Raw genomic sequence first — 57,671 nt, 5'->3', positions numbered from 1 at the left:
TATCCAGTTCGCGGAAGGCATCGGCCAAGGCTTTTTCGCTCAATACCTCTTCGGTGCCGGAGCCGCGCACCAAGGTCGCCAACTTGGCGATGGTCGGCAATTCGATGAAGCGGTTGATCGAGATGCTGCGACCGAACTCTTCACGCAAACGTAAAAGCATGCGCGACAGCAGGATCGAGTGGCCGCCCAGATTGAAGAAGCTTTCATCGGTGGAAATATCGCTGGCCGGCAGCTCCAGCAGCTCGGCCCAGATCTCCAGCAACAGTGCCTCATCGGCACTGGCGGGCAAGCGCCGCAGCGTGTTTTCGGAAACATTCACGGGCATCGCCAGCAGCGCCTTGCGGTCGACCTTGCCGTTGCTGGCGAACGGCATGTTCGGTAGTTCGGTCCAGGCGATGGGTTGCATGTAATCCGGCAGAAACTGTGTCGCGTGAGCTTTCAGCGCTTCGCGAGCGGTACCGGGTTGATCTTCCTGAGGCTGCGCGAGGAAGGCCAGAATCCGGCGCTGGCTGTCGATGACCACCGCCACCTGGCGGTACAACTGACTGTCGCGCAGGCAGCGTTCGATCTCTTCCGGCTCGACCCGAAAGCCGCGAATCTTCACCTGATTGTCCCGCCGCCCGCACAGCTCGATGCCTTCGCGGGTCCACTTCGCCATGTCGCCGGAGCGGTAGGCGCGCAGGCTCTGGTCATTCGGCAGGCTCAGGTTCAAATAACGTTCGGCAGTCTGTTGCGGGTTGTTCAGGTAACCCAGGCACACACCCGGCCCGACGATGTACAACTCACCGACGGTCTGCTCGACCACCGGTTGAAAATCCTCGTCGAGAATCAGCACCTGACTGTTGGCGATGGGTGCGCCGAGGGTGCGGTTGCTGTCGCCGGTGCGCAGTTGTCGCGCGGTAATCAGCACCGTCGCTTCGGTTGGGCCATAGAGGTTGTAGAGGTTGCCCTGACGGGTGAGCTGCTCGATGACGTAGGGTTCGCAGACATCGCCGCCGGTCATCACGTGATCGAGGCAGTGCAATTGATCCAGCGGCAGGATGCTCAACAACGCCGGCGGCAAAAAGGCGTGGCTCAGTTGTTGATGGCGGATCAGCTCGACCAGTTGCAACGGATCGCGGCGCTGATCGTCGCCGGGCACGATCAGCTCGGCGCCCTGGAGCAGGGTCGGGAAGATATCGATCAGCGACGAGTCGAAACTCAACGACGAAAACTGCAGTACCCGGCTCTGTTCGGTCAGCTGCACATAGTCGGCGTACCACGCGGTGAAGTGCGCGAGGTTGGCCTGGCTGAGCAATACGCCTTTGGGATGGCCGGTGGTGCCCGAGGTATAGAGCGCCATGCACGGCGCATCTGGATCGGGTCGTTGGCGCATCAAGGGTTGATCGAGATCCACGTCACCGATGTCGATGCGGCTGATGTCGAGTCCCGGCATTTGCGCCGCGAGCGGATGCTCACCGTCATGCAGCAAAAACATTGCCCCGGCGTTTTCCAGAATGTACTGCTGACGTTGCAGGGGATGACTCGGCTCCAGCGGCAAGTACACCGCGCCACTGCCAAGAATCGCGAGAATTCCCGCATACAACGCGCTGCATTTTGGCAGGCAGATCCCGATCACCAACGGCCCGTGATGCTGAGCGAGCAACGGCTGCAAACGTTGCTGGAGGGCGCGGCTGTGGGCGTGCAAGTGCCGATAGTTCAGAGACGTGCCGGCAATGTTCAGCGCGGGTCGTTCGGCACACTGGATGAAGCGCTGCTCAAGGCGCTCGATCATCGGGATTTGGCTGAGCGCCAGCAGCGCGGGTGCCGCCGTGAGATTGAGCTGATGGAAAAACGCGAGGTTCTCCAAGTAGAGCAGATTTTCCACGTGCTCGAAGCAAGTGGGAGCAGCAGGGCCGGCCAATAGAAAATAGTCGGCATCGCGAGAGAAACGGCTGACCAGTAGCGCTACGTGATCGACCAGTTCTGCCACTGCACGCAGGTGCAATGCCTGACCGTTGCCCGAAGGTTCATCGGTGATCGGCACGCGAGTGAACAGCGTTGAACCGTACGTGCACAGCAGGTCCAGCGGCGGCAGGCCAGAAATCCCAGGCACACCGATACCCAGTTGCAGCGTCAGTCGCGGTGCATCGCCGACGTATTGAACCGGCAGGCTGGCGTCGTCGATCAGCAAATCAGCGTTACTCAGCGGCTGCTCGTCGACAGCCTTCAGGCGCACCAGAGAATGACCGTGTTGTTCAAGTTCCAGCGCCAGGTCGGTCAAGGCCTGGCTGTGTCCAATGAGCAGAATGTCGAGACGTCTCATGATGGGCTCCTCGTTAAACCAGGTAATCGCTGAGGGCGTCTTGCACGCACGGCGAATCGAGCAGCGAACTGCTTCGGAAAAACCGCACGATGTTGGCGACCAGCGGGTGATGGCGATTGATCGGGAAGGCCAGCCCCGAGACTTCGCTCTTCAGTGCGTGGCGTGCGCCATCGCTGATCTGCAAGGACTCGATCAGCCGGAAGTCGAACGATTTCTGAATGTCGTTGGTCAGGTAATGGCCGATGAACACCGGCAGGATGTGCGCGATGCAGCGGCGGTCGTCTTCGCTCGCGGTGTGCCAGTAGATGCGCACCAGCCGCGCCCAGAATCCGGAGTGGCGACCTTCGTCGAGCAAGTGGTCGGCCATCAGGCCCTTGATCGACTGCTTGACCGTGTCGTCCTTGGCGAACGCCGCGACATCGCCGGTCACGGTGTTCTCGGCGATGGCCACGCAGATCAATTCCACGGCGCTGCGCAGGTGTTCCGGCGCGAGCGCCACGGCCGCTGGAATGGCTCGGCTGAGTTCGATTTCATCCGGCAGTTCGATGGGCGTGATGCCGGTCATGGCGACGGTCTGTTGCATGAAGTCCATCGCCACGAGTGCGTGGTAATCCTCGTCCACCACCACGGTCATGGCGTCGTAGCGGCAGGCAAACGGGAAGGCCACGGCGAAGCGATTCTTGGCGATGCTGCGGGCGGTCTTGTCGACGATTTCGGTTTCGAAGATCACCACGTCGTTGATGAATTTGTAGAGCGTCTGCACCAGCGCAAAGTCGCGCTGCTCCGGGCATTCGCGCAGGAAGGTTTCGCTCAGCACCAACGGTTGGCGGCTCAACGGGTAGATCAGCTTGTCGTCGTTTTCCAGCACGCGCCGGGGGCGGGTACGGATGGTCGCGCGGCTTTCCCAGGCATCGGCGAAGGATTGGTAGTCGGCGGCGTTCATGCATTCACCTCGGCAACCGGTTCGCTCATGCTCAGGCGCAGGCCGTCCCACAGCGCGATGCGGCTTTCCACGGCAGCGATGGCGCTGGCGTAGACGTCTTCTTCGCGTTGCGGATCGCCATTGACCAGTCGGGCGAGGAGTTTTTCAGCGGCGGGGCCGTGGTCTTCGGAATCGACTTCGATGTGCCGTTCGAGGTAGTAACGGAAGGTCGGCGCCTGTTCGATGCCGATGCCCCAGTCATCAAGAATTCGCTGGAACATCTGCGGGATGACGCTCTCGCGACCATGCAGAAATGCCGCCGCAACGCTGTGCCCCGGCGCATGCAACGCGGTGTGCAACGTGTTGCGCACGAACTGCGCTGCCGCCGGATCGACGTCCACGCTTTGCAGTGCCACGTCGTAACTCACGCCTTCTTTTTGCAGCGCGACGAAGCGTTCGACCACCACCGTGCTGGCGCCAACTTCGCGCATGGCATCCAGGTACAACTCGAAATGGCTATAGTGACCTTGAGCCGGACGATCATCGGACTCTTCACCCAGCACGATCTCGTTGATCAAACGCGCCGCCTGCGGATCTCGCGGTGGCAGCCAGGGTAGCTGGACGCAGGTCAGTTCCTGTTGCAGGCGTTTGGTCAGTGACATGAAATCCCATACCGCAAACACATGGGTTTCCATGAAACGTTGCAATACCGACAGTGAGTTGATTTCAGAAAAGATCGGATGAGCGCTAAGTTCTGCTTTCTTCTGGTTGAGACGGTCTTTAGTCGGTTTCATGGGCGAGCCTATAAGTGAATTGGATATACCGTTGCGGTTTAATGAATAAGCGAGCGTCAGTTAAAGCTTTTCGCTGGCGAACGGAGGCCTCAAGCGAATTGATGTGGGTAAGTTGCAATGCGTCGTTAAGTGACGGCCGGGCGCCTGTATTGAAGGCGGCGGAGAAAAACTAATACATGAATAAAGTGTCGGGCAAGTTATTTTTATATTATTTGAAAGTTTAACTTTCTGGCGCGCGACAAGTTCCAATAAAACTTTTCATTTGAGTTTCATTTGGATGCAGTTACTCCTTCCGGCTTATATAAGTCAGAATTAAAATAAAGAGTGAATGCCTCACTCGAAGCAACTTTCTAACTGAGTCGTTGAAGTGAATTGAGGGGGTGGAAGTTGACTGGGATCAACGTCGGTTCTTCCTTTCCCGTGGCAAGACTCCTTCCGTAGGTTCTTGGTGCGGGGACTGCTCCGCTCGTGCGGTGCGTCGCCCGTTCATTATTTGTTGGCAGCCCAAGAGTGAGCGTAAATCACGACAGCCGCTATCACCGGCGCGTCATCGACTCGGAGTCATTGTTGGTTTTGAGAGGGGTAAATCGAGGGCAGGGCTTTGGAGAGGGGCGCAGCGCAGCGCGGCAAGCGAGAACGAGCAGTTCGATCTGCTCGCTCAGGCTTGCCGGCGCAGTTTACCTGGAGGTTTTCTTGTTCAGCGCTTCGGGGCTGTTGAGGTAGCGTGTGATGACCTCGACGCCCCGGTTGAGGTGTTGTTCGAGCAACTTCACTGCGCGCTCGACGTCCCGGTCTTCGACGGCCTGCAACAGCGCCCGGTGATCTTCCTGGGACAGTTTGCCCAGGCCCATGGCTTCCAGGTTGAAGCGCAGGAAACGCTCCTCTTCGTTCAGTCCGTCTTCCACCAGCCTCAATAGCCGTTGGTTCGGCGCCTTGCAGTACAGCGCCATGTGGAAAAGCCGATTGAGCCGGCCGATTTCGGTGTAGTTGTTTTCTGTTTCCAGTTCGTCGATGTAGCGGGCAGCCTGTTCGAAATCCTCATTGACCATTAACGGGATCGACAGGCGCAACGCTTCGGATTCCAGCAGGATTCGCAGCGCGTAGGTTTCCACGGCATCGCCCTGAACCAGCGGTGCGACCACGGCACCTTTATGGGCGATGACGTTGAGCAGCGCCTGGGCTTCGAGCTGGCGCAAGGCTTCGCGCACCGGCATGCGGCTGACACCGAAAAGATCGGCCAAATCTTGCTGACGCAGGGCGGTGCCGCAGGGTATGCGACCGTCGAGAATGGCCGAACGCAGGGTTTCTTCGATCACCGAGCGTGCCAGGTGAGCGGGAATCGGCCCGTTGACCTTGATGCTGTTCAGAGGATTGGGCTTCTGTGTCACAACTACGCACCCTGTTTGACTGAAATGAATTTGGATCCACGAGGACCCTAGTGACTGCCTGACAGGTTGTCAAACGGACAAAAGGTCGCCCTGACCTGGCCACGGTGTTTTTAATGACACCTGCCATACAAAGTTTAGCGCGCCAGCAGTGATCTCACCGTGCCATTGTCTTTTACCGGGCTAACCTGCACCATCGACCGATTTCCACCTGCCTGACCTGGATGCCTCGCATTGGCGGTACGTTTCGCGATCCCTCGGACTTTGCGCTGGCTGTGCTGCGCGTTGCTGCTGGCCGGCGTTATGCTGGGCGGGCTGCATGCCGATTGGGATTTTTCGCTGATCAGCCGTCGCGCGCAGGCATTGTACGGGCCATTGGGCGAAGGACAGCCACGCATTGATGCCTGGCAGCACTTATTGGTCACGCAAAAGCAAGTCGGCGAGCTGGAACAGCTTGAAGTGGTCAACCAGTTCTTCAATAAGCAGATGCGTTACGAGGAAGACATCGACCTGTGGCACGAGGTCGATTATTGGGAAACACCCATCGAGGCCCTGTGGAAGGGCGCCGGCGATTGCGAAGATTACGCGATCGCCAAGTATTTCAGCCTGCGTCATCTCGGCGTTGCCAGCGACAAGCTGCGCATCACGTACGTCAAGGCCTTGCGCCTGAATCGGGCGCACATGGTGTTGACCTACTACTCAAGCCCCGAGGCCATGCCGCTGGTACTCGACAGCCTGATCGATGCGATCAAACCGGCCAGCCAGCGAACCGATTTGCTGCCGGTCTACTCTTTTAATGCCGAAGGGTTGTGGTTGCCGGGCGCCAAGGGCAACAAGAAAGTCGGTGACACCAAACGCCTGTCTCGTTGGCAGGATGTGTTGAAGAAAATGCAGGCCGAAGGTTTCCCAGTCGAGACGACTAACTAGGAGCACGCGCTCAGATGTCCTTGTTCAAACAGCTGTTGATCGCTATCTGTCTGTTCCTGGTAATCGCCTTCACCGGTAGCTTCGTGGTCAGCCTGGAAAGCTCGCGCACCCAATACGTCAACCAGTTGCGCTCCCACGCCCAGGATGCCGCGACAGCATTGGCACTGTCCCTGACACCGAACATCGACGATCCGGCGATGGTCGAGTTGCTGGTCAGTTCGATCTTCGACAGCGGGTATTACGCGAGCATCCGCGTGGTCGACCTAAAGACCGATCAGACCATCGTCGAGCGCAGCGGCATTCCAGCGGTGAACAATGTGCCGAACTGGTTCGTCAAGATGATCGGGCTGGAGGCGGCCGGTGGTGATGCCCTCGTCAGCCGTGGCTGGGAGCAGGCGGCGCGGGTCGAGGTGGTCAGTCACCCGATGTTCGCGTTGGCCAAACTCTGGCAGAGCGCGCTGGGCAGTCTTGGCTGGTTACTGATCTGCGGGGCGGTGAGCGCGGTGCTGGGCGCGCTGTTGTTGCGCCGGCAACTGAAGCCGCTGGATTACATGGTCAAGCAATCCCACGCCATCGCTCGCCGCGAATTCCTCAGCCTGCCGCAACTGCCGCGCACGCCGGAACTGCGCCGCGTGGTGCAGGCCATGAACCAGATGGTCGAGAAGCTTAAAGCGCTGTTCCAGGAACAGGCCGAGCGCAGTGAAAAGCTGCGGGCCGAGTCCTATCAGGACAACCTGACGGGGCTGGCCAACCGTCGTTATTTCGAAATGCAACTGAACGCCCGAGTGAGCAATCCGGAGCAGGCGAGTTCCGGTTATTTGCTGCTATTACGGGTCAGGGACCTGGCCGGGTTGAACCAGCGGTTGGGCGGTCAACGCACTGACCAGTTGTTGAAAGCGGTTGGCGAGCAGTTGTCCCGAGAGTGCGCCAAATACCCGGAAACCCTGAACCTCGTGACGCGGATTCGCGGCGGCGAGTTCGCCGTGCTGGCGCCGGGGCTGGTGCGTGAAGAAGCGTTGCAACTGGCGCAGAACCTCGACAGCGCGTTGGCAAGCCTGCACGCGACGGGCGCCACCGACGTGGCCTCGGTGGCCTCGATCGGGCTGGCGCCGTTTGTTTATGGCGACTCCCCGCAAGCGGTGCTCGGGCTGGGCGATCAGGCGTTGGCTCAGGCGGAAAGCCAGGGCGATTCGAGCTGGGTCTGCCTGGATCACAGCGCGTCGGCCAGCGTCGGCGACGACCATCATGCCTGGCACAACTTACTGGAACAGGCGTTGAACGAGCAGCGCTTCGAGCTGTATTTCCAGCCGGTGGTGGCCGCCCAGGACACGCAGTTGGTGCTGCATTACAAGGTGCTGTCGCGTTTGATCGACGACGAGGGTCAGACCATTCCCGCCGGGCGCTTCCTGCCGTGGCTCGAGCGCTTTGGCTGGACCGCGCGGCTTGATCGGCTGATGTTGGAGCTGGTGCTTGAGCAGATGGCCGACCATAAAGAGTCGCTGGCGCTGAACCTGTCTTCAGCGACGCTGGCCGATTCGCAGGCGTTGAATAAAGTCTTCGACATCCTGCGTCAGCATTCGGATCTCGGGGCGCGATTGACCCTGGAAATCGGCGAGGAGCAGTTGCCGGAGCAAGCCATGCTGGAAGAGCTGACGCGACGTCTGCACGAACTCGGGTTCTCCCTGAGCCTGCAACGCTTTGGCGGGCGCTTCAGCATGATCGGCAACCTGGCGCGGCTTGGGTTGGCGTATCTGAAGATCGACGGCAGTTACATCCGGGCGATTGATCAGGAGAGCGACAAGCGCCTGTTCATCGAGGCGATTCAGCGGGCGGCGCACAGCATTGATTTGCCGTTGATTGCCGAGCGGGTCGAGACGGAAGGAGAGTTGGTGGTGATTCGTGAGATGGGGTTGTATGGGGTTCAGGGGCAGTTGTTTGGTGAGCCGAAGCCTTGGCAGCGAGGCTGATACCGTCATCGCGAGCAAGCTCGCGATGACGCCAGTAAAGGCACCGATCAAGGCGGAGTCTTAAATCAACCCCGTCTCATCATCATCGATCAATTGACTCAACCCGCCCAACGCCTCACGGGCCTGGGTCCGGTCCATCAGCTTGGCTTGTGCGGCCGGCGGCAGGTCGGTGACGCGGATCACCCCCTTGCTGGTCAACACCTGGATCAAGTCGTCGAGTACCCGGATCATTTCCAGGTCGCTCTGCTTGAGTTGTTTGAGGCTGGTTTCCACTACTTCATTGGCATACCAGGCCTGGATTTCATGGTGGTCGGCCGGCAGTGTTTCCGTGGCCTCGGCGTAGGCCGTGGCTTCCACGCGCACTAACTGACCTTGCGCATCGCGTTGCACGTAGAACATTGAACATCCCTCGGAAATGGACCGGCGTCATGCTGTCAGCAGCATAGGCCAACTGGACGCGAGTATGCGGTGCGGCGACGAAATCGTCACCGGGGTGTTGGGCGCAAACGTGACGGCCGCCCCATGAGGGCGGCCGTTTTTCGTTGGATCAGGTGTTGTTGTGATCGATTTTGATGGTCGGGTCACTGCCGGCAATCAACGAGTTGATGTTGGCGCTGGACCAGTTGTTGCCTTCCAGCTTGATCGTCACATCCGGTGCTGCCGCTGCGGCGTCGGCGCCGTTGAACTTGCCGGCGGAGCTGACTTGCAGGGACGAAACGCCATCCACGGTGATGATCTTCAGGAAGTTGTCGATGGTGCTGCCGGTTTCGCCCTGCAGCAGATCGCGCAAGTCGATGCGGTCACCCTCGCTGGCCTTGAAGTCCTTGATCACGTCGCTGCCAGTGTCGCCAGCCTTCCAGACGAAGGTGTCGGCGCCCAAACCACCCATCAGCGAGTCATTACCCGAGCCACCGAGCAGGATGTCATTGCCCTTGCCGGCGTCGAGGAGGTCGTTGCCACCCTGGCCGAAGAGAATGTCATTACCGGCACCGCCCAGCAGCGAGTCATTACCGTCATGCGCCCCGGACACATCGAGCGCGGTGTAGTGCTCGGTGATGAACTGATGCACGTTGCTGGTGGTGACTTTGCTGACGTCCACGCCGGTTTGCTGGGCGACGAACGCCTGCATCGCCTGATAACCCTCGCCGGCAACGCCGTTGAAGCTCACCAGATCGCCGAACAGGATGTCATTGCCATCGCCGCCATTGACCGTGTCGGCGCCTGGCATTGTCGCTTCGGTGTGACCGATGATCGAGTTGGCCAGGTCTTTCGGGTCGATGTTGGTTTGCGGTGTTTTATCCGAGTCGTACGGCTTCAGATCGCCAAGGGTGACGTCTTTGTTCAAACCAATGGCTTCTACCGTCGAGACCTTGCCCAGCAGCGCGAAGCTGTCGGTCGAGTTGTCGATGGCTTTGGAGCCGGTGCTGCTGCCGTTGCCGTCGCGATAGGACAGCTCGTATGTGCCGTTGCCCTCGGCATGCAGGGTGCCCAGCTCGTCGCTGCTCCAGTAACCACCCCATGAGTTCTTGTACGTCTGCAGCGTGACCGTGCCGGAAGTGTCGATGGTCAGGTAGTGAGTGCTGTCCAGATAAGCGGAGTAGCTCTGTCCCAATTTGTAATTGGCGGTGGTGATGACTTCATCGAGCTTCACGTTGCCGAACAAGGTCGGGTTGGTCGACTCACCGCTCTGGTAGTAGGTCGGCTTGCCGTCGGTGATGAAGTACGTGAGGTTCTTCGCCCCGGTGTTGGCTACGGCGTCGGCGCTCTGGAACCAGTTGGCCGTGGTTTTGAACACGTCTTCGTAGTTGGTACCGCCGCCGGACGACATGGAATCCAGAACAGATTTGAGTAAGGTCAGTGCGTTCGGATCCTTCAGGTTGACTGACACCGACCTGTTGATCTGGGTGTCGAAGTCCACCAGGAAGATATTCACCGTCCCCGAGTTGCCGCCCATGCTCTGTTTGAGGGTGTTGAACACCGATGTCAGCGAGTCCTTCGCGGCCTTGACCGAGGCGTCGTTCATACTGCCCGAGCTGTCGACCATGAACGCGATGTTGTAGTTGGTGCCCGGCACCACGGTCAGCCCGCCGATGTCGGCGACCATGATGTCGTTGCCGTCAGTGCCGGTGATGGTGTCATCCGCCGCCGTGGCGGTGGTGGCGTTGTAGACCGCCGGGTAAACCGTGACCGGGATCGTCGCGGTGCTTTGCGCCGAACCGCCGAGCGATTCGGTGGAGGTCGAGGTCACGGTCAGGTTGAACTGGCCGTTGTAGTACGGCGGCGGAGTGACGGTCAGGGTGCCGAGGTTCCAGCCCGTGACGTTGGCTTCGCCGGAGGTCGAACTGGCGGTGAAGGTGTGGCCGGCGCCATCGGTGAGTACCGAGCCCGCCGGGATGCCGCTGATTTTCACGCTCAGGCTTTCGGAGCCATCGATATCCGTCAGGGCCGTCTTGATCGCGGACAGATGAACGCTGGTCCCTTCCGCGGCTTCATTGCGTTTGTAGCCTTCGTAGTAGCCTTCGCCGCTGGTGCCGTGCAAATCGGACACTGTCACGCCGGAAGCGGCAAGGTCCGCGATGCCGGTGTACAGCGGCACGCCGGCGCTGCTCAGGTCGACCGCGGCACTGCCGTTGACCGACAGGTTGACGTCATAGTTACCCGGGCCGCTCTGGTTGTGGTGGTAAATGTCCAGGGTGTAGTAACCGCTGGTGGTCGGGGTGAACGAACCGTTCAGGCTGCCGCCCGCGCCCCACGTCGTGGCCGCCACGTTTTTACCGCCGATGGTCACCAGCAGGCTGTCGTCACCGGTGCCGCTGAAGGTGTAGATCTTGCCGGCTTCGAGGTAGATCAGCCCGGAGGTTTTCGATGCCGTGCCAGCCGCGACGCTGCCGTCGGACTGCACGTTGGTCACCGTGCCACTGGAGTTCGGTTTGCCCGCGCCGTCGATGACACTTTTCAGGGTATCGGTGGCTGCGCCGCTGCCATTGGTGCCGAGCGGCAGGCCGGTCCAGACTTCTTTGATCAGGCCTGTGGATTTGGCGCTGTTGTCGGCAACACTCAGGGATGGGGCGTCGGCCACTGGCGTGATGTCGATTTTGATCGTGCCGGTGTTGCCCAGCAGCGAGCCGTCGGTTGGCTGGAATTTGATCTGTGCGTAGTCGGCCTTGATGTTGCCCACTTCGGTGCCGCCGTAGCCATTAGCACCGGATTCGTTGGCGTCAGGCATGAAGCGCAGCTTGCCGGCATCGATGTCGGCCTTACTAAAGGTCTGGTTGAGCGTCACGTCTTTCCAGGTCGCGCCGTCCAGATACTGCAACTGGTGATCACCCGGCAGTTGGGTGATTTTCACGCCCAGGTTGGCGGCGGCGCTGTCGACATCACTGACGCCGAAGGTCGACCAGCCAAGGATCAGTGGCGTGTCTTCGGTGCCGGTGACGTTAACCGGTGCGGCGATCGGTGCGTCGTTCACGCCGACCACGTTGACGGTGGTGGTCGCGGTGTTGGAGTTGTTACTGCCATCAGTCACCGTCACGGTGATGATCCGCGGCACCGTGCTCGGGTCCTCACTGTTGTTGGTGAAGCTGATGTTTTTGATCTGTTGCGTGTAGTCGGCGCGCGTCGCGTTGCCCGTCAGGGTCAAGGTGATGGTGCCATCCGTGCTGGTGGGCGTGATGTTGATGCCGTTGACTTTATTGCCCAGGTTCAGTGCGTCGCCCGGCTGAAAGTTAGTCAGCACGATGGTAGCGCCGGTCAGCAGGGTGCTGTCCGGGTCGGTGATTTCCAGGTCGGTGTCGCCGATCGATACGCCCTGGCCGGTGGTGCCTTCGGTGAACGTCACATTGTAGTTGGCACCCGTGGCGCCGCTGGAGTTGTTGGCGTCCAGGTCGAGCACCGGTGGCGCATCGTTGTCGATGATCGAGGTGCTGACGCTGCCGTTGGAAGCGCTGATCGCCAGGTTTTCGAAGTTTCCGCCGGTGGCCGAGTCGATCTTGACCACGAAGTTTTCAGTGCCTTCGGTGAACCTGTCGTCCAGGGTCGCGACGTTGAAGCTCGCAGTGCTGCTGCCCGCCGGGATCTTCACGGTGTACACACCGGTGAAGTCCGAACCGTCGGCGGCGGTGCCGCTGTAGGTGATTTTCAGGGTGACTTCAGTCTGCGCCGGGTTTGTCAGGCTGACGGTGTAGCTGGCGGTCTGATCTTCGGTTACCGAGGTGCTGCCGCTGATGCTGATTTCGGTCTTGTCGAAGGTGTCGGTGACGTTGGTCACTGCCGCCGTCGGGCTGGTGACCAGGTTTTCGAAGTTGCCGCCGGTGGCGGTGGTGATCGTGGTGCTGACTTTGCCGGCATCGATGTAGGCATCGTCTTTTGGCGCATCAACGCTGACCTGGCCGGACACCGTATCCTTGAGGATGGTGATGGTCGCGCCGTTACTAAGTTTTACCGTCATGTCGCTGCCGGCGGCATGGGACAAGGTCGCGGTGTAGACGATCTGGCCACCTTCAGCCACCGACCCAGTCGCGCCGAGGCTGACCGTCGTGGTGTCAGCCGTATCGGTAATCGAGGTGTCCGCCGACTTGCCGTTAACTTCCAGCTTCTCGTAGTTGCCGCCCTTGGCATCGTCGATTTTGACGCTCAGCGAACCGCCACCCACGAGGGCATCGTTTGGCGCGGTAAAGTTAACGCTGGCGCTGCTCGATCCGACCGGAATGGTGATGGTCTGGCCGTTGGACAAGGTCACGACGACCGGCGAACCAGTGACTTCAGCCGACACGGAGGCGGTGTAAACCACGGTGCCGCCTTCGGCCACCGTGCCGTTGGCGGTCAGGCTGACTGTTGAGGTGTTGATCGTGTCAGTCACTTCAGTGACAGCCGCCGTCGGGCTGGTGACCAGGTTTTCGAAGTTGCCGCCGGTGGCGTCCTTGATGGTCGCTTCAACTTTGCCCGCGTCTTTGTAGACGTCGTCTTTCGGTGCGGCAACGCTGACATGGCCGGACACCGCATCCTTGAGGATGGTTATGGTCGCGCCGTTGCTCAGCTTCACGGTCATGTTGCTGCCAGCGGCCTGGGACAGGGTCGCGGTGTAGACGATCTGGCCGCCTTCCTGCACCGAGCCGCTAGCGCTCAAGGTCAGGTTGGTGGTGTCAGCAGTGTCGGTGACTTTGGTGACAATGGCTGAGTGATCAGTGTCCAGTTTTTCGAAGTTACCGCCGGTGGTTTCCTTGATCGAGGCAAGGACGTCCGCTGCGCCGGTGTAGACATTATTCGGTACGGTGAATGACGCAGAGCCGCTGGACTCGCCGGCCTTGATGTTGATCACCAGACCATTGTTCAGGGTCACGGTCATCGCCGTGTCCGCTGGGTGGTTCAGTGTTGCGGTGTAGTTGATCTGACCACCTTCGCCGACGGTGCCCACGTCTGCGCTGAGTTTCAGCGTGGTGGTGTCGATCGTATCTTTGACGGTGGTGATGTGCATGGCTTTGTTGACGTTGAGCTTCTCGAAGTCGCCGCCGCTGGTGCTGTCGATGCGGACGGTGATTTTGCTGCCGTCCTTGTAGACGTCATCGGCCGGTGCAGGAACGGTAATGGAGCCCGACTTGTCGCCGGCCTTGATCACGATGCTTTCGCCGTTGCTCAACTTGACCGTCATGTCGCTGCCAGCGGCATTCGTCAGGTTGGCGGTGTAGGTGATGTTGCCGCCTTCAAGCACCTGACCGCTGGCGGTCATGGTCACTTTGGTGATGTCCAGGGTGTCGCTGATGGCGGTCGAGGTCGGGGTCTTGTCGGCGACCAGATTCTCGTAGTTGCCGCCGGTCACATCCTTGATCGCGTTGGTCAGCGGCTCGTGGCCGATCAATGCATCATTCGGGGCTCTAACGGTGATCGAGGCTGTGCTTTCACCGACCGGGATGGTGATTTTTTCACCGTTGGCCAGGGTGACGACTACGTCCTTGCCGGTGACCTTGGAGGTCACGGAAGCGGTGTACACCACGTTGCCGCCTTCGGCTGCGGTGGGCGTTGCCTTCAGGCTGACCGTCGACGTATCGAGGGTGTCAGTCACCGCAGTGACTGCTGCCGCCGGGCTGGTGACCAGGTTTTCGAAGTTGCCGCCGGTGGCGCCTTTGATGGTTGCTTCGACTTTGCCGGCGTCTTTGTAGACGTCATCGGCAGGTGCCTTGACGGTGACGGAGCCGCTGGTAGTGTTGGCGGCGATGGTGATCACCGCGCCGTTGCTCAGGGTGACGGTCACTGGTGTGCCGGCAGCGTGGGTCAGGTTCGCGGTGTAAACGATCGAACCACCTTCAGTCACCGACTCCGTCGCGCTGAGGCTGACCGTCGTGGTGTCAGCCGTGTCGGTAATCGAGGTATCCGCCGACTTGCCGTTAACTTCCAGCTTCTCGTAATTGCCGCCCTTGGCGTCGTCGATTTTGACGCTCAGGGAGCCGCCGCCAGCGAGGGCATCGTTCGGTGCGGTGAAGTTCACGCTGGCGCTGCTGGCGCCAACCGGAATGGTGATGGTCTGGCCGTTGGACAAGGTCACGACCACCGGCGAACCGGTGACTTCCGCCGACACGGAGGCGGTGTAAACCACGGTGCCACCTTCGGTCACAGTGCCGTTGGCGGTTAGGCTGACCATCGACGTATCGAGGGTGTCAGTCACAGCAGTGAATGCTGCCGCCGGGCTGGTCACCAGGTTTTCGAAGTTGCCGCCGCTGGCGTCCTTGATGGTCGCTTCGATTTTGCCGGCGTCTTTGTAGACGTCATCGGCAGGTGCCTTGACGATGACGGAGCCGCTGGTGGCATTGGCGGCGATGGTGATCACGGCGCCGTTGCTCAGGGTGACGGTCACGGGTGTGCCGGCCGCATGGGTCAGGTTCGCGGTGTAAACGATCGAGCCACCTTCAGCGACCGAATCGGTAGCGGTCAGGCTGACCGTCGTGGTGTCAGCCGTGTCGGTAATCGAGGTATCCGCCGACTTGCCGTTAACTTCCAGCTTCTCGTAATTGCCGCCCTTGGCGTCGTCGATTTTGACGCTCAGCGAACCGCCGCCGGCGAGGGCATCGTTCGGTGCGGTGAAGTTCACGCTGGCGCTGCTGGCGCCAACCGGAATGGTGATGGTCTGGCCGTTGGACAAGGTCACAACCACCGGCGAACCGGTCACTGGCGCGTTGACCGAAGCGGTGTACACCACGGTGCCGCCTTCAGCCACAGTGCTGTTGGCCGTCAGACTGACTGTCGACGTATTGAGGGTGTCGGTCACGTCGGTAACCGCTGGCGTCTTATCGGCCACCAGGTTCTCGAAGTTGCCACTGGCAGTCTTGGTGATGCTGGCTTCGACTTTGCCGGCGTCTTTGTAAACGTCATCCTTCGGGGCGGCGAAGTTCACCGAACCGGTGGTGGCACCCTTGGCGATGTGGATCACCGCGCCGTTGTTCAACGTCACGGTCATGGCGGAGCCAGCGGCATTGGTCAGGGTCGCGGTGTAGACGATCGAACCGCCCTCGGCGACCGAACCGGTGGCGCTCAGGCTCAGGCCGGTGGTATCTACAGAATCGGTGACGGTGGTGACCGCCAGCGAATGGTCGGCGACGACTTTTTCGAAGTTGCCGCCGCTCTGGCTGGCAATCTTAGCCTGGACTTTGTCGCCGTCGATGTACGGAGTGTTAGCCGGTGCGGCGAAGTTGACCGAACCGGTGGTGGCGCCGGCGGCGATGTTGATCACGGCGCCGTTGTTCAACTTCACGGTCATGGCCGTGTCTGTCGGGTTGCTCAGGGTCGCGGTGTAGGTGATCTGGCCACCTTCGCTGACGGTATTGCTGGCCGACAGCGACAGGGCCGTGGAGTCGACCGTGTCTTTGACGGTGGTGGTCACTGACGCTTTGCTGATGTCGAGTTTTTCAAAGTTGCCACCGCTGGCATCCGTCATCGTTACGGTGAGCTTGCCGGCATCCTTGTGGACATCGTCGCTTGGCGCCGCGATGGTCACCGAACCGCTGGTTTTGCCGGCGTCGATGGTGATGGTCTCGCCGTTGCTCAGCTTGACGGTCACCGGCGTTTGCGCGGCGTTGGTGAGGGTCGCGGTGTAGGTGATGTGCGAGCCTTCGAGTACCGATTTTTCAGCGCTGAGCGTCAGGTGCGTCGTGTTGACTGTGTCGGCCACGTTGGTCACGGCCGGGGTCGGGCTGGTGACCAGGTTTTCAAAGTTGCCGCCGGTGGCGGTGGTGATCGTGGCGCTGACCTTGCCGGCGTCGATGTAAGCATCGTCCTCCGGGGCGGCGACGGTGACGGAACCGCTGGTGGCGTTGGCGGCGATGGTGATCACGGCGCCGTTGCTCAGGGTAACGGTCACTGGCGTGCCGGCAGCGTTGGTCAGTGTTGCGGTGTAAACGATGGAGCCGCCTTCAGCAACCGAATCGGTAGCCGTCAGGCTCAATGTGGTGGTGTCAGCCGTATCGATAATCGATGTATTCGCCGGCTTGCTGTCGACTTCCAGCTTCTCGTAATTACCGCCCTTGGCGTCGTCGATTTTGACGCTCAGCGAACCGCCGCCGACGAGGGCATCGTTCGGCGCGGTGAAGTTCACGCTGGCGCTGCTCGATCCGACCGCAATGGTGATGCTCTGGCCGTTAGACAGGGTCACGACCACTGGCGAGCCGGTAACTTCAGCAGACACGGACGCGGTGTAAACCACGGTGCCACCTTCGGCCACAGTGTCGTTGGCGGTCAGGCTGACTGTCGAGGTGTTGATCGTGTCGGTCACCTCGGTCACTGCCGGGACAATGCTCGGGACCAGGTTTTCGAAGTTGCCGCCGGTGGCGGTGCTGATCGTGGCGCTGACTTTGCCGGCGTCGATGTAGGCATCGTCTTTCGGCGCCGCGACGGTGACGGAGCCGCTGGTGGCATTGGCGGCGATGGTGATCACCGCGCCGTTGCTCAGGGTAACGGTCACTGGCGTGCCGGCAGCGTTGGTCAGTGTTGCGGTGTAAACGATGGAGCCGCCTTCAGCAACCGAATCGGTAGCCGTCAGGCTCAGGCCGGTGTTGTCGGCCGAGTCGGTAATGGTGGTGACCGCTGGCGTGGTGCTCGGCACCAGGTGCTCGAAGTTGCCGCCGGTGGCGCCAGTGATCGTGGTGCTAACGGTGCTGCCGTTCTGATAAACGTCATTGGCCGGGGTGTCGACGTTCACGGAGCCGGTGGTTTTGCCGGCTTCGATGGTGATGATCGAGCCGTTGGACAACGTGATGGTGACCGGCGTCTGCGCCGGGTTGGTCAATGTCGCGGTGTAGGTGATCTGGCCGCCTTCGGTAACGTTGGCGCCGGCGGTCAAGGTGACCGTGGTGGTATCAACGGTGTCGGTGACCTGGGTCGCGGCCGGGGTTGTCGGCGTGGCGCTCAAGGTCAGGGTCGATTCGCGCTGCACGTTGGCGATGGTATCGGCCGTCTGGCCGCCGATGGTGTTCTGTGCAGCCAACGCGGCAGTGCCGATGCCCGCAGTCGGGAAACCAATGGTCGGGTCCACCCGGCCAGCGGTTGCATCCAGCATCACGAAGCTATGGCCGCCACCTGCCGCGCCGCCTGTGCCGGCAGCCGTCGGGCCGGCCGCAGTGGCTTCAAGATCAGTGGTCGGGTCGGCGCCGGCAGCGATGGCTTGCTGCAGCTCTTCAACCGATGGCGCGGCTTGTGCGGTGGCTTGTGCAAGGTCAGTGCTGGAGTCCGGATCGCTGCCGCTCCACTGAGTGTCGCGGCCCAGGTCCAGGGTCCGGCCGTCAGCCAGTTCGAGCGTGACGGCGCCTGCCGCGCCAGTGTCTACCTGATCGCCGACAAACAAGCGGTCGCCTTCAACGAGCACGCGGCGGACGCCCTCTGGGGACACCGCGAAAACCTGACCGACAATGCTTTTGACGATGGCCACAACACTGCTCATTGAAGACTCTCCGGGTGTCGCATTCAGTTGACTTCCATGGACTTGACGGCGTGTTTGCCAAATAGTCCGGACGTACTTTCAAAGGTATTCAAAAATCCAACTTTCCGACACGCGGTCATTCCGGTTGTCATCATTCGATGCAGCGGCAGGTTCTGCAGTGATTCAAGACAAGCAATTCCGGGAAACTCCAATAATGCGTTTGCACCTGCTCACGGCTTTACCCTTCGTCCTTGCCGCCAGTTTTGTTCAGGCGCAGTCCCTTCCGGAAGCCATGCAACAGGCACTGAGATGTCCATCCGGAAATCCAGGCAGGCGTTAAATAGTCGATTGGCCGCGGATTATCAGTTAAAGGCAGCCAAAGGGGGATACCTCCCACGGGTCGATCTGCTGAGCGGTTATGGTCGCGAAGGCACTGATAACGTCACCACGCGTGCCGCCGGCAACAACAATCACTGGGGAAACCTGAATCGCAGCGAATCGAGCGTGCGGTTGTCACAAATGGTTTTTGACGGTTTTGCGACGTCGAGTGAAGTGGGGCGTCACGGCCAGCAATATGTCGATCACAGCATCCGCGTGCGCACCGCCTATCAGAAGCAGTTCAGTCTCGGCGAGCGCACCTTGCTCGACCTGCTCGGCAGTGAAAACGAGCTGTTCTCGGCGTCTCGTCGCCTGGCGGAGATCAAGAACATTCAGTTATTTACTCAGTACCGAATCAAGGCGACCATGGGCGAGTTGCTCAAGAGCCAGGGAGTGGTCGCACCGTTGGCATCCGTGGTGCAAAACGACGTGAAGCCCAAGGTTCAACTGCCTGGTATGAATTGAGCAGAACCTTCATTGTTCAAATGTTAGCCAAGAGTGCCGAGCGTGGAATCAGAAGTCAGTCGAGTTCAACTCATTCATGATCCACGCGCGCTGCACGACGATCCGTTACTGGATGGCTTGCTGGCTCTTTGCACCCTGCATCAGAAACCGGCCAGCGCCGCGATGTTGACCACCGGCCTGCCGTTGCCCAAGCAGCGCCTGAGCGTTGAATTGCTGCCCCGCGCGGCCGCTCGCGCCGGCCTGCAAGGGCGGGTGCTGGTACGCAAACTGGAACAGATCCCGGCGATTGCCATGCCGGCGCTGTTGCTGCTCAAGGATGGTCGCAGTGCCGTCCTGCTCGGTTGGCAAGGTGAAGACCAGGCGCGCCTGCTGCTCAGCGAAAGCGATGGCGGTGAAAGTGTCGTCAGCCGCGAAATGCTGGCCGATGACTACATCGGCAAAGTGTTCTTCGCCCAGCCCCAGCACAAATTCGACGTCAATCACGGCACGCTGATCCCGCGCGCGCGCTCGTGGTTCCGCGATACCCTCAAGCGGTCGCGCTGGCTGTACGCCGACGCCATCGCCGCCAGTTTCCTGATCAACATCATTGCCATGGCCGCGCCGCTGTTCGTGATGAACGTCTATGATCGCGTCGTGCCGAACCAGGCTGAATCGACCCTGTGGGTGTTGGCCATCGGCATCACCGGGGCGTACCTGTTCGACCTGATCCTCAAGAGTCTGCGCAGCCTCTGCCTGGACCTGGCCGGGAAGAAAACCGACCTGATCATCTCGGCCACGTTGTTCGAGCGCATCGTCGGTATGGCCATGAAGTACCGCCCGGCCCGGGTCGGCAGCTTCGCCCAGAACATCCATGAGTTTCAGAGCCTGCGGGACTTCCTCGCCTCGCTGACGCTCACCAGTTTGATCGACTTGCCGTTTACGCTGCTGATCTTCATGGTCATCGCGATTCTCGGCGGGCATCTGGTGTGGATCCCGGTGCTGGCGTTCCCGATTGCCCTGCTGATCGGTTATGCCTTGCAGAAGCCGTTGGTGGCGACCATGGAGCGAACCATGGCCCTGGGCGCCGAGCGGCAGTCGAGCCTGATCGAAACCCTCGCCGGCCTCGATGCGGTGAAGGTCAACAACGCCGAAAGCGAACGCCAGTATCAGTGGGAGCAGACCATCGGCACCCTCAGCCGCCTCGAGTTGCGGGTGAAAATGCTCTCCGGTCTGGCGATGAACATCACCTTGCTGATCCAGCAACTGGCCGGGGTGATCATGATCGTCTTCGGCGTGTACCAGATCATCGACGGTCACCTGAGCATGGGCGGTTTGATTGCCTGCTACATGCTCAGCGGCCGCGCGCTCAGCCCGCTGGCCTCGCTGTCCGGCCTGCTGACGCGTTACCAGCAAGCGCGGGTGACCATGACCTCGGTCGATCAGATGATGGAGCTGCCGCAAGAGCGCAACTTCGAGGAACGCCCACTGAGCCGCAAGGTCCTGCAAGGCGCCATCGAATGCCGGCAGATGAACTTCACCTACCCGAACCAACAGAACGCGGCGCTGAAGAACATCAACCTGATCATCAAGCCTGGCGAGAAGATCGGCATCATCGGGCGCAGCGGCTCGGGGAAAAGCTCCCTGGCCAAACTGCTCGTAGGCCTCTACCAGCCGGACGACGGCGCGCTGTTGGTGGATGGCGTCGATATCCGTCAGATCGACGTCAGCGAATTGCGCCACAACATTGGTTACGTGGCGCAGGACATCCAGCTGCTGGCCGGCACCCTGCGCGACAACCTGGTGTCGGGTGCGCGCTATGTCGAAGACGAAATGGTGCTGCAAGCTGCCGAACTGGCCGGCGTCCACGAATTCGCCCGTCTTCATCCCCAAGGTTATGAGCTGCAAGTCGGCGAGCGCGGGCAGAACCTGTCTGGCGGTCAGCGCCAGAACGTTGCCCTGGCCCGTGCATTGCTGCTCAACCCGCCGATCCTGCTGCTCGACGAACCGACCAGCGCCATGGACAACACCGGTGAAGAACGCCTCAAGCAACGCCTCGCGGCAGTGGTTGAAAGCAAAACCGTGGTGCTGGTAACGCACCGGGCTTCGCTGTTGTCGCTGGTGGATCGTCTGATCGTCATCGACCGCGGGCAGATTCTCGCCGACGGCCCGAAAGCCGCCGTGATGGAAGCGTTGAAGAAGGGGCAGATCAGTGTTGCTTAAGTCGGGTTTCAAGAATTCGATCGGCCGTTATTTCAAAGGCTCCGATTCGCTGCATGGCCAGCCACTTCCCGAGGTCAACAAAGCGCTGATCGAAGACGCCCCACGCGTGGTGCGGCTGACCATCTGGGCGATCATCGGCTTCTTCGTGTTCCTGATGCTCTGGGCCAACTTCGCCGTGATCGACGAAGTCACCAAGGGCGACGGCAAAGCCATTCCGTCGTCCAAGATCCAGAAAATCCAGAACCTTGAGGGCGGCATCGTCTCCGAGTTGTACGTGACCGAAGGGCAGATCGTTGAGGCCGGCGCGCCGCTGATTCGCCTGGACGACACGCGATTCGCCTCCAACGTCGGCGAAACCGAGGCCGATCGGCTGTCGATGCTGCTGCGAGTCGAACGTTTGAGCGCGGAAGTCGACGACCGTCCGCTGAACTTCCCCGCTGACGTACTGAAGGCCGTGCCGGGTCAGGCAGCCAGCGAAGAGTCGCTGTACATCAGCCGGCGTCAGCAGTTGCACGATGAAATTGGCGGTTTGGAGGAGCAGTTGATCCAGCGTCAGCAAGAGCTGCGCGAGTTCACCTCCAAGCAGTCGCAGTACCGCAACGGTCTTGCGTTGCAACGCCAGGAAATCAACATGTCCGAGCCGTTGGTGGCCCAGGGCGCGGTATCGCCGGTTGAAGTGCTGCGACTCAAGCGCGCCGAGGTTGAAACCCGCGGACAACTGGACGCGACCACCCTGGCCATTCCTCGCGCCCAATCGGCGATCAAGGAAGTGCAGCGCAAGATTGACGAGACTCGTGGCAAATTCCGCAGTGAAGCACTGACTCAACTCAATGAAGCACGCACTGATCTGAACAAGGCCCAGGCTACCGGCAAAGCGCTGGAAGACCGGGTCAGCCGGACGCTGGTGACATCGCCGGTGCGCGGCATCGTCAACAAGTTGCTGGTGAACACCATTGGCGGCGTGATCCAGCCGGGCAGCGACCTGGTGGAAATTGTACCGCTGGACGACACCTTGCTGGTTGAGGCAAAAGTTCGCCCACAAGACATCGCCTTCCTGCATCCGGGGCAGGAAGCGACGGTGAAGTTCACGGCGTATGACTACACCATTTATGGTGGGCTGAAGGCCAAGCTTGAGCAGATCGGTGCTGACACCATTACCGATGAAGACAAGAAAACCACTTACTACATCATCAAGCTGCGCACTGATCGCAGTCACTTGGGGACGGATGAAAAGCCGTTGCTGATCATCCCGGGGATGGTGGCTTCAGTGGACATCATCACGGGCAAGAAGACCGTCCTCAGCTACCTGCTCAAGCCGATTATTCGGGCCCGCGCCGAAGCGCTGCACGAGCGATAGTTCTCGGCTGGGGCTAATGGCCCCTTCGCGAGCAAGCCCGCTCCCACATTGGTTCTGTGATCAACACACATCCAATGTGGGAGCGGGCTTGCTCGCGAAGAGGCCCAAAAGGCAACACACCTCAAAAGCCATATCGTTATGCGCTAACGGTATTTAAATTTCAGTTCTTATATCTATAAAGTCATTCTCCTGCGTACCTGCCGACCAATCGGCGCGCCGCACGACACGAACCAACACGGGACCTCCGTGAGTTTCTTGATCGACGCGCGCGCCCTTGAGCGTGCCGTGCGTGGGAGTGATTTATGTCTGCAGCAACGGCTTCTCCAAGCGCCGCGAACATCGCGCCGCAAACCTTCGACATCCGCCCGTTCAGTGGCGCTGTCGGTGCCGAAATCATCGGCCTCGACCTGTCCCGCCCGATCAATGATCAGGACTTCGCCCGCATCCACCGCGCGCACCTGGATCATCACGTCGTGGTGTTCCGCGATCAGCGCATTACCCCCGAGCAGCACATCGCCTTCAGTCGCCGTTTTGGCGTGTTGCAGATCCATGTGCTCAAGCAATTTCTGCTGGCCGGGCATCCGGAAATTCTCATCGTTTCCAACATCATCGAAAACGGCCAGTCCATCGGCCTCGGCGACGCCGGCAAGTTCTGGCATTCCGACCTTTCCTATAAAGAACTGCCAAGCCTGGGCTCGATGCTGCACGCCCAGGAGTTGCCGTCCGAAGGCGGCGACACGCTCTTCGCCGACATGCACAAAGCCTGGGACAACCTGCCCGAAGCGTTGCGTAAAGCCGTCGAAGGGCGCTCGGCGGCGCACTCCTACACGGCGCGTTACAGCGAGACCAAATTCGAAGGCAATTGGCGCCCGACGCTGACGCCAGAGCAACTGGCTCAGGTCGCTGAAGTGGTCCACCCGATTGTTCGTACCCACCCGGAAAACGGCCGTAAGGCGTTGTTCGTCAGCGAGGGTTTCACCACGCGCATCGTTGGTTTGCCGGAAGACGAAAGCAAGCAACTGCTCGACGAGCTCTACGCCCACAGCGTGCTGCCGCAAAACATCTACCGCCATCAATGGCAGGCCCACGACCTGGTGTTCTGGGACAACCGTTCGCTGATTCATCTCGCCGCCGGATGCCCAAGCTACCTGCGCCGCAAGTTGTATCGCACCACCATCCAGGGCGATGCGCCTTTCTGATTTGTCGGAGAAACTCACATGTCCAAACGTCTTCCATTTGCACCGCTGGCTGCGGCCATCGGCCTGGGTTTCAGCCTGATCGCCGGCAGCCTGGTGGCGCCGACCGTGGCCCACGCTGAAGGTGAGATCCGCATCGCCGAGCAGTTCGGCATCGTTTATCTGTTGCTCAATGTGGTGCGCGATCAAAACCTGATCGAGAAGTACGGCAAGCAGGAAGGCATCGACATCAAGGTCGACTGGACCCAGCTCTCCGGTGGTGCGGCGGTCAACGATGCGTTGCTCTCCGGTTCCATTGATATTGCCGGTGCGGGCGTCGGTCCGCTGCTGACAATTTGGGACCGCACTCACGGCAAGCAGAACGTCAAAGCCGTCGCCTCCCTCGGCAACTTCCCGTACTACCTGGTGAGCAACAATCCCAAGGTCAAAACCATCGCTGACTTCACCGAGAAGGACCGCATCGCGGTGCCGGCGGTCGGCGTGTCGGTGCAGTCGCGCATCCTGCAATACGCGGCCGCCAAGCAGTGGGGCGACAAGGAATTCAATCGCCTCGACAAGTACACCATTGCGGTTCCTCACCCGGACGCCACCGCAGCGCTGATTGCCGGCGGCACCGAGTTGACCGGGCACTTTTCCAACCCGCCGTTCCAGGATCAAGAGCTGGCCAACCCTAACGTTCACGTTGTTCTCAATTCCAATGACGTGCTCGGCCCGAACTCGCCGACGGTGCTGTTCGCCACCGAGAAATTCCGCGACGAGAACCCGAAAACCTACAAGGCGTTCGTCCAGGCGCTGACTGAGGCGGCCGAGTTTGCCCAGAACGATAAAGGCGCGGCGGCGGACACGTACATCCGCGTCACCAAGGCCAAAATCGACCGTGCCGCGTTGCTGAAAATCATTGATAACCCGCAGTTCGAATTCAGCGTCACACCGAAAAATACTTACCCGCTGGCCGAGTTCCTCTACCGCGTCGGCGCGATCAAAAACAAACCGGACTCGTGGAAGGACTACTTCTTCCAGGACGCCAAACCGCTGCAAGGGAGCTGACCGAGATGAACGCCCCTTTGCAAGGCCACACGGTCAGCAAACCGATCGCGGCAGCCCAGGCGCTGCTGTCGGTCGACAACGTCAGCCTCGAATACCGCACGCCTCAGCGGGTGGTTCGAGCGACCCATCAGGTCAGTTTTGAAATCGATCCTGCGGACCGCTTTGTGCTGCTCGGTCCGTCCGGTTGCGGCAAATCAACGTTGCTCAAGGCGGTCGCCGGGTTCATCCAGCCGTGTGAAGGCGAGATTCGTCTTCAGGGGAAAACCGTTCATGCCCCGGGGCCGGACCGGATCGTGGTGTTCCAGGAATTCGATCAACTGCCGCCGTGGAAAACCGTCAAACAGAACGTGATGTTTCCGCTGCTTGCTTCGAAAACCCTGAAGCGCAAAGAGGCCGAGGAACGAGCGCTGCACTATTTGGACAAGGTCGGCCTCGCGGCGTTTGCCGACGCCTACCCGCATACCTTGTCCGGCGGTATGAAAGCGCGTGTGGCGATTGCTCGTGCGTTGGCCATGCAGCCGAAAATCCTCTTGATGGACGAACCCTTCGCCGCCCTCGATGCACTGACCCGCCGCAAGATGCAGGAAGAATTGCTGCTGCTCTGGGAGGAGGTGCGTTTCACGCTGCTGTTCGTCACGCACTCCATCGAAGAAGCGCTGGTGGTGGGCAATCGAATCCTGTTGCTGTCGCCGCATCCGGGGCGGGTGCGGGCGGAAGTCCATAGTCATCAATACGACTTGCACAGCCTAGGTGGCGTGGCGTTCCAGGAATCGGCGCGACGCATTCATCGGTTGTTGTTCGATGAAGGTCAGTCCCCGCAAACCGAGCGTGAGCTGGATTTCTCCGACATCCGCATCGCTTATTGAGCCATTGAGAGGAGTGCCCGATGAGCCTTTTATCATCCCCGCGTGAAGAATTTGAAACGGTGCTGCGGCCGCTGACGAGTGTGCCGCTGGAGCGTGAATTACCGTTCGGTCAGCGCCTGTGGCAACAAGGCTGGTTACGCAAAAGCCTGATCCTGATTTTGCTCGCGGTCCTGTGGGAGGTGGTTGCCCGTGTTCAGAACAACGACCTGCTGCTGCCGAGTTTTCTGCAAACCGGGAGCGCGCTGTATGACGGTTTGCTCAGTGGCGAATTGCTGAGCAAGGTGTGGATTTCGCTGGTGGTGCTGCTCAAGGGTTACCTGATCGGCATCGTGCTGGCGTTTGCCCTGACCACGCTGGCGGTGTCGACGCAGTTTGGCCGCGACCTGTTGAGTACGTTGACCTCGATGTTCAACCCGCTGCCGGCGATTGCGCTGTTGCCGTTGGCGCTGCTGTGGTTCGGTCTGGGGCAGAACAGCCTCATTTTTGTGTTGGTGCATTCGGTGCTCTGGGCGCTGGCCTTGAACACCTATGCCGGGTTCCTCGGTGTCTCGGAAACCTTGCGCATGGCCGGGCGCAATTACGGCCTCAAAGGCATGCGCTTCGTGCTGTTCATCCTGATTCCGGCAGCGCTGCCATCGATTCTCGCCGGGCTGAAAATCGGCTTTGCCTTCGCCTGGCGCACGCTGATCGCCGCTGAATTGGTGTTCGGCGCCACCAGTGGCAAGGGCGGCTTGGGCTGGTACATCTTCCAGAACCGCAATGAGCTGTACACCGACAAGGTGTTCGCCGGGTTGGCGGTGGTGATCCTGATCGGCTTGCTGGTGGAAAACCTGGTGTTCAGCACGTTGGAGCGAGTCACGGTGAAGCGTTGGGGGATGCAGCGCTAAATTCTGTGGTGGCAGATTTGACGCCATCGCGAGCAGGCTCACTCCCACAGTGATCTTCAGTGGATGCACACCATGTATTCGACACATAACCCTGTGGGAGCGAGCCTGCTCGCGATGGGGCCAGTCCAGCCAACACATCAATTGAGAGATGTTTGCTAGCATTGCGTCTGCATCAATCCAGATCAGACATGAGTGCTCAGCATGCAACTCCCGGACATGAACTTGTTGGTCGCCCTCGACGCCTTGCTCGACGAGGGCAGTGTGGTGGGCGCCGCACGGCGGATGAACCTCAGCCCGGCGGCGATGAGCCGGACGCTGACGCGCATTCGCGAGGCCCTCGGCGATCCGATTCTGGTGCGCGCCGGCCGTGGTCTGGTGCCGACGCCCAAGGCGCTGGCGTTGCGCGAGCAGGTGCGTGACGTGGTGGAGCAGGCCGCGTTGTTGTTTCGTTCGGCTGATGCGGTGGAACTGGGCACGTTGCGCCGTCGGTTCAACATTCGGGCCAATGACTTTTTCGTCGGCGTTTATGGCGGAAAACTGTTCGACACCCTGGATCGCCAGGCGCCGTACTGCGAACTGCGTTTTGTGCCGGAAGGCGATGGCGATGACGAAGCGCTGCGGGAAGGGCGGATCGACCTGAGCATCAGCAATACCCGGCCGTTGACCCCGGAAGTGAAGATTCAGAATCTGTTCTCTACTCATTTCGTCGGCCTGGTTCGCGAAGACCATCCGCTGTTCAACGAAGAGATTACGGCCGAGCGTTTCGCCGGGTTTTCCCATATCAGCATGTCCCGTCGCGGCATCGCCCGTGGCCCGATCGATACCGCGCTCAATGCGTTGGGGCTGGAGCGGCGGGTGGCGGTGATTGCACCGAGTTTCCATGCGGCGATGTTTGCCTTGCCTGATTCCGATTTGATTCTGCCGGTGCCCAAGGAGGCATTGCTGAGCGTCCAGCGGCTGGGCTTGAAGCTGCGGTCATTTACGCTACCGATTCCGTTGCCGACCATTATGTTGACCCAGTCCTGGCACCCACGTTTCGACAAGGATCCGGCCCATCGCTGGCTACGTGAAACCCTCAAGGCCTGTTGCGACGAGACGTGGCTGGCCGCGCAACCCACCTCAAGTTGATCACGGATCTACTGTGGGAGCGGGCTTGCTCGCGAAAGCGGTGTATCAGTCACCATTGATGTTGAATGTGATGGCCCCTTCGCGAGCAAGCCCGCTCCCACAGGGTTCTGCATTGCTGCGCCTGACGCACTTATAAGCTGCCAATAAGTCAATTTTCGTAAGGTCCCGCACTTCTTAAAATGCTTCGGTATTCAAACTCCCGGAGCGTGCAGTCATGACTTCCCTCACGGTCACGGCACCTCTCGCCGCGGCCAGCCCGGCTGCCGTCACGCCACCGGTCTTTGGTCCGCGGATCATCATCGGCCTGGTGGGCGTGTTGTTGGCGGTGCTGGTGTCGGGCCTGAACGAGATGGTGACCAAGGTTGCCCTGGCCGACATCCGCGGCGCATTGGCCATCGGCTACGACGAAGGCACCTGGCTGGTCGCCAGTTACACCGCAACCTCGGTGGCGGCCATGGCGTTTGCGCCGTGGTGCTCGGTGACGTTTTCGCTGCGACGGTTCACCCTCTGCGCCATCAGTGCATTCACCCTGTTGGGCGTGTTGTGCCCGTTCGCTCCAAACTACGAAAGCCTGCTGGTCATGCGCACCTTGCAAGGCTTGGCGGGCGGTGCGTTGCCGCCGATGCTGATGACCGTCGCGCTGCGCTTTTTGCCGGCCAACGTGAAGCTTTATGGTCTGGCCGGTTATGCCCTGACCGCGACGTTCGGCCCAGGCCTCGGCACGCCACTGGCCGGGTTGTGGACCGAACACGTCGGATGGCAGTGGACCTTCTGGCAAATCATCGTGCCGTGCCTGATCGCCATGGTCGCAGTGGCCTATGGCTTGCCCAAGGACCCGCTGCGCCTGGAGCGCTTCAAACAATTCAACTGGCGCGGCTTGCTGCTGGGTTTTCCGGCGATCTGCATGCTGGTGATCGGTATTTTGCAAGGCAATCGGCTGGACTGGTTCGAGTCGAGCCTGATCTGCGGATTGCTCGGGGGTGGCTTGCTGCTGTTGGTGCTGTTTCTGATCAATGAATGGTCGCAACCGATGCCGTTTTTCAAGCTGCAGATGCTCGGCATCCGCAATCTGTCGTTCGCTTTGCTGACCCTGGCTGGGGTGCTGGTGGTGTTGTTGGCGGTGATCATTATTCCGTCCAGCTACCTGGCGCAGGTGCAGGGTTATCGCCCGGTTCAGACCGCGCCGATCATGTTGCTGGCGGCGTTGCCGCAGTTGATCGCGCTGCCGTTGGTGGCGGCGTTGTGCAACCTGCGTTGGGTCGATTGTCGCTGGGTGCTGGGGATCGGCCTGAGCATGCTGACGCTGTCCTGCATCGGAGGGTCGCAGCTGACGTCGGTGTGGATTCGCGACGACTTCTACGTGCTGCAACTGCTGCAAATCTTCGGTCAGCCGATGGCGGTGCTGCCGTTGTTGATGCTCTCCACCGGCAGCATCAGCCCGATGGAAGGGCCCTTCGCGTCAGCCTGGTTCAACACCGTAAAAGGCCTGGCGGCGGTGATCGCCACCGGCGTGCTGGAGGCGTTGACCACCTCAAGGCTGCATTTCCACTCGGTGATGCTGGTGGACAACCTCGGCAACTCACCTCTGGTCGACAACGACAGCGCGGGCCTTGCCCACCGGCTGCATGAGCAGGCCGTGGTGCTGACGGCATCGGACCTTTATCTGTGCATGGCCGGCGTCGCACTGGCGTTGATCCTGCTGATTTTCTGGCTGCCGACGCGGATCTATCCGCCGCGCGCGCCGACTTGAATGCTTCACTGAAACAGAAGGTTTTTATGACGACTCAATCAAAGCAAAAAGTGGCCGTTGGCGTCGCTGTGGTGGCGCTCGGGGTGCTGGTGTATTTGCTGGCGCCCGGCCTGTTCGGCAAGCGCACGCAGCAGAACACCAATGATGCCTTTGTCTCGGCGGACTTCACGCTGGTGGTGCCGCGCGTGGCCGGGTTCATCAAGGAAGTGCTGGTGGAGGACAACCAGCAGGTCAAGGCCGGGCAGTTGCTGGCGTTGATTGATGACCGCGATCTGCGAGCCGCCGCCCAAGCGGCAGACGCCGAAACCCTGGTGGCCAGGGCGCAACTGCAAAATGCCCGTGCGACCCTTGAACGTCAGGCTTCGGTGATCGCTCAGGCCCAAGCCACGGTCGTGTCGGCCAAGGCTGAAATGGCCTTCGCCGAGCATGAACTGAATCGCTACAACCATCTCGCCGGAGTGGGCGCCGGCACGGTGCAGAACGCTCAACAAGCGCGGACCCGCATCGATCAGGCCACCGCGCGGCTAGCTAACGTGACGGCAATGCTGGCGGCGGAGCGCAAGCAGGTGGAAATCCTCACCGCTCAGCGTGACGCGGCTGAAGGCGGACTGAAACGGGCGCAAGCGGCGCTGGAAATGGCCAGCTACGAGCTCTCCTACACGCGCATCGTTGCACCTCAGGACGGTATGGTCGGCGAGCGCGCCGTTCGGGTCGGCGCCTATGTCACGCCGGGGAGCAAAATCCTCGCGGTGGTGCCGCTTGCGCAGGCCTATGTGGTCGCCAATTTTCAGGAGACCCAACTGACCGACGTGCAGCCAGGGCAGGACGTGCAAGTGCGTGTCGACAGCCTCGGCGGCGAAGCCCTGAGCGGTCGCGTCGAGAGCATCGCACCGGCCACGGGTGTGACGTTCGCCTCGGTCAAGCCGGACAACGCTACCGGCAACTTCACCAAGGTGGTGCAGCGGATTCCGGTGAAAATCGTCCTTGATCCGGGTCAGGCATTGGCCGAGCGGTTGCGGGTTGGGATGTCGGTTGAGGCGAGTATTGATACCGCCGGTACCGGAAACACTTCGCGTGAGGTCACTCAGCGATGAACGTCGGTAATCACCCAACCCTGTGGCGAGGGAGCTTGCTCCCGCTCGAGTGCGCAGCGCTCGCAGTTTTTGGGTCCGCTTCGCGGCCCAGCGGGAGCAAGCTCCCTCGCCACAAGAGCCGCATTCAGTCTGCAGTTATTGCGCTGGGATTATTTTCACTCAGCGCCTGCACCGTCGGCCCGGACTTTCAAAAGCCTCAGGCACCGCAAATCGCTGAGTGGTCGACACCATCCAGGTCCGCCGCCAGCCAAGTCGTCGCCGAGACCATGGACGAACGCTGGTGGGAGGTGTTCAACGACCCGAAACTCTCGGCCCTGACTCAACGTGCCCTGACCGACAACCTCGACCTGAAACTCGCCAGCAGCCGTTTGCAGCAAAGCCGCGCTGTGCGTCAGGTGATCACCGCCGACCGTTACCCGAATACCGCCGCCACTGGCAGTTACGGGCGAAAACGCAACAGCGGCGAAGGCTTGAACGATCCGTCGGGACACAACGGTGACTCGGCGTACAACCTGTGGGACGCAGGCTTCTCCGCATCCTGGGAGCTGGATTTCTGGGGCCGTGTGCGCCGCGAAACCGAAGCCGCCGACGCCACCCTGGAAGTCGCGGAAAACGACCGACGCGGCGTGCTGTTGTCGATGCTCGCCGAAACCGCCCAGGCCTACATTCAGTTGCGCGGTGTGCAAAGTACGCGAGCTGTCACCGAGGAGAACCTCGACGTCGCCCGCCACAGCCTGAAACTTTCGCAGCTGCGCCTGGCCGACGGTGTCGCCACCGACCTGGACGTCGCCGAAGCCGCCGCCCAGGTAGCGGCTATCGAGTCGCGTCTGCCCGCGCTGGAGCAGCGCCAGTCGCAACTGATCAACGCCTTGAGCCTGCTGATGGGCGAGCCGCCGCAAGCGCTGTCCGCCGAGTTATCCACAGACGCCCCGGTGCCGCAAACCCCGCGTCAGGTCGCTATCGGGCTGCCGTCGCAACTGGCCGAACGCCGTCCGGACATCCGCCAGGCCGAAGCCCACCTGCATGCCGCAACCGCGAGCATCGGTGTGGCCAAGGGCGATTTCTATCCGCGGATCACCCTGTCGGGCAACATCGGATCGCAAGCCATGCAGCTCAGTGATTTCGGCTCCTGGGGTTCGCGTTCGTTCGGTATCGGCCCGCAATTCAGCTTGCCGCTGTTTGACGGCGGTCGCCTGCGCGGCGTGCTGCACTTGCGCGAAGCCCAACAACAGGAAGCCGCCATCGCCTACCAGCAAACCGTGCTGCGCGCCTGGCATGAAATCGACGATCAACTGACCGCCTACAACGCCAGCCAACTGCGCCGCGACAGCCTTGCCGAAGCCGTCCGCCAGAACCAGATCGCCCTGCGTACCGCGCAACAGCAATACGTGGAAGGGGTGGTGGATTTCGTTAACGTGCTGACCGTGCAAGGCGCGCTGTTGGCGACTCAGGAGCAGTTTGTGGAAAGTTCGACCGGGGTGTCGTTGGCGATGGTCGGGTTGTACAAGGCGTTGGGTGGGGGATGGGAGTCGGTGTATCCGCTGGCAGATGTTGTTACCAATAATCCGGTTTGATGGTAGGCGTTTTACGGGTAGGCACGCGTTCCGGGAACTGGTGTGACTGCAACTCTTCTGCAGAGATGACTCGACGCATCCAATGGGAATGTTCCTTTAGCGAACCTGGTGAAGGACAGTTCAATTCAGCTCGATGAGGAAGAATGACCCCGATAGTTATGTCAGGAAAATCTTCGCGAATAGCTTTAAGGGCTGGAGTCATGTCTGTGTCGCTGGAAACCAGTACGAGTTGTTCAATACGGTCATGCACTTCAAGAGCGGCTTGCTTGGTAGCAGTGCGGTACATGCTGATCGCGATGTGAACATCCGTTTCTTTCTCTTCAAGCTTCCAAATGTCGACCTTGTCTTGACGTGAAGCACCTGTTTTCCTGTCTATGAAGCGCGGAGCTTTCGCCGGCTCGAGCGAGTGCCGGCCATAGTGCACTGCTACTTTGGTCGCTTTCAGTGCTCGCACATAGGAGTCTTGAGCCTCTTTCGAGATTCTGCCCCGAGTGGCGAGTATCGGTTTGACGGAAGAAGTGAAGTAATCAACGGAGATGATTGAGCTTTGCGGGTTTTCGATATGTGCGACATGGGCCAGTAGGCCTTTGAGGTTGAGCCACTTATAGGGAGTTCCCGCGAGCAACCCGTAAAACAGATTGTAGCCATCAACAAAAAAAGCGGTGCGCACTAACTTAATCCTCAAAAACGAAAAAACCGGCCTAGGCCGGTTTCTTCACCCCAACTGCCAGAGAACTGAATCTCTACGTACGGGGTTGAGTTGGAGCAATCCTAAGTCGTGCTCGCCACGCACGTCAACCGCCGATTGACCAGGAGCTGCACGACGGCATGCACTCCAGCGCCGGCGAGTCAGTTTTGATCACCGGCCTAGGTGATGGTCAAGGCGTTGTTGGCCTGATCTATTAGTGATTGCTACAGGAAGAGTGACGAGGTGCTGCATTTCGATAAAAGTTTGAAGTGTCCACCGCTGCTCTCCGTATCGATTGAATGTATGTTCCCAATTTGATGTGGGATTTATTACCGAGAGGTACTGGAGGAAAGCCCAAGTATCTGTGCTGAGAAATTTGTCTATTTTGAAACAGCACATTTCTATCCAAGGACATCTATCTCCTTGACGTCCACCCACGCTGTCATAGACTCCGCTCATCCGTCAGGGAGTAACGGTTATGCGGCGTGTTCGTGTGTGGGTTATTGGATTGACCTTTGTAACGTGTGTTGTACAGGCGCAAACACCTGCGCCCGATGATCCGCTGCTGGACAGCAGCGGCAGTGCAAACGCCAGCAGCGAGGCCCGTGGCGTGCTGCGAGCCCGGGATCAGGCGGTGCTGGCCAGTGAGTTGTCCGGGCGTATTGTCGAGTTGCCGTTCAGTGAGGGTGAGTCGTTCAAGAAGGGCGACACCTTGGCGCGTTTTGACTGTTCGGCTTATCAGGCCCAGCTCAACGCGGCTCAAGCTGCCAATCGTGGTGCTGGTGAAGAGCTGTCCCACAACAAGCAACTGGCGGCGTTGAATTCGGTCGGGCGTTTTGAAGTGGCGCGGGCCGAGGCCAAGGTCAGCGAGACTCAGGCGCAGTCCCAGGTTTATCAGGTTCAGGTCAAACGTTGCAGCGTGCTGGCGCCGTTCGATGGGCAAGTCGTCGAGCGCAAGGTCAAGCGTTATGAAAGCGTCGCTGCCGGCACGCCGTTACTGGACGTGGTCGACAACCGCACCCTGGAAATTCATCTGCTGGTGCCGTCACGCTGGATGGCCCGGCTCAAGCCTGGCCAGATCTTCAGTTTTGTTCCCGATGAAACCGGTCAGCCACTGGATGCCACGGTCAAACGCCTCGGCGCGCGGATTGACGAAGGCAGTCAGACCTTGCTGCTGGTGGCAACGCTTCCCAACGCCAACGGTTTGCTGGCCGGCATGAGTGGCACGGCGCGTTTCGCGGAGTTCAAGTGAACGCCCCGGTCACGGGTGGCGCTGAACAGGTGTTCGCAAGGTTTCTGGATCTCGAACGCCTGACCCGCGCTGCTCGCACGCCTGCGCAACTGGCCTACAGCCTGGTCAATGACGGTCAGGCGCTGTTCGGTTTTCGCCACGCGGCGCTGTTGATTGCCGGCAAAGTGCAGGCCGTGACGGGCGTCAGTGCAGTGGAGCCGAATGCACCGTTCGTGGCGTTTGTCGAGCAGGCAGTGGCGCAGTTGTTCAAGCTCGAGGTGCTGAAACAGGCGCGGGTGATTCAGGCGAATGTTCTCAGCGAATCGATTCAGGCGGACTGGCAAAGTCTTTCCGCGGCTCAGGTGTTCTGGCTGCCGCTGATTGATCACCAAGGTGAGGTGTTTGGCGGTCTGTGGCTGGCGCGGGATCTGCCGTGGAATCCTTCCGAGCAAGTGTTGCTGTCGCAATTGGGTGACACCTACAGCCACGCCTGGCTGGCGCTGCAACCGCGCAAACCGTGGCGGCTGCGCTGGACGCGAAAACGTCAGGTGGCGCTGGTCGCGGTGGTGTTGCTCGGGCTGCTCATTCCGGTGCGCCAATCAGTGCTGGCTCCGGCCGAAGTCGTTCCGCTGGGCGGCCGAGTTGTTGCGGCGCCGCTGGACGGGGTGATTGCCGAGTTTCTGGTCAAACCCAATCAGACGGTGAAAGCCGGCGACCTGTTGTTGCGCTTTGAAAGCACCACGCTTAGGGCCCAGGCCGACGTGGCCGAGCGCGCCTTGGGTGTTGCTGAAGCTGAGCTGAAGGCCAATTCCCAACGCTCGTTCGCCGATGCCGAATCGAGCTCGAAAATCGATCTACTGGCTGCGCGAGTCGAGCAAAAACGCGCTGAACGCGATTACGCCCGCGAATTGCTCAAGCGCAGCGAAGTACGCGCCGAACGGGGCGGTATTGCGGTGTTCGCCGATGCGGAACGCTGGACCGGTAAACCGGTGCAGACCGGCGAGCGGTTGATGGAAATCGCCGACCCGACCCAGGCGGAGTTACGCATCGAACTGGCGGTGGGCGATGCGATTGCGCTGGAACCTGGCGCACAGGTCGCGTTGTTTCTCGACAGTGATCCGTTGCAACGGCATCTGGCCCGGCTCGAGCGCGCGGCTTATGAAGCACAGCCCACGGCTGGCGGACAATTGGCGTATCGACTCGACGCCAGTTTCCAGCAAACACCACCGCGTATCGGGTTGCGAGGGACAGCGAAAGTCTTCGGTGACCGTGCGCCGCTGGCGCTGTACCTGTTACGTAAACCCCTGGCCGGTTTGCGCCAGAGCGTGGGGCTTTAGATGAGCCTGCCGAACCTGCGTGCAGATTTGCAGCTGACGCCTGCATCACCGGCGCTCGATGGCTCGCCGCGCTGGACCCTGGCCGATCCGGTGCGCGGTCGCTATTTCAAACTTGGCGTGGCGGCGATGCGCCTGCTGCGCCATTGGTCCTTGGGTGATCCCGAGCAAGTGCTGCGTGCAGCCAACCGCGAACCGGGTTTACCGCTCGATGGCGCGGAGCTTGAGCAATTGCTGGTTTTTTTGCGCAGCCACGATCTGATCACCGCCCTCGATCCCCAACAGCGTGCCAGTTACAGCCTCAAAGCGGCCGCTCAACGGCAATCGATATGGCAGATCTTGCTGCACCAATACCTGTTTTTTCGCATTCCGCTGTGGCGTCCGGACGCTTTTCTCAATCACGCCTGGCCATGGCTGGAACGTTTCGGCCCGCGAGCATTACGCTACGGATTGCCGGCAACCCTGGGCCTCGGCGTGTTTCTGGTGTCACGGGACTGGCAGCGCTTTATCGCGACTTTTCCGCATCTGTTCAGCCTCGGCGGCGCGCTGGCGTTCGGCGTGGCGCTGTTCTTCGCCAAGCTTTGTCACGAGTTCGGTCACGCCTTCATGGCCAAGCGCGCCGGTTGTCGAGTGCAGAGCATGGGTGTGGCGTTCATGGTGTTGCTGCCGATGTTTTACACCGATGTCAGCGACGCCTGGCGGGTCAATGATCGCCGTGCGCGGTTGCTGATTGGCGCCGGCGGCGTGCTGGCGGAATTGCTTTTGGCGAGCATCGCGCTGCTCGCCTGGTCGCTGCTGCCAGACGGTCCCGGACGCACGGCGGCCTTCATGCTCGCCAGCGCCACCTGGATGACCACGTTGGTGATCAACCTCAACCCGTTCATGCGGTTTGATGGCTATTTTCTGCTCAGCGACTATTGGCAGGTCGACAACCTTCAAGGGCGAGCATTTGACCTTTGTCGCTGGCGCTTGCGTGAGTTTTTATTCGGTTACGGTGCGCCGGCGCCGGAGCCCTGGTCGCCGAAGATGCAACGGCGTTTGCTGATCTGGGGTTACGGCTCGTGGCTGTGGCGCGCGGCGTTGTTTTTCGGGATTGCGCTGGCGGTCTACCACCTGTTCTTCAAGGTGTTGGGGATTTTCCTGATGCTGGTGGAACTGGTGTGGTTCATCTTCCTGCCGATCATGAGTGAATGGCGGCAATGGTGGACTCGCCGTGAACAGGCGCATGCGCCTCGGGTGCTGCTCAGTGGCCTGGCCTTGCTTGGGCTGTTGCTGATGCTGGTCGTGCCGTGGCGCAGCGCCGTGGAGTTGCCGACGATGCTGGAGGCTGGCCGCGCCAGTGCCTTGCACGCGCCAGTCGCGGCGCGGGTGAAAACGGTGAATGTTCACGATGGTGAAGCGGTTGCCCAGGGCCAGGTGTTGATTGAACTGGAATCCCCGGACCTGGATTCGCGTCAGGCCATCGTCCGCCGCGAAATCCAGATCCAGCAGTTGCAGATGCGCCGTCAGGCCAGCCGCAGTGAAACCGCCGCCGACGCCGGTATCGTCGAACAGCGCCTGGCCGAAGCGGTCGCCGAATACCGAGGCCTGGCCGCCCAGCGTGAGCGTCTGCTGCTGCGAGCGCCCCACGCCGGCAAGGTGCGCGATCTGTTGCCTCAGTTGGCGGTCGGTCGCTGGTTATCGACCAAAGATCCGCTGGCGCGGGTGGTCGAAGACGGCGCGCGGTTGCGCGGTTATCTGGCCGAAGTCGAGCTCTGGCGTGTCGCCACGGGCGCCAGCGGACGCTTCATCGCCGACGATCCGATGCACCCGGCGATCGCCGTGCAACTGAGCGAAATCGACACCAACGGTGCGGCCTTTGTCGATCAGGAAGCGTTGACCTCCGATCACCATGGGCCGATTGCCGTGCGCCGGGATCAGCATCAAAGGGCGGAGCCGGTACAGGCTCAATATGGGGCGCGGTTGAGCGTCCTCGAGGACGTACCGACCCCGGTGCAACCCTTGCGCGGCATTGTGGTGTTGCAAGGGCGAGGCGAGTCGTTGCTGGGTGTCGCCTGGCGGCGGTTGGCAGCGCTAGGCGTAAGGGAAAGCGGTTTTTAAGGAGCGCAGCGATGGCAAATACCGATTCAGTGGCGGCCGACGGCTTGGTGGTTCGGCCTTCACGGGCCAGCGATGGAGCTTTTTTGCAGAGTCTTTATCAGTCGGCACGGCCGGATCTGCAATGGATTGACGGTGAGCCGGAAATGGTTGAGCAGGTGGTGGCTCAGCAATTTCAGGTACAGGAACAAGGGCTGGGGGAGCGCTTCCCCAACGCAATGCATTACGTGATCGAGAAGCTCGACACGGCCATCGGTGCGCTGACCACCGATTTTGGCCCGAATGAGATTCGTGTGCTGTACCTGGCGTTCATTCCAAAGGCTCGCGGCCAGGGCTATGGCCGCAAGGTACTGCAAGGTGTGCAGCAAGCCGCGCAACAGGTTCGTTGCCCGGTAGCGACGGTGGTCTGGGCCAATAATCCCCATGCGCGCCAGCATTACCTGGCGCTGGGGTTTCAGGTCGAGGAGCGCAACCCGGCGGCGGAGCGGTTGGTGTGGTATCCAATAGTTTGAAAACACCACCATCCCCTGTGGGAGCGGGCTTGCTCGCGAAGGCGGCTTAACATTCAACATTGATGTCGACTGACCCACCGCATTCGCGAGCAAGCCCGCTCCCACATTGTGATCTTCATGTATTCAGTTGAAGGCGATGTAGAAATACCCCACGCCCGGGTCACGTCCCATGGCCGGCACCCGGGAGACAAAGATGTTTTCCACCTGACCCAGTTCCGGCAATTCCAGCGCACATAACCCATCGACAAACTCTGTGGGTTTCAAGCTGTTGAACTCGACACTGAACGGCATGCGTTCGTTGTTGGGCATCCGCGAGCGGGGTGTTTCTTCAAGGCTGTCGATATGGATCGGCAATTCACTTCCATCCGGCAGTCGCAGGGTCCCCGTCTTGCCCAGCAGCGCCTGAAAGTGTTGGCTTTGAACCTGTTGCAGCATGGCGTCACTCCAAAATTGAAAGTGACCGGGGGAGTTGAGTCCCCCGGCGCGTCCTCAGTTGCGCGATGGGAACAGCCCATTCAGGGCGATGCTGAAGTTGAGCACCAGGAACGGGTTCATCACCTCCATGGGCAAGCCATTACCGGCGGACGAGATTTCCCCCGTGACCGTGGTGGCCACGCCTTTGAGTGGCACGGCTGCAGCGCCTTGCGCATCGGAGTAGATGCTCGCCGAACCCGGGCCACCGCCCGAGGCACCGATGTACGAGTTGGTCGCGGTCGGGTTGGTGACCGGGTTGCTCGCCGGGCTGGCCAGTTGCAGCGTGGTGGTGGCCGTGAGCCCGGACAAGGCGTGGGTGTGATTGGGCAGGTTGGTGATGGTGGCGGTGACGTTCTCGGTCCCGGAGAATTCACCGATGACGCGCGGGGTCAGGCCCAGGCCGTTGCCCTGTGCCATCGGCAGACGACCTTGCAGGTTGGGTAGCATGAAATTGGTGGTGCCATTACCTCCGAAGTTGACGCCCAGCAGTGCAAAAACCGTGTTGTATTGCGAGATGCTCAGCGTCTGGCCATTGCACAGGGCCCAGCCGTTGGGCGCGTAGTTAAAGGCGAAAGGCTGGATAGTGCCGATGAATACTTCCATAGTTCCTCATCCCTCAGGTTAGTTGTCTGGCGCGCCACGCGGGTGGCCCGGGCATCCGGGCAGATCGTTGCGATTGGCCGATTCCTTTCATCTCCGTGGCTGGGTCACGCCAAGCCAGAGCGTAGTTGATCCGCATCACTGCCGAATGTCGTTGGTCGCAAAGCCAGCATCGACGACGGCGCTGTCGCTGTCCTACAGTGATTGCAAGCTTCAAGGTTTTTCATCGGCCGTTTCGAGGGGAGGCAATGGAGGCGCGCAGAGAAACGCCGCTTGACGGCACCCAAGGCCCCCACGCGGCACCCGGCGCTTGGGCGAGTGTTCAGCGCTTGCTTCGATGGGTGCGCGAGCATTGGCTGCTGCCGATCCTGGCATTGGCCGCGCTGGTGCGTTTTTATGACCTGACCGCGGCGGCGGTCTGGGGCGATGAAGGGTCCAGTCTGCTGCTCAGCCAGTATTCGCTGGCCGATATCTGGACGCATGCCGCCCATGATGTGCATCCGCCGCTGTATTTCATGCTGCTGCATGGCTGGATCGAGCTGTTCGGTAATGGCATTTTTTCGATTCGAAGCCTGAGCGCGCTACCGGGGATTGCCACCGTGGCGCTGGGCGTCTGGCTGGTGGACTTGCTCGCCACTCGCCGCGCCGCGTTGCTGGCCGGCGTCTTGTTGGCGCTGCTGCCTACCGCCGTGCGTTACAGCCAGGAAGTGCGCATGTATTCGTTGCTGGGGCTGTGGCTGATCGGTGCCACGATCGCCCTGGTTTACTGGATCAAACACCCAGGACGTAAGCGCTATCTGGTGATTTACGCACTGCTGATGAGCGCGGCGTTCTACACCCATTACTTCACCGCCCTGTGTGTGCTGTGTCACTGGCTGTATCTGGGGCTGATCCGCGTACAGCCTGGCTATCGCTTGCGGCATATCCAGCAGCCCGGCTGGTGGGTGGCGAACATGGCGATTGTGTTGGTGTACTTGCCGTGGGTGCCCAACCTGATCGATCTGATTCAACACATGGATCAACTCAAAGCCAATGGCGATGTGGGGTGGGAGACACCGGTCACGTTCGCCTCGTTGCCTTCGATGATCTGGTTGTTCCTGATCCAGGACGATGGCGAGACCCTGACTACACCGATTTTCATCACGTTGCCTTTGGCGTTGCTGGCCTTGGTGTGGGTGGCGCTGGCGCGGGATCGCAGTGTCATTCGTGGCAGTGCATTGGTGGTGATCTATACCGTTTTGCCGTTGTTGCTGGTCTTTTCGGTGTCGTTCATCTCGCCGGTGTTCGTCGAGCGTTACCTCACCGCGTACGCTCTCGGCCTGCCGATGATTGCCGCGTTGGCCATTGATCGTCTGTACGCGGTCTTCCGGGTGTTGGCCGTGACGGTGCTGGTGTTGTTTGTCGGCGTCGAACTGGTGGGCCTGAACAACAACGCCACGGTCGATACCAACGATCAAATCAGCGTCATGGTCGATTACGTCAACCAGCACTTCATTGCCGGTGACCGGATCGTCACCAGCGACATGCTCTGGTACCTCAGTTACGTCTACTACAACCGCACCGACGCGAAACCGCTGCTGTACACCCCGCCGTCGGCCAATGGCGCTTCGAGCCGGCCGAATGCCTATGGTTTCGGCACGCTGGTGACCCAGGATATTTACCTCGACAGCCTCGGTAATTTGCCCAAAGGCACTGGCCGAGTGTGGTTGATCGGTACCCTCGATGTGCCGGACGAATTCGCGCCGTTGCCCGCAGGCTGGCAGAACGTCGGCGTAACGCAGGCGGGAGGCGCTAACGCGCGTTTGTTCGTGTTGCATTGAGCCTGTAACCAAAATCGCGTTTTTCAGACGATTTAGTTTCGATTTGATATCAAAACACCATTACCCGTAACGCCATTCATGGTCTAGGCTCCGTCATACATAAAGGACTTATGATCAGGGTGAAGGGATTGCCACAGTTCCATTTTATTTCCGGCTTGCCGCGCTCAGGCTCGACCCTGCTTTCTGCGATCCTTTTGCAGAACCCGCGCTTTCATGCCGGCATGACCAGCCCCGTTGGCGCGCTGTTTTCCGGTGTTCTGGAACAGTGCAGCGCCGGCAGCGAGTTCGGTGCGGTGATCGATACCGATCTGCGCCGCCGTTTGCTACGCGGTCTGTTCGATTCCTTCTACGCCGACAAGGCCGACAAACCAGTGGTGTTCGACACCAATCGGTTATGGAGTTCGCGCCTGCCGGCCATCAGCGATCTGTTCCCTCAAGCCAAGGTCATTGCTTGCGTGCGCAATGTCGCCTGGGTCATGGACAGCATCGAGCGTTTGTATCGCGCCAACCCCTTTGAAAACACCAAGCTGTTCGGCGACGCGGTCGAGCGCAACACGGTCTACAGCCGTTGCGAAACCCTGGCGCAGCGCAATCGTCTGGTGGGGTTTGCCTGGGCAGCACTCAAGGAAGCCTATTACGGCGAACACGCCGACTCGTTGCTGATTGTCGATTACGACTTGCTGACCCAGGCACCTGATCGGGTCATGCGGCTGGTCTACGACTTCATTGGCGAGCCGTGGTTCGAGCATGACTTCAACAACCTCGCCTACGACGCGCCGGAGTTCGATCAAGCCCTTGGTGTCTCCGGCCTGCATAAAGTCAAACCCAAGGTCGAGCTGCAATCGCGGCGCACGATCCTGCCGCCGGATTTGTTCAAGCAGTACGCAGAATTGTCCTTTTGGCTCGATGGCTCAGCCAGCGCCGCCAATGTCATTCGTATGAAGGCCGACGCCGCGATCAGTTGATTGCGGCGTTTTCATTGACGCGTCAAGCAAGTTCGAGTCCGGGTGAGCAGCATGTGGTGGAGCAACGGCAAGTCGCGGGTTATCAACGGCGCAAGAGCGTCGGCCTCGCCAATGATCATGTCCCTGGAGCCGCGAATGCTGTTCGACGGCGCGGTGGCGGCCACGGTAGCCGATGCCGCTCAGCCTGACAGCCATCCCACTGCCGACGCGGCAAAAGCGTCAACGGCCGATCAGCCGGTCGCGAGCAAGGACACCCACGGCCAGGCCGACGCCACTCCCGCGCCAGTACCAGTTGCAGTGCCGGGCCAGAGCGTGGTGTTCGTCGATTCCAGAGTCAAGGATTCCGATAGCCTGCTCAAGGGCGTGGCGCCTGGCACCCAAGTGGTTCAGCTGGATGCGACCAAGGACGGCTTGCAGCAGATTGCCGCCTATCTGGACACGCATCAGGGCATCAGTTCGGTGCAGATTATTGCTCATGGCAACGCGGGCGATCTGTGGCTGGGCGATAGTTATCTGTCCGCCGACAACGTCGCGGCCCGCAGCGCCGTGCTGGCGGAAATCGGCAAGGACATGAACGTCGGCGGCGACATTCTGATCTACGGCTGCTACACCGCCGAAGGTGAGCGCGGCTTGAGTTTTGTCGACTCGCTGGCGCAGTTGACTGGCCGCGATGTGGCCGCTTCCAGCAACCGCACCGGGGTCGGTGGCGACTGGAATCTGGAAATTGCCACCGGCAACATCGAAAGCGCCAACGTCCTCTCGACCACGGCCATGAGCGACTATCAGTGGGGCTTGGCCACCTGGACGGCCACCAACAATGCCAACACGGGCGTCGGCTCATTGCGTGCCGCCATCGCCTCGGCGCAGAACGGCGATATCGTCACCTTCAACGCCAGCATGACGGTGCAGCTGACGTCCGAACTGCTGATCAACAAGAACATCACCGTTGATGGCGACTTGAACAACGACGGCGCGGCTGACGTGATTCTCGATGGTCAGTACAGGACCCGAGTGATTGAAGTAGCGGCTGGCAAAATCGTGACCCTTGATGGCCTGGTGATCACCCGGGGCCTGGTGTCGGGCACGGGCGGCAACGGTGGCTACGGTGCCTCGGGGGCGATGGCCGGGGGGATTTTCAACGCAGGGATTCTGACCCTGAACAACGTTACCGTGACCTCCAATGCCGCTTCCGGTGGCGGTGGCGGCGGTGGTGTCACTAGCCCTTTTTACGGCGGTGGCGGTGGTGGTGGCGGCGGTTTGGGCGGCCAGGGCGGCGGGCATGGCGGTTCGGCAGGGCCGGGCACCGGCACGTTGGGTGGCCAGGCGGGCAGCGGTGGCGTCGGTGGTTACGGCGGCGGTTATGACGCGACCCACATGGGCGGTCGCGGCGGTACCACCACTGGCGGCGCTGGCGGCGTAGGCGTTTCCTATTACAGCAATGGCGGTAACGGTTCGACGGCCACCAATGGCACGATTTCCATTGGCGGCGGTGGTGGCGGGGCCGGTTGGGACAAGGTCGGTGGCGCTGGCGGCAACGCGGTAGGCGGGATCTATAACGCCAGCAGCGGCACCATGACCATCGTCGGCACGTCATCCATTACCAACAACATCGGCGCGGGTGGCGGCGGCGGCGGTGGCGGTGGCTATGGCAGCAATGCCACCAATGGCGGCATCGGCGGCCGGGGCGTCGGCGCGATCTGGAATAAAGGCACACTGCTGATCACGGCCGCCAACTTCGCAGCCCTGGCCGGTAATGCCGCGGGCAGTGGTGCAGGTGGTGCGGCATTGGGCGGCGGGACAACCGGCACCTCGCCAACCTCCGTCGCGACAATTTATAACGACGGTGGTGTACTCAACACCGCGTATTCGCCGCCGCCAACCGCGACCATTGTGGTCGCTGACACCACACTGGGCATCGGCGAAACGTCCTTGGTGACGATCACGTTCTCTGAGGCCGTGACCGGTCTCACCAATGCAGACCTGACCATCGCCAACGGCACGTTGACTGCGGTGAGCAGCGGCGATGGCGGTATCACCTGGACGGCAACGTTCACGCCGACCGCCAGTCTTTCCGATACGACCAATGTCATTACCTTGGACAACACTGGGGTGATCAACGGTCTGGGCACTGCCGGTGTCGGTACCACCAATTCCAATAACTACATCGTCGACACCGTACGCCCGACCGCCAGCATCGTGTTTACCGATACGGCCCTCAAAATTGGCGAAACGTCGCTGGTGACCATCACGTTCGACGGGGCCGTCACCGGTCTCACCAACGCGGACCTGACGATTGCCAACGGCACTTTGACCGCGGTGAGCAGCAGCGACGGCGGCATCACCTGGACGGGGACCTTCACCCCGACCGCCAGCATCACTGACGCGACCAACCTGATCACCCTGGACAACACCGGGGTCAGCGACGTGGCGGGCAACGCCGGCAGCGGCACCACCGATTCGAACAACTACGCCATCGATACCGTGCGGCCAACGGCGACCATTGTGGTGACGGACACGGCGCTGAGAATTGGCGAAACGTCTCTGGTGACCATTACCTTCTCCGAGGCGGTGAGCGGTTTCACCAACGCCGACCTGACCATCGCCAACGGCACGTTGACCTCGGTGAGCAGCAGTGACGGCGGCATCACCTGGACCGCTACGTTCACCCCGAACGCGAGCATCAACGACTCGACCAACCTGATCACCCTGAACAACACCGGGGTCAGCGACCTGGCGGGCAACGCCGGCAGCGGCACCACCGACTCCAACAACTACGCCATCGACACCGTGCGCCCGACGGCCACCATCGTGGTCGCGGACACGTCGTTGAGAATCGGCGAAACCTCTCTGGTGACAATCACCTTCTCCGAGGCGGTGAGTGGTTTTACCAACGCCGACCTGACCATCACCAACGGCACCTTGACCGCCGTGAGCAGCGGTGACGGCGGCATCACCTGGACGGCAACCTTCACCCCGACCGCCAGCCTCAACGACACGACCAACCTGATCACCCTGGACAACACCGGGGTCAGCGATCTGGCAGGCAATGCCGGCAGCGGCACCACCGACTCCAACAACTACGCCATCGACACCGTGCGGCCGACGGCCACCATTGTGGTTGCAGACACGGCGCTGAGAATCGGCGAAACCTCGTTGGTGACGATCACTTTCTCCGAAGCGGTGAGCGGTTTCACTAACGCGGACCTGACCATTACCAACGGCACATTGACGGCGGTGAGCAGCGGTGACGGCGGCATTACCTGGACGGCCACCTTCACGCCCTCCGCGAGCATCAACGACACGACCAACCTGATCACTCTGGACAACACAGGGGTCAGCGACCTGTCGGGCAACGCTGGCAGCGGCACCACCGATTCGAACAACTACGCCATCGACACCGTGCGTCCGACCGCCACGATTGTGCTGGCCGATCCCACACTGACAGCAGGCGAAACCTCGCTGGTGACCATCACCTTCTCCGAAGCAGTGACCGGTTTCACCAACGCTGACCTGAGCATCGCCAACGGCACGTTGACCGCGGTGAGCAGCAGTGACGGCGGCATCACCTGGACCGCAACGTTTACCCCGACAGCAGGCATCATCAGCGCGACCAACGTCATCAGCCTGGCCAACACCGGCGTGGCGGATCTGGCGGGCAATACCGGCAGCGGGATCAGTTCTTCGGGCAACTATGCCATCGACACTGCCCCACCGACCGCGACGATCGTGGTGGCCGACAACGCCCTGAAAATCGGTGAAACGTCACTGGTGACCATCACCTTCAACCAGGCCGTCAGCGGTTTCACCAACGCAGACCTGACGATTGCCAACGGCACGTTGACCGCGGTGAGCAGCAGCGACGGCGGCATCACCTGGACCGCCACTTTCACCCCGACTGCCAGCATCACCGATACGACCAACCTGATCACATTGGACAACACCGGCGTACAGGCTGCCGCCACCGGCAACGTGGGCAGCGGCACCACCGATTCCAACAACTACGCCATCGACACCGTGCGCCCGACGGCCACCATCGTGGTCGCGGACACGGCGCTGAGAATCGGCGAAACCTCGCTGGTGACGATCACTTTCAGTGAAGCGGTGAGTGGTTTCACCAACGCAGATTTGACGATCGCCAACGGCACATTGACGGCCGTGAGCAGCGGCGACGGCGGCATTACCTGGACGGCGACGTTTACCCCGAGCGCCAGCATCAACGACACGACCAACCTGATCACCCTGGACAACACCGGGGTCAGCGACCTGTCGGGCAACGCTGGCAGCGGCACCACCGATTCGAACAACTACGCCATCGACACCGTGCGCCCTACGGCGACCATCGTTCTGGCCGACCCGACCCTGAGTGCCGGGGAAACCTCGCTGGTCACCATTACCTTCAGCGAAGCGGTGGCCGGTTTCACCAATGCCGACCTGTCCATCGCCAACGGCACGTTGACGGCGGTGAGCAGCAGCGACGGCGGTATTACCTGGACCGCGACCTTCACGCCAACGGTCGGCGTGAGTGACTCGAGCAACGTCATCACCCTCAACAATACCGGTGTGACCGATGTGGCCGGCAACACCGGCAGCGGCACGACTAACTCTGGCAACTACACCGTCGATACCGTGCTGCCGACGGCCACCATCGTGATGGCTGACAATGCATTGAAAATCGGTGAAACGTCGCTGGTGACCATCACCTTCAGCGAAGCCGTCAGCGGTTTCACCAATGCCGACCTGACCATCGCCAACGGCACATTGACGGCGGTGAGCAGCAGCGATGGCGGCATTACCTGGACAGCGACGTTCACGCCGACGGCCAGCATTACCGACGCGACCAACCTGATCACCCTGGACAATAGCGGCGTGCAAAACGCCTCGGGCAACGCCGGCAGCGGCACTACCGATTCCAACAACTACGCCATCGACACCGTGCGCCCGACGGCCACGGTCGTGGTCGCAGACACAGCACTGAGAATCGGCGAAACCTCGCTGGTAACTATCACTTTCAGTGAAGCGGTCAGCGGTTTCACCAACGCGGATTTGACCATCGCCAACGGCACATTGACGGCGGTGAGCAGCGGCGACGGCGGCATTACCTGGACGGCGACCTTTACCCCGAGCGCCAGCATCAACGACACGACCAACCTGATCACCCTGGACAACACGGGCGTGGCCGACCTGTCAGGCAACGCCGGCAGTGGCACCACCGATTCCAACAACTACGCGATCGACACCGTGCGCCCGACCGCCACGATTGTCCTGGCAGACCCGACCCTGAGTGCCGGCGAAACCTCGCTGGTGACCATTACCTTCTCCGAAGCAGTGAGCGGTTTCACCAACGCCGATCTGAGCATCGCCAACGGCACCTTGACCTCGGTGAGCAGCAGCGACGGCGGCATCACCTGGACGGCGACCTTCACGCCAACCGTCGGCGTGAATGACTCCAGCAACGTCATTACCCTGGCCAATACCGGAGTGACCGATGTGGCCGGCAACACCGGCAGCGGCACGACTAACTCTGGTAACTACACCATCGATACGGTGCTGCCGACGGCCACCATCGTGGTGGCCGACAATGCATTGAAAATCGGTGAAACGTCGCTGGTGACCATCACCTTCAGCGAAGCCGTCAGCGGTTTCTCCAATGCCGACCTGACCATCGCCAATGGCACCTTGAGCTCCGTGACCAGCGGCGACGGTGGCATCACCTGGACGGCGACGTTCACGCCGACCAACGCCATCACCGACACCAGCAACCTGATCACCCTGGACAACAGCGGTGTACAAAACGGCTCGGGCAACGCCGGTAGCGGCACCACCGATTCCAACAACTACGCCATCGACACCGTGCGTCCGACGGCCACCATCGTGGTCGCGGACGCGGCGCTAGCGGTGGGTCAAACATCGGTGGTGACCATCACGTTCTCCGAGGCGGTGACCGGTTTTACTACAGCCGACCTGACGGTGAGCAACGGTACCCTGAGCAATCTGAGCACCAGCGATAACATCACCTGGACCGCAACCCTGACGCCAACGGTGAGCGTCACCGATTCGACCAACCTGATTACCCTGGACAACACCGGAGTGATCGATGGGGCTGGCAACACCGGCAGCGGCACGACGGATTCCAACAATTACGCCATCGATAGCCAACGCCCGACCGCGACCATTGTGCTGAGCGATACAACCCTGAAACCGGGCGAAACCGCGCTGGTGACCATCACCTTCAGCGAGGCGGTGAGCGGTTTTGACAACAGCGATTTGAGCGTCGCCAACGGTACGTTGAGCAATGTCAGCAGCAGCGACGGCGGTATCACCTGGACCGGGACGTTCACGCCGACCATCGGCGTGACCGACGCCACCAATCTCATCACCCTGAACAACAGCGGCGTCTCGGACGTGGCCGGCAATACCGGGGCGGGCACAACCAACTCCGCCAACTATGTGGTGGAGACCCAGGTGCCGACCGCAACCATCGTGGTGGCCGACAACGCCCTCAAGGCCGGTGAAACCTCAGGGGTGACCATCACCTTCAGCGAAGCGGTCAGCGGTTTCACCAACGCGGACCTGACCATTGCCAACGGCACCTTGAGCAACGTCAGTAGCAGTGACGGCGGCATCACATGGACCGCGACGTTTACGCCAACCGTCAACGTGACGGACACCACCAACCTGATCAGCCTCGACAACAGCGGTGTAACCAACGCCTCAGGCAACAGCGGCGTGGGCGTGACTGACTCCAACAACTACGCCATCGACACGGCGCGGCCGACGGCGACCATCGTGGTGGCGGATAACCGCTTGGGCATCGGCGAGACGACCACGGTCACCATCACCTTCACCGAGGCGGTTTCAGGTTTCGACCTGTCGGACCTCAGCGTCGCCAATGGCACCTTGTCCAACCTGCTCAGCAGCGATGGCGGCAAGACCTGGACCGCCACGCTGACCCCGACCGCCAACATCAACGACACCACCAACCTGATCCTGCTCGACACCGGCAACGTGGCTGATGCGGCGGGCAACCTCGGCTCATCCATCGCGATCTCCAACAACTACGCGCTCGATGCGACCCGGCCGACCGCCACAATCGTCGTTGCCAACCCGAACCTGAGCATCGGGCAGACCACGCTCGTGACCTTCACGTTTAGCGAAGTGGTGAGCGATTTCGACCTGTCGGACCTCAGCGTCACCAACGGCGAGCTGACCAACCTGACCAGCAGCGATGGCGGCAAGACCTGGACGGCGACCTTCACGCCGACCGCGAGCATCACCGATCCGAGCAACTTCATCGCGCTGGACACCAGCAACGTCAGCGACCTTTCGGGCAATGCCGGTACCGGCGTGGCGGTCTCCAATAATTACGTGATCGACACCGTACTGGCGCCTGCCGTGGTCGTGACGCCTGACCCGCTGGCCCGGATCCCACCACCGGTGACCGTATCCGATCAGCCCAACGTGCCACTGCAACCGATCATTTTCACTCCCCCGACCGGCGATCTCGGCTCACCGCTGACCTTTACCCCGTTGTTCGAAAGCCGCGTGATCGGCAATGGCATCCGGCCGCTGGGCGACATCTTTATGAACAACGGCGCGCTGGCGCCCAGCTTCATCGCCCAGGTGTTCAGCAGCAGTGACAACGGTGGCGATGGTTCGGGCAACGGCTTCCTCGGCTTTGGCGGTGGCGATGGCGGGGTGTTCAGCACCAGCACGTTGTCGAGCCTGTTCAATCAGGACGCCGGCAGCGAACGAGACTCGCTGAGTTCATTCGGCAGTCATTCGATCAAGGCCGGGGATGTTTCACAGGGGCTGCGCGGGGTGTTTGGCGCGCCGAGTCTCGTCCAGCAATTGCAACAGCTCAAGGACACCGAGCAACGGCAGGTCGACAGCCTGGCCGCGGCTTTACGACAGGTCGGCATCAGCGAAATGCAGGCCTGAAAATAATACTTAAATCTGTGCATCACCCAGGGGCAGTCAAGGATGAAGAAAAGTCAGAAGTTGTTCGGCGCCAGCCTGCTGGCGCTTGCGATCAGCGGATGTGCAGTCACCAGTAAACCGATCGAACGCAGTGTCAGCGAGCAGCGCGCCAGGAGCGACCTGCAAAACATGTACAAGGATCAGGAGCCCCTCAGCGGGCCGCTGACCCTGCATCAAGCCATGGCCCGCGCGGTGAAGTACAACCTTGAAGGCCGACTCAAAATCATGGAAGAGGCCCTGGCCAAGCGCCAACTCGACCTCGCCAGTTTCGACATGTTGCCGCGCATGGCGCTGGACGCCGGGTACGTCGGCCGCAACAACGTCAACGCCTCCAGCAGCCAGAGCGTACGGACCGGAACCCAGTCGTTGGAGCCATCGACCTCACAGGACCGTGACCGTGAAGTCGCCGACCTGACCATGGTCTGGAACGTGCTCGATTTTGGCGTCAGCTACATCAGCGCCAAGCAACAGGGCGACCAGCGACTGATCGTTCAGGAGCGTCGGCGCAAGGTGATCAACACCATCGTTCAGGACGTGCGCTCGGCCTATTGGCGGGCCATGGCCGCCGAGCGTTTGCTCAAGCAGATCGACAGCCTCATGGCCCGGGTCGACACCGCGCGTGGCAACAGCCAGAGCATGAGCCAGCAGCGAATCGGCGATCCGATTCAGGCACTGGGTTATCAACGCTCGCTGATCGAAGCCACGCGCCAACTGGAAGAACAGCGACGCGCGCTGTCGCTGGCGAAAACCGAACTGGCGACCCTGATCAATCTGCCGATGGGCACCGATCTGACCCTGGCGACCCAGGACGACTATGTCATTCCGGAATTGAAAGTTGACCTCGCCAGCCTGGAACAGGAAGCCCTGACCAGTCGTCCCGAGCTGCGCGAACAGGATTACCAAAGCCGCATCAGCGCGGCCGAAACCCGCAAAGCCATGTTGCGGCTGCTGCCGGGGCTGGAGTTCTCGGCCGGCGGGCATTACGACAGCAACTCGTTCCTGGTGGAGCAGGGCTGGGCCGACTACGGTGTGAAAGTGACGTGGAACCTGTTCAACGTGATCTCCGCACCGGCGGCGATCAACGTCGCCAAGGCCGGTGAAGAAGTCGCCGCAGCGCGCCGCCAGGCCATGTCGATCGCGGTGCTGGCGCAGCTTTATGTGGCCAACGCCAACTACCGCGAGGCGATGCGGCAGTTCAAGACCAACCAGCAACTGTCGGACATCGACGGACAGATCGTTGGCCAGCTGCGCAACCGTTATCAGGCGGCCAGTCTGGGTGAACTGGACTTGATCCAGGGCGAACTGAACACCTTGCAGGCCGATTTACGTCGCGACCTGTCGTACGCCGATCTGCGTAACGCCTACGGCCAGATCTTCGCCAGTGCGGGGCTCGATCCGCTGCCGGATCAGGTGCAATCCACCGAAGTGCAATCCATTGCCACCGCGCTGGCCAACCGCGAAGCGGCGTGGGCGGCCGGGAACATCACGATGCCGGTGGCCCATGCCCCGGTCCAATAACCTGCTGGCACCGGCAGCGAGCATCAGCCGCGCACAACGAGAGGTGCGCAACGGCCATCGCGGCACGGCGATTTTGCTGACCGGTTTGCCGGCGGCGGGCAAATCGACTCTGGCCCAGGCGCTGCATGCCGAGCTGTTCGAGCACGGCGTGCAGAACATCGTGCTCGATGGCGACGGGCTGCGGGTCGGGCTCAATCGCGATCTCGGTTTTGCCGACAGTGATCGTCTGGAGAACATCCGTCGCGCCAGCGAAGTTGCTGCGCTGCTGGTGGAGAACGGGCAGATTGTCATCCTCGCGATGATCGCGCCGCTGATGGAGTTGCGTGAGGTGTTTGCCCGGCGACTGGGCGAGGATTACCGGGAAGTCTGGTGCAGCGCCTCCCTGGCCGTCTGCGAGCAGCGCGACCCGAAAGGTCATTACGCCCGTGCACGACGCGGTGATTTGCCAGGATTTACAGGTGTGTCTGCGCCGTATGAACCGCCGCCGTCTGCCTCCTTGGTGCTCGATACCGGGGTGCAATCGGTTGAGGCCTGTCTCGATCACTTGCTGACCTGGCTCGGCGAGTGCGCGGTGTTGCCGAAACGATGAGCCGAGCGGCGTTCTCCCGCTTGCCGGTGACGGTGGATCTGCCGTTGCTGTTGCAGGCACTGATGGCGATTGGCGAGGACGAGTGGCACGGTCATTTCAACAGTGCTTACTACACCGGCGACTGGAGTGGTGTGGCGCTGATTTCTGCGGCGGATGCGTTGTCCGAACTGGCGCCGGGTCGCGGCGAACCGCTGCTACGCGCGCCGTGGTTGCGCGATCTCCGATGGCAGCAAGGATTGCGTGATCTGCCGCTGGAGATCATCAGCGCGCGCTTGTTGCGGCTCGGTCCGGGCGGGCAAATTCATGAACATCGCGACTATGATCTGGGCGAGCCGGACGCCGATTTACGTCTGCACATTCCGCTGCTCAGCCCACCTCAAGTGGACTTTCTGCTGGACGGCCAGCGCATGCCGATGGCTGTCGGTGAATGCTGGTTTCTCGACCTGTCGCGGCCCCATCGCGTGGACAATCGCGACACCCGCACACGGATTCATCTGGTCCTCGATTGCCGTCCCGGTCCCTGGCTGGAGCAGGCGATTGTCGAGGGTTTACCGACCACGCCTTCGTCAGATGTCGGTGATGGGGCTTTGCTGCAGTTTCAGCGTTTGGTGGCCAGCGATTCGCAGCTTTCGAAGACGTTGCAGGGCTTGCCGGACACCGAGGTTTTTATCACCCGCACACTGGAACTGGCGGTTGAGCGAGGTTTGATGTTCTCCCGCGAAGAACTGCGTGCGGCGATGCGTAACGGCCGACGCCAATGGAATGAACAATGGAGCGCCTGAATCTGGAAGGTTGGTTGCCGATTCGGGTCTGGCAGCAGGCCGGCGAGTGGCAGGTCGATTGGTGCTGGTTCGGTGACACGCCGTTGCATCAGCCGTTTTTTCGTGATGCCGTAGAAGACGCGCTGAGATTGCCGTTCAATCAGGTGTTTCGCCGGCAAACACCGCTGTCTGCCCTCGGCGACTGGCAGACGACCAGCCCCGGTTTGGCGCCGAGCGCGTTTATCTTCCACGCTTCGCGTTGCGGCTCGACCTTGATCAGTCAAATGCTCGCCCGACTCGACAGCCACATCGTTGTCAGCGAACCACCACCGTTGGACGCCTTGCTGCGCAGTGGTTTGCCGCCGGCCGAACGACGTGTCGCCATCGAAGGGTTGTTGTCCGCGTATGGCCAGCGTCGGCTCGGTTCAGAACAACGTTTGGTGATCAAGCTCGATGCCTGGAACATCGGTGAATTGCCGTTGCTGCGTGAGTGTTTTCCTGACACGCCGTGGCTGTTTCTTTATCGCGATCCACTGGAAATCGCGGTTTCACATCTGCGCCGTCCGGGCATGCACATGGTGCCGGGGATGATCGGCGCGAGTGTGATGGATGATGACTTGCCGTTTGCAGGTCGAGAGGACTTCATCGCACGGCGGTTGGGGCGGTTGCTGCAAGCAGGGTTGGCGCAATGCCGGGAGTTTGGCGGGTTGGCGGTGAATTACAGTGAATTGCCCGGGGCTATGGCCGGGCGGTTGGCTGATTTTTTTGGATTGGATGACGTGCAGCGTGAGCAAGTGTTTGCGGCGGTGGGGCAGCATGCCAAACAGCCTTCAGAAGAGTTTGTCGGGGACAGCGATGACAAGCGCCGCGAAGCCTCGGTGCTGTTGCGTGAACGGGTGGAGCGTTGGGCGCGAGCGCCTTATGACGCGCTAGTTGCTGAGTCATGTATCGACGGCACTGGCGCTTTCGCGAGCAAGCCCGCTCCCACAGTTGGAATGCATTCCCCTGTGGGAGCGGGCTTGCTCGCGAAGGCGGCGGTCAATTCATCACAAACCTACCCGCCTAAACCTTGACCCGAGCCTGCATGATCTCCGACTCCTCCCAATGATCCATCGCTCGCTCTACAAGCAACTGCACGCCATCGGCCATGCGGCTGAGCGCCAGGGCTACCGAGCGCCGCGTCCCGTCCACATCGTCTGCCAGATTGGCAGCGATGGCGCTGATGGACAGCAGGTCTTCGGAGGCGTTGGCCAGAAGGGTTTCGGTGTTGACCTCGGGGGCGACGGTGAAGAGGTTGCCTTTGCGGTGCCTGGGCGGCTTTTCGGTGGTCGGGGGGAAGTAGTGGGCGAAGGCGCGGTCTGCGGCTTCTTTGAGTTTTTCGTCTTCGAGAGAATCTTCGGACGGGGTGCCAGAGTTGTCTGGCGGATTTGGAGATACCTCGAACATATAAAATTCCCTAAACAGTAAGTAGGAACCGCCGCCGTTCGTTTGCACGCGAATTGGGTGGCGGCCGTGCGCAGGTGTGCAAGACCGGGACTGTTTAGGACACCCAGCAGATCCGAAGATCTCCTGCGCGCAGCCGCCATAAAGCAATGAGCCATGGCAATTGCGCCCTAAACAGTTTCGTCGGACTTGCACGTCCGTGTCACCGTTTATTCAGTGACAAAGCCAGACTAGACCTGGCTTCGGACCGGAACAAGTTCACGAACACCGCTACAACTTGAAGGAAATCTCCGACGCGGTTACCGGACGTTGGTGTCTGCGCAGAAGGTCAGGGCTTGGACGACAAATCCGCCATCCCCTTGAGCAACTCGATCGGCAGCGGAAAGACAATCGTCGAACTCTTGTCCCCGGCAATCGAACTCAATGTCTGCATATACCGCAGCTGCATGGCCCCAGGCTGGCGCCCGAGCATTTCGGCGGCCTGCATGAGTTTTTCCGAGGCCTGCAATTCGCCTTCAGCGTGGATTACCTTGGCCCGGCGCTCCCGTTCGGCTTCGGCCTGTTTGGCGATGGCACGGATCATCGATTCGTTGAGGTCCACGTGTTTGATCTCGACGTTGGCGACCTTGATCCCCCAGGCATCGGTCTGGGCGTCGAGCACTTGCTGGATGTCGATGTTCAACCGCTCACGCTCGGCCAGCAGTTCATCCAGTTCATGTTTACCGAGCACCGCCCGCAACGTGGTCTGAGCCAATTGGCTGGTGGCCATGAGAAAGTCTTCAACCTGAATAATCGCTTTCTGCGGATCGAGGACACGGAAATACAGCACCGCGTTGACCTTGACCGAGACGTTGTCGCGGGTGATCACATCTTGCGGCGGCACGTCGAGGACCACGGTGCGCAAGTCGACGCGAACCATTTGCTGCACCACCGGAATCAGCAGGATCAGGCCTGGGCCTTTGACCTGCCAGAAGCGCCCGAGCTGGAACACCACCCCGCGCTCGTATTCGCGCAGGATGCGGAAGGTCGACCCCGCCAGTGCAATCACCAGTAACAGCAGCGCGGCAAAACCCAGTTGCAAGCCCATGGTTATTCTCCACCCGGCGCCGCGTCAGCCGCGGCCACTTCCAGCAATAATCCCTTGCGTGCCACCACCCGGACCCTTTGCCCGGGTTGCAGCGGCGTGGCGCTGAGCACTTGCCACTTTTCTCCTTGCAGGTGCACCCAACCGTTGTAGGCATTGCCGGTCAGCGACATCACCTGGGTCACGCTGCCCACCAGTCCTGCATCGCCACTGACGTTTTCGCGCGGTCGGGTTTTCAGAGCGTGGATCAGCAGGAAAATCAGCAACAGGGCACTGATCAGGCCCAGGCCGATCATCAACGGAACCGGCACCTCGGTGTTGGTCAGAATCACCGCACCGATCACGAACATCACAATGCCGCCCAGACCGATCACGCCGTAATTGGGCAAGGCCGCCTCGGCGATCAGAAACGCGATGCCGAACGTGATCAGCCAGATCCCGATGGGGTTGGGCACCAGCAGGACGACGGTGTCCGCCGCGAATACCGATCCGCTCAAGGCCAACAGCAGCGCAACTGCACAACAACGAGTGTTCACGTGACCCTCCGGGAGAGTCATTGATGGTTCTTTATACAGTCTAGCTGAGCTCTGAATTGTACGAATTTTGATCAGTTGTTGACGTTATTCCGGCGGGCAGATTTCCCGCGCGATTGCGCCAGCGGGCCTAGACTTTTAGTGGAGAGAAAAGGTTTAACCATTGTCCGCGAAACATTGTTGCGGACTCCGAGGTGCATCATGCGTATGGCAAGAACTGTGCAGGACAGCCTCAATAAGGCTCACTGCGAATTTGACATCGTCACCCATCCGCACTCGGCCAGCAGCCTTGAAACGGCGCGGGTCGCGGGCATTCCTGCTGAACGGGTGGCCAAATCGGTGATCCTCGACGACCACCACGGTCATTTTCTGATGGCTGTGCTGCCGGCGAGTCGTCACCTGGACCTGAGCAAAGTACGCGGCAGTGGCGAATGGCAGATCACCCGGGAAAGCACCCTGGCGCATCTGTTCCAGGATTGCGAACGCGGCGCGGTGCCTGCGTTGGGCGAATCCTATGGCCTGGACATGGTCATCGACCCACTGCTGACCCGGCAAAAAGACATCTACCTGGAGGCTGGTAACCACAACAACCTGGTGCACATGAGCGTGCCGGAATTCCTGAAAATGGTGCCGAATGCTGAAGTGTGCGAGTTAAGTCAGTAGTTTTTGCGGCGTCAGTTATGACGCCTTCGCGAGCAAGTCGGATCGCCGCACCGCCGCTCCCACATGGAAACGCGGTCAACTGTGGGAGCGGGCTTGCTCGCGAATGGCCGCGCCGCGGTCACCTATCCAATACGCGGTTACAAAGGAGCCCACCATGGAATCCCCAACTCACAGCCTCCCCAACCTGTTCAAACAACTCGGCCTGCCTGATGACGCCGAAAGCATCGATAAATTCATCGCCACCCATTCACCGCTCAAACCCGAATTGCACCTGGCGGATGCGTTCTTCTGGAGCAAGAGCCAGGCGGAATTCCTTCGTGACGATATTCTGGATGACGCCGATTGGGCGGAGGTGGTGGATCAGCTGGATGTGCTGTTGCGGAAGGGGCGGGGGGTGTAAAAATCACCTTTCTGGTGGCCACTGTCGGGATGTATGGACTAGCGCGAGTATCCAGATTGCATCCGATCCTGACTGATAAACCACGCGATAACTTTGATGGGGGATCATCTCGCGAGTACCTGCAATGATTCCGACAGGGCCGCTTTCAGGAAACTGGGAAATACGAGATATCGCATCAATGAAGCGGTTGTCCATTTCGAGGGCGGCTATCGGGTTGACGGAATGCAGGTAATCCCAGATGTCTGCACGATCCTGTGCGGCTGCGGGCGTCCAGATTATTTTCATCCTTTCTTGGTTACCTGCGCACGCCTGGCGGCGAATTGTGCTTCAACTTCCTCATTGGTCAAGCCTTCACCAGCTCGCATGGAAATACGTGCACTGTCGACTTTGCGTTGCAAGAACGCTTCGTACTCGCGCGACTCTCGTTGTGTTTGAACGAACTGACGCATCATTTCCCTGACGATTTGCGATGCGGGGCGATGAGAAGCTTCAGCTTCGGCCATGAACTCTTCTCGCAGTTCTGGTTCAAGTTTCATCGTGAAAACAGCTTGTTTAGACATTTTCATATCCTCGATTCGAATACTGACGAAGTATATACGTCTTCAGTACCGGCGTTCATTCAGGCAGCCGCCTCACGACGGATGGCAGCCAATTTGTTACAAAACTTGACCAACTTTCCCCTCAAATGCCATATTGATAGTTAGCAAACTAACAGTGTGTATTTCCCCTCGTGCCGAAGAACCTCGACGCTCTCCAGATGAACATCAGCAGCTCCATGGTGGTGGCCGCCAGGCATTGGCGGAAGATCTGCCAGACCACGCTGGTCAACTATGGAATCTC

The 57,671-nt window shown here is 60.6% G+C and carries 40 protein-coding genes and 1 pseudogene (2 of these 41 running past the window's edge); 27 read left to right on the top strand and 14 right to left on the bottom strand.

Going from position 1 to position 57,671, the window contains the following annotated elements; genetic code table 11:
* From ACSQ87_RS30910 to ACSQ87_RS30895, 4 genes are all read right to left on the bottom strand, one after another.
* Window positions 1–2,305 carry the 5' portion of an amino acid adenylation domain-containing protein gene (locus ACSQ87_RS30910; RefSeq protein ID WP_436275067.1) on the bottom strand. It extends 1,112 nt beyond the left edge of the window, so 2,305 of the gene's 3,417 nt are visible here — the first part of the coding sequence; the start codon lies at window positions 2,303–2,305; its stop codon lies beyond the left edge, outside the window.
* 13 nt (window positions 2,306–2,318) lie between these two features.
* Window positions 2,319–3,248 carry a diiron oxygenase gene (locus ACSQ87_RS30905; protein ID WP_223433171.1) on the bottom strand — a complete coding sequence of 310 codons (930 nt, stop codon included), beginning with the start codon at window positions 3,246–3,248 and terminating at the stop codon, window positions 2,319–2,321.
* The gene (locus tag ACSQ87_RS30900) at window positions 3,245–4,021 is read right to left on the bottom strand and encodes a DUF3050 domain-containing protein (RefSeq protein ID WP_436275066.1); all 777 of its coding nucleotides are present in this window, start codon (window positions 4,019–4,021) and stop codon (window positions 3,245–3,247) included. The genes ACSQ87_RS30905 and ACSQ87_RS30900 overlap by 4 nt, the downstream gene beginning before the upstream one ends.
* 677 nt (window positions 4,022–4,698) lie before the next feature.
* Window positions 4,699–5,409, bottom strand: a complete 711-nt coding sequence (locus tag ACSQ87_RS30895) for a GntR family transcriptional regulator (protein WP_223433172.1) — start codon at window positions 5,407–5,409, stop codon at window positions 4,699–4,701.
* Between the two features lie 231 nt (window positions 5,410–5,640).
* On the opposite strand from ACSQ87_RS30895, the gene lapG reads away from it, so the two are divergent.
* Entirely contained in the window at window positions 5,641–6,333 is a 693-nt protein-coding gene (gene lapG, locus ACSQ87_RS30890; protein WP_223433173.1) for a cysteine protease LapG, read from the top strand.
* A 14-nt stretch (window positions 6,334–6,347) separates the two neighbouring features.
* Window positions 6,348–8,300, top strand: coding sequence for a cyclic di-GMP receptor LapD (gene lapD, locus ACSQ87_RS30885; protein ID WP_436275065.1), 1,953 nt, complete (start codon window positions 6,348–6,350; stop codon window positions 8,298–8,300).
* 60 nt (window positions 8,301–8,360) lie between these two features.
* Here the strand turns inward: lapD and ACSQ87_RS30880 are convergent, their stop codons facing one another.
* Window positions 8,361–8,699 (bottom strand): tryptophan synthase subunit beta, encoded by a 339-nt coding sequence (locus ACSQ87_RS30880; RefSeq protein ID WP_123369205.1) that lies wholly within the window; start codon window positions 8,697–8,699, stop codon window positions 8,361–8,363.
* Between the two features lie 148 nt (window positions 8,700–8,847).
* Window positions 8,848–18,222, bottom strand: coding sequence for a retention module-containing protein (locus ACSQ87_RS30875; protein WP_436275064.1), 9,375 nt, complete (start codon window positions 18,220–18,222; stop codon window positions 8,848–8,850).
* A gap of 193 nt (window positions 18,223–18,415) precedes the next feature.
* Between ACSQ87_RS30875 and ACSQ87_RS30870 the strand changes: the two are divergent.
* From ACSQ87_RS30870 to ACSQ87_RS30820, 11 genes and pseudogenes are all read left to right on the top strand, one after another.
* A pseudogene (locus ACSQ87_RS30870) lies at window positions 18,416–19,044 on the top strand (TolC family protein).
* 42 nt (window positions 19,045–19,086) lie between these two features.
* Window positions 19,087–21,243: a type I secretion system permease/ATPase gene (locus tag ACSQ87_RS30865; RefSeq protein ID WP_436275063.1), complete on the top strand. Its 2,157-nt coding sequence runs from the start codon at window positions 19,087–19,089 to the stop codon at window positions 21,241–21,243.
* Window positions 21,233–22,600: an HlyD family type I secretion periplasmic adaptor subunit gene (locus ACSQ87_RS30860; protein WP_429533393.1), complete on the top strand. Its 1,368-nt coding sequence runs from the start codon at window positions 21,233–21,235 to the stop codon at window positions 22,598–22,600. The genes ACSQ87_RS30865 and ACSQ87_RS30860 overlap by 11 nt, the downstream gene beginning before the upstream one ends.
* 302 nt (window positions 22,601–22,902) lie before the next feature.
* Window positions 22,903–23,799 carry a TauD/TfdA dioxygenase family protein gene (locus ACSQ87_RS30855; protein ID WP_192409757.1) on the top strand — a complete coding sequence of 299 codons (897 nt, stop codon included), beginning with the start codon at window positions 22,903–22,905 and terminating at the stop codon, window positions 23,797–23,799.
* 18 nt (window positions 23,800–23,817) lie between these two features.
* Window positions 23,818–24,843 (top strand): ABC transporter substrate-binding protein, encoded by a 1,026-nt coding sequence (locus ACSQ87_RS30850; protein ID WP_046047244.1) that lies wholly within the window; start codon window positions 23,818–23,820, stop codon window positions 24,841–24,843.
* Between the two features lie 5 nt (window positions 24,844–24,848).
* Window positions 24,849–25,709 (top strand): ABC transporter ATP-binding protein, encoded by an 861-nt coding sequence (locus tag ACSQ87_RS30845; protein WP_436275062.1) that lies wholly within the window; start codon window positions 24,849–24,851, stop codon window positions 25,707–25,709.
* A 20-nt stretch (window positions 25,710–25,729) separates the two neighbouring features.
* Entirely contained in the window at window positions 25,730–26,596 is an 867-nt protein-coding gene (locus ACSQ87_RS30840) for an ABC transporter permease (RefSeq protein ID WP_436275061.1), read from the top strand.
* A 201-nt stretch (window positions 26,597–26,797) separates the two neighbouring features.
* A complete protein-coding gene (locus ACSQ87_RS30835; RefSeq protein ID WP_436275060.1) occupies window positions 26,798–27,724 on the top strand; it encodes a LysR family transcriptional regulator in 927 nt (308 codons plus the stop codon).
* Between the two features lie 214 nt (window positions 27,725–27,938).
* Entirely contained in the window at window positions 27,939–29,474 is a 1,536-nt protein-coding gene (locus ACSQ87_RS30830) for an MFS transporter (RefSeq protein ID WP_436275059.1), read from the top strand.
* A 26-nt stretch (window positions 29,475–29,500) separates the two neighbouring features.
* Window positions 29,501–30,568, top strand: coding sequence for an HlyD family secretion protein (locus ACSQ87_RS30825; RefSeq protein WP_436275058.1), 1,068 nt, complete (start codon window positions 29,501–29,503; stop codon window positions 30,566–30,568).
* Window positions 30,565–32,142: an efflux transporter outer membrane subunit gene (locus tag ACSQ87_RS30820; RefSeq protein ID WP_436275057.1), complete on the top strand. Its 1,578-nt coding sequence runs from the start codon at window positions 30,565–30,567 to the stop codon at window positions 32,140–32,142. The genes ACSQ87_RS30825 and ACSQ87_RS30820 overlap by 4 nt, the downstream gene beginning before the upstream one ends.
* Here the strand turns inward: ACSQ87_RS30820 and ACSQ87_RS30815 are convergent.
* Entirely contained in the window at window positions 32,123–32,812 is a 690-nt protein-coding gene (locus tag ACSQ87_RS30815) for an NYN domain-containing protein (RefSeq protein WP_436275056.1), read from the bottom strand. The two genes, ACSQ87_RS30820 and ACSQ87_RS30815, sit on opposite strands and share 20 nt — an antisense overlap.
* Before the next feature lie 496 nt (window positions 32,813–33,308).
* Between ACSQ87_RS30815 and ACSQ87_RS30810 the strand changes: the two genes are divergently transcribed.
* Genes ACSQ87_RS30810 through ACSQ87_RS30795 form a run of 4 tightly spaced genes read left to right on the top strand, consistent with a single transcriptional unit; the run spans window position 33,309 to window position 38,004 of the window.
* Window positions 33,309–34,082, top strand: a complete 774-nt coding sequence (locus ACSQ87_RS30810; RefSeq protein ID WP_436275055.1) for an efflux RND transporter periplasmic adaptor subunit — start codon at window positions 33,309–33,311, stop codon at window positions 34,080–34,082.
* Window positions 34,079–35,398, top strand: a complete 1,320-nt coding sequence (locus ACSQ87_RS30805; protein WP_436275054.1) for an efflux RND transporter periplasmic adaptor subunit — start codon at window positions 34,079–34,081, stop codon at window positions 35,396–35,398. Before ACSQ87_RS30810 ends, ACSQ87_RS30805 begins: the two co-directional genes overlap by 4 nt.
* Window positions 35,399–37,495 carry a biotin/lipoyl-binding protein gene (locus ACSQ87_RS30800; protein ID WP_436275053.1) on the top strand — a complete coding sequence of 699 codons (2,097 nt, stop codon included), beginning with the start codon at window positions 35,399–35,401 and terminating at the stop codon, window positions 37,493–37,495. It abuts the gene before it with no gap.
* A gap of 11 nt (window positions 37,496–37,506) precedes the next feature.
* On the top strand, window positions 37,507–38,004 hold the full coding sequence (locus ACSQ87_RS30795) for a GNAT family N-acetyltransferase (RefSeq protein ID WP_436275052.1): 498 nt from the start codon (window positions 37,507–37,509) through the stop codon (window positions 38,002–38,004).
* A 123-nt stretch (window positions 38,005–38,127) separates the two neighbouring features.
* Here the strand turns inward: ACSQ87_RS30795 and ACSQ87_RS30790 are convergent, their stop codons facing one another.
* A complete protein-coding gene (locus tag ACSQ87_RS30790; protein WP_436275051.1) occupies window positions 38,128–38,439 on the bottom strand; it encodes a DUF6916 family protein in 312 nt (103 codons plus the stop codon).
* A gap of 54 nt (window positions 38,440–38,493) precedes the next feature.
* On the bottom strand, window positions 38,494–39,081 hold the full coding sequence (locus tag ACSQ87_RS30785; RefSeq protein ID WP_436275050.1) for a phage tail protein: 588 nt from the start codon (window positions 39,079–39,081) through the stop codon (window positions 38,494–38,496).
* 245 nt (window positions 39,082–39,326) lie between these two features.
* On the opposite strand from ACSQ87_RS30785, the gene ACSQ87_RS30780 reads away from it, so the two are divergent.
* The 7 genes from ACSQ87_RS30780 (at window position 39,327) to ACSQ87_RS30750 (ending at window position 53,781) form a co-directional block, all read left to right on the top strand.
* Complete coding sequence (locus tag ACSQ87_RS30780) at window positions 39,327–40,898, top strand: glycosyltransferase family 39 protein (protein ID WP_223433683.1); 1,572 nt, start codon at window positions 39,327–39,329, stop codon at window positions 40,896–40,898.
* Between the two features lie 119 nt (window positions 40,899–41,017).
* On the top strand, window positions 41,018–41,863 hold the full coding sequence (locus tag ACSQ87_RS30775; RefSeq protein ID WP_150656932.1) for a sulfotransferase family protein: 846 nt from the start codon (window positions 41,018–41,020) through the stop codon (window positions 41,861–41,863).
* Window positions 41,864–41,914: 51 nt separating this feature from the next.
* A complete protein-coding gene (locus ACSQ87_RS30770) occupies window positions 41,915–49,801 on the top strand; it encodes an Ig-like domain-containing protein (protein WP_436275049.1) in 7,887 nt (2,628 codons plus the stop codon).
* Between the two features lie 42 nt (window positions 49,802–49,843).
* The gene (locus ACSQ87_RS30765) at window positions 49,844–51,358 is read left to right on the top strand and encodes a TolC family protein (RefSeq protein WP_223432410.1); all 1,515 of its coding nucleotides are present in this window, start codon (window positions 49,844–49,846) and stop codon (window positions 51,356–51,358) included.
* On the top strand, window positions 51,342–51,947 hold the full coding sequence (cysC, locus tag ACSQ87_RS30760) for an adenylyl-sulfate kinase (protein ID WP_436275048.1): 606 nt from the start codon (window positions 51,342–51,344) through the stop codon (window positions 51,945–51,947). Before ACSQ87_RS30765 ends, cysC begins: the two co-directional genes overlap by 17 nt.
* Complete coding sequence (locus ACSQ87_RS30755; RefSeq protein WP_436275047.1) at window positions 51,944–52,729, top strand: aspartyl/asparaginyl beta-hydroxylase domain-containing protein; 786 nt, start codon at window positions 51,944–51,946, stop codon at window positions 52,727–52,729. The genes cysC and ACSQ87_RS30755 overlap by 4 nt, the downstream gene beginning before the upstream one ends.
* On the top strand, window positions 52,717–53,781 hold the full coding sequence (locus ACSQ87_RS30750; RefSeq protein WP_436275046.1) for a sulfotransferase family protein: 1,065 nt from the start codon (window positions 52,717–52,719) through the stop codon (window positions 53,779–53,781). Before ACSQ87_RS30755 ends, ACSQ87_RS30750 begins: the two co-directional genes overlap by 13 nt.
* Here ACSQ87_RS30750 and ACSQ87_RS30745 read toward each other — a convergent pair.
* From ACSQ87_RS30745 to ACSQ87_RS30735, 3 genes are all read right to left on the bottom strand, one after another.
* On the bottom strand, window positions 53,771–54,154 hold the full coding sequence (locus ACSQ87_RS30745; RefSeq protein WP_436275045.1) for a DUF6124 family protein: 384 nt from the start codon (window positions 54,152–54,154) through the stop codon (window positions 53,771–53,773). The two genes, ACSQ87_RS30750 and ACSQ87_RS30745, sit on opposite strands and share 11 nt — an antisense overlap.
* 325 nt (window positions 54,155–54,479) lie before the next feature.
* Complete coding sequence (locus ACSQ87_RS30740; RefSeq protein WP_129439535.1) at window positions 54,480–55,238, bottom strand: slipin family protein; 759 nt, start codon at window positions 55,236–55,238, stop codon at window positions 54,480–54,482.
* A 2-nt stretch (window positions 55,239–55,240) separates the two neighbouring features.
* Window positions 55,241–55,771 carry an NfeD family protein gene (locus ACSQ87_RS30735; protein WP_223432415.1) on the bottom strand — a complete coding sequence of 177 codons (531 nt, stop codon included), beginning with the start codon at window positions 55,769–55,771 and terminating at the stop codon, window positions 55,241–55,243.
* Between the two features lie 198 nt (window positions 55,772–55,969).
* On the opposite strand from ACSQ87_RS30735, the gene ACSQ87_RS30730 reads away from it, so the two are divergent.
* Both ACSQ87_RS30730 and ACSQ87_RS30725 read left to right on the top strand, forming a co-directional pair.
* Complete coding sequence (locus tag ACSQ87_RS30730; RefSeq protein ID WP_223432416.1) at window positions 55,970–56,431, top strand: aminoacyl-tRNA deacylase; 462 nt, start codon at window positions 55,970–55,972, stop codon at window positions 56,429–56,431.
* Window positions 56,432–56,585: 154 nt separating this feature from the next.
* Complete coding sequence (locus tag ACSQ87_RS30725) at window positions 56,586–56,831, top strand: DUF2789 domain-containing protein (protein ID WP_223432417.1); 246 nt, start codon at window positions 56,586–56,588, stop codon at window positions 56,829–56,831.
* Window positions 56,832–56,834: 3 nt separating this feature from the next.
* Here ACSQ87_RS30725 and ACSQ87_RS30720 read toward each other — a convergent pair whose 3' ends face one another.
* Both ACSQ87_RS30720 and ACSQ87_RS30715 read right to left on the bottom strand, forming a co-directional pair.
* Entirely contained in the window at window positions 56,835–57,116 is a 282-nt protein-coding gene (locus ACSQ87_RS30720) for a type II toxin-antitoxin system RelE/ParE family toxin (RefSeq protein WP_223432418.1), read from the bottom strand.
* A complete protein-coding gene (locus tag ACSQ87_RS30715) occupies window positions 57,113–57,391 on the bottom strand; it encodes an antitoxin of toxin-antitoxin stability system (protein WP_095127693.1) in 279 nt (92 codons plus the stop codon). The genes ACSQ87_RS30720 and ACSQ87_RS30715 overlap by 4 nt, the downstream gene beginning before the upstream one ends.
* A 197-nt stretch (window positions 57,392–57,588) precedes the next feature.
* On the opposite strand from ACSQ87_RS30715, the gene ACSQ87_RS30710 reads away from it, so the two are divergent.
* On the top strand, window positions 57,589–57,671 hold the 5' portion of the coding sequence (locus ACSQ87_RS30710) for a MarR family winged helix-turn-helix transcriptional regulator (protein WP_033052997.1). 346 nt of this gene lie beyond the right edge of the window; 83 of the gene's 429 nt are visible here — the first part of the coding sequence; it begins with the start codon at window positions 57,589–57,591; its stop codon lies beyond the right edge, outside the window.

The sequence above is a fragment of the Pseudomonas sp. LjRoot277 genome (assembly GCF_964253845.1).
Lineage (GTDB): Bacteria > Pseudomonadota > Gammaproteobacteria > Pseudomonadales > Pseudomonadaceae > Aquipseudomonas.
Note: the sequence above shows the minus strand (reverse complement) of the source record. Positions and strands in the feature narration are given on the sequence as shown.

What these genes read in the sequence shown, in the direction of transcription:
- ACSQ87_RS30905 (WP_223433171.1), bottom strand. Translation starts at nt 3,248, where the DNA reads ATGAACGCCGCCGACTACCAATCCTTCGCCGATGCCTGGGAAAGCCGC.
- ACSQ87_RS30900 (WP_436275066.1), bottom strand. Translation starts at nt 4,021, where the DNA reads ATGAAACCGACTAAAGACCGTCTCAACCAGAAGAAAGCAGAACTTAGC.
- lapD (WP_436275065.1), top strand. Translation starts at nt 6,348, where the DNA reads ATGTCCTTGTTCAAACAGCTGTTGATCGCTATCTGTCTGTTCCTGGTA.
- ACSQ87_RS30880 (WP_123369205.1), bottom strand. Translation starts at nt 8,699, where the DNA reads ATGTTCTACGTGCAACGCGATGCGCAAGGTCAGTTAGTGCGCGTGGAA.
- ACSQ87_RS30875 (WP_436275064.1), bottom strand. Translation starts at nt 18,222, where the DNA reads ATGAGCAGTGTTGTGGCCATCGTCAAAAGCATTGTCGGTCAGGTTTTC.
- ACSQ87_RS30855 (WP_192409757.1), top strand. Translation starts at nt 22,903, where the DNA reads ATGTCTGCAGCAACGGCTTCTCCAAGCGCCGCGAACATCGCGCCGCAA.
- ACSQ87_RS30850 (WP_046047244.1), top strand. Translation starts at nt 23,818, where the DNA reads ATGTCCAAACGTCTTCCATTTGCACCGCTGGCTGCGGCCATCGGCCTG.
- ACSQ87_RS30845 (WP_436275062.1), top strand. Translation starts at nt 24,849, where the DNA reads ATGAACGCCCCTTTGCAAGGCCACACGGTCAGCAAACCGATCGCGGCA.
- ACSQ87_RS30840 (WP_436275061.1), top strand. Translation starts at nt 25,730, where the DNA reads ATGAGCCTTTTATCATCCCCGCGTGAAGAATTTGAAACGGTGCTGCGG.
- ACSQ87_RS30835 (WP_436275060.1), top strand. Translation starts at nt 26,798, where the DNA reads ATGCAACTCCCGGACATGAACTTGTTGGTCGCCCTCGACGCCTTGCTC.
- ACSQ87_RS30830 (WP_436275059.1), top strand. Translation starts at nt 27,939, where the DNA reads ATGACTTCCCTCACGGTCACGGCACCTCTCGCCGCGGCCAGCCCGGCT.
- ACSQ87_RS30825 (WP_436275058.1), top strand. Translation starts at nt 29,501, where the DNA reads ATGACGACTCAATCAAAGCAAAAAGTGGCCGTTGGCGTCGCTGTGGTG.
- ACSQ87_RS30820 (WP_436275057.1), top strand. Translation starts at nt 30,565, where the DNA reads ATGAACGTCGGTAATCACCCAACCCTGTGGCGAGGGAGCTTGCTCCCG.
- ACSQ87_RS30810 (WP_436275055.1), top strand. Translation starts at nt 33,309, where the DNA reads ATGCGGCGTGTTCGTGTGTGGGTTATTGGATTGACCTTTGTAACGTGT.
- ACSQ87_RS30800 (WP_436275053.1), top strand. Translation starts at nt 35,399, where the DNA reads ATGAGCCTGCCGAACCTGCGTGCAGATTTGCAGCTGACGCCTGCATCA.
- ACSQ87_RS30795 (WP_436275052.1), top strand. Translation starts at nt 37,507, where the DNA reads ATGGCAAATACCGATTCAGTGGCGGCCGACGGCTTGGTGGTTCGGCCT.
- ACSQ87_RS30790 (WP_436275051.1), bottom strand. Translation starts at nt 38,439, where the DNA reads ATGCTGCAACAGGTTCAAAGCCAACACTTTCAGGCGCTGCTGGGCAAG.
- ACSQ87_RS30785 (WP_436275050.1), bottom strand. Translation starts at nt 39,081, where the DNA reads ATGGAAGTATTCATCGGCACTATCCAGCCTTTCGCCTTTAACTACGCG.
- ACSQ87_RS30780 (WP_223433683.1), top strand. Translation starts at nt 39,327, where the DNA reads ATGGAGGCGCGCAGAGAAACGCCGCTTGACGGCACCCAAGGCCCCCAC.
- ACSQ87_RS30770 (WP_436275049.1), top strand. Translation starts at nt 41,915, where the DNA reads ATGTGGTGGAGCAACGGCAAGTCGCGGGTTATCAACGGCGCAAGAGCG.
- ACSQ87_RS30765 (WP_223432410.1), top strand. Translation starts at nt 49,844, where the DNA reads ATGAAGAAAAGTCAGAAGTTGTTCGGCGCCAGCCTGCTGGCGCTTGCG.
- cysC (WP_436275048.1), top strand. Translation starts at nt 51,342, where the DNA reads ATGCCCCGGTCCAATAACCTGCTGGCACCGGCAGCGAGCATCAGCCGC.
- ACSQ87_RS30755 (WP_436275047.1), top strand. Translation starts at nt 51,944, where the DNA reads ATGAGCCGAGCGGCGTTCTCCCGCTTGCCGGTGACGGTGGATCTGCCG.
- ACSQ87_RS30750 (WP_436275046.1), top strand. Translation starts at nt 52,717, where the DNA reads ATGGAGCGCCTGAATCTGGAAGGTTGGTTGCCGATTCGGGTCTGGCAG.
- ACSQ87_RS30745 (WP_436275045.1), bottom strand. Translation starts at nt 54,154, where the DNA reads ATGTTCGAGGTATCTCCAAATCCGCCAGACAACTCTGGCACCCCGTCC.
- ACSQ87_RS30740 (WP_129439535.1), bottom strand. Translation starts at nt 55,238, where the DNA reads ATGGGCTTGCAACTGGGTTTTGCCGCGCTGCTGTTACTGGTGATTGCA.
- ACSQ87_RS30730 (WP_223432416.1), top strand. Translation starts at nt 55,970, where the DNA reads ATGCGTATGGCAAGAACTGTGCAGGACAGCCTCAATAAGGCTCACTGC.
- ACSQ87_RS30725 (WP_223432417.1), top strand. Translation starts at nt 56,586, where the DNA reads ATGGAATCCCCAACTCACAGCCTCCCCAACCTGTTCAAACAACTCGGC.
- ACSQ87_RS30720 (WP_223432418.1), bottom strand. Translation starts at nt 57,116, where the DNA reads ATGAAAATAATCTGGACGCCCGCAGCCGCACAGGATCGTGCAGACATC.
- ACSQ87_RS30715 (WP_095127693.1), bottom strand. Translation starts at nt 57,391, where the DNA reads ATGTCTAAACAAGCTGTTTTCACGATGAAACTTGAACCAGAACTGCGA.